The organism is Pseudarthrobacter sp. NPDC058362 (genome assembly GCF_042723515.1).
GTDB lineage: Bacteria > Actinomycetota > Actinomycetes > Actinomycetales > Micrococcaceae > Arthrobacter.
Window position 1 is genome coordinate 21232 of record NZ_JBHXIW010000007.1, and the last position, 57061, is coordinate 78292.

51 protein-coding genes are annotated in these 57061 nt (G+C 66.7%); 29 read left to right on the top strand and 22 right to left on the bottom strand.

Features of this window, described 5'->3' with window-relative positions; translation table 11 throughout:
* Positions 1–142 precede the first annotated feature (142 nt).
* The 5 genes from ACFWIX_RS13420 (at position 143) to ACFWIX_RS13440 (ending at position 5058) form a co-directional block, all read left to right on the top strand.
* Positions 143–997 carry a carbohydrate ABC transporter permease gene (locus ACFWIX_RS13420; RefSeq protein WP_377216631.1) on the top strand — a complete coding sequence of 285 codons (855 nt, stop codon included), beginning with the start codon at positions 143–145 and terminating at the stop codon, positions 995–997.
* A complete protein-coding gene (locus ACFWIX_RS13425; protein WP_377216632.1) occupies positions 997–1896 on the top strand; it encodes a carbohydrate ABC transporter permease in 900 nt (299 codons plus the stop codon). The genes ACFWIX_RS13420 and ACFWIX_RS13425 overlap by 1 nt, the downstream gene beginning before the upstream one ends.
* Positions 1897–1957: 61 nt before the next feature.
* Complete coding sequence (locus ACFWIX_RS13430) at positions 1958–3052, top strand: Gfo/Idh/MocA family protein (protein ID WP_377216633.1); 1095 nt, start codon at positions 1958–1960, stop codon at positions 3050–3052.
* A 1-nt stretch (position 3053) separates the two neighbouring features.
* A complete protein-coding gene (locus tag ACFWIX_RS13435; RefSeq protein WP_377216634.1) occupies positions 3054–3803 on the top strand; it encodes a ThuA domain-containing protein in 750 nt (249 codons plus the stop codon).
* 61 nt (positions 3804–3864) lie between these two features.
* Positions 3865–5058 (top strand): CynX/NimT family MFS transporter, encoded by a 1194-nt coding sequence (locus tag ACFWIX_RS13440; protein WP_377216635.1) that lies wholly within the window; start codon positions 3865–3867, stop codon positions 5056–5058.
* 244 nt (positions 5059–5302) lie between these two features.
* On the opposite strand, the gene aceB is transcribed toward ACFWIX_RS13440, so the two are convergent.
* Positions 5303–6955, bottom strand: coding sequence for a malate synthase A (gene aceB, locus ACFWIX_RS13445; RefSeq protein ID WP_377216636.1), 1653 nt, complete (start codon positions 6953–6955; stop codon positions 5303–5305).
* Between the two features lie 97 nt (positions 6956–7052).
* Positions 7053–8369 carry an isocitrate lyase gene (aceA, locus tag ACFWIX_RS13450; protein ID WP_377216637.1) on the bottom strand — a complete coding sequence of 439 codons (1317 nt, stop codon included), beginning with the start codon at positions 8367–8369 and terminating at the stop codon, positions 7053–7055.
* Positions 8370–8545: 176 nt separating this feature from the next.
* On the opposite strand from aceA, the gene ACFWIX_RS13455 reads away from it, so the two are divergent.
* Positions 8546–10033 carry a helix-turn-helix domain-containing protein gene (locus ACFWIX_RS13455; protein WP_377216638.1) on the top strand — a complete coding sequence of 496 codons (1488 nt, stop codon included), beginning with the start codon at positions 8546–8548 and terminating at the stop codon, positions 10031–10033.
* Positions 10034–10251: 218 nt separating this feature from the next.
* Positions 10252–11280, top strand: a complete 1029-nt coding sequence (locus ACFWIX_RS13460; RefSeq protein ID WP_377216639.1) for an ornithine cyclodeaminase — start codon at positions 10252–10254, stop codon at positions 11278–11280.
* Between the two features lie 13 nt (positions 11281–11293).
* Here the strand turns inward: ACFWIX_RS13460 and tgt are convergent, their stop codons facing one another.
* The 5 genes from tgt to ACFWIX_RS13485 form a co-directional block, all read right to left on the bottom strand.
* Complete coding sequence (gene tgt / locus ACFWIX_RS13465; protein ID WP_377216640.1) at positions 11294–12580, bottom strand: tRNA guanosine(34) transglycosylase Tgt; 1287 nt, start codon at positions 12578–12580, stop codon at positions 11294–11296.
* A gap of 28 nt (positions 12581–12608) precedes the next feature.
* The gene (locus ACFWIX_RS13470) at positions 12609–13346 is read right to left on the bottom strand and encodes an SRPBCC domain-containing protein (RefSeq protein WP_377216641.1); all 738 of its coding nucleotides are present in this window, start codon (positions 13344–13346) and stop codon (positions 12609–12611) included.
* A 48-nt stretch (positions 13347–13394) separates the two neighbouring features.
* Positions 13395–14468: a DUF6707 family protein gene (locus tag ACFWIX_RS13475; RefSeq protein WP_377216642.1), complete on the bottom strand. Its 1074-nt coding sequence runs from the start codon at positions 14466–14468 to the stop codon at positions 13395–13397.
* Positions 14469–14557: 89 nt separating this feature from the next.
* Entirely contained in the window at positions 14558–15097 is a 540-nt protein-coding gene (locus tag ACFWIX_RS13480; RefSeq protein ID WP_377216643.1) for an NUDIX hydrolase family protein, read from the bottom strand.
* A 9-nt stretch (positions 15098–15106) separates the two neighbouring features.
* On the bottom strand, positions 15107–15832 hold the full coding sequence (locus ACFWIX_RS13485; RefSeq protein ID WP_377216644.1) for a VOC family protein: 726 nt from the start codon (positions 15830–15832) through the stop codon (positions 15107–15109).
* An 83-nt stretch (positions 15833–15915) separates the two neighbouring features.
* Here ACFWIX_RS13485 and ACFWIX_RS13490 point away from each other — a divergent pair, with 83 nt between their 5' ends.
* The gene (locus tag ACFWIX_RS13490) at positions 15916–16509 is read left to right on the top strand and encodes a YdeI family protein (RefSeq protein ID WP_377216645.1); all 594 of its coding nucleotides are present in this window, start codon (positions 15916–15918) and stop codon (positions 16507–16509) included.
* A gap of 34 nt (positions 16510–16543) precedes the next feature.
* Here the strand turns inward: ACFWIX_RS13490 and ACFWIX_RS13495 are convergent, their stop codons facing one another.
* Positions 16544–17827 carry a glycoside hydrolase family 76 protein gene (locus ACFWIX_RS13495; RefSeq protein ID WP_377216646.1) on the bottom strand — a complete coding sequence of 428 codons (1284 nt, stop codon included), beginning with the start codon at positions 17825–17827 and terminating at the stop codon, positions 16544–16546.
* 124 nt (positions 17828–17951) lie between these two features.
* Between ACFWIX_RS13495 and ACFWIX_RS13500 the strand changes: the two genes are divergently transcribed.
* Together ACFWIX_RS13500 and ACFWIX_RS13505 are read left to right on the top strand one after the other, a co-directional pair.
* The gene (locus tag ACFWIX_RS13500) at positions 17952–18743 is read left to right on the top strand and encodes an SDR family NAD(P)-dependent oxidoreductase (protein ID WP_377216647.1); all 792 of its coding nucleotides are present in this window, start codon (positions 17952–17954) and stop codon (positions 18741–18743) included.
* Positions 18740–19945: an acyl-CoA dehydrogenase family protein gene (locus ACFWIX_RS13505; RefSeq protein WP_377216648.1), complete on the top strand. Its 1206-nt coding sequence runs from the start codon at positions 18740–18742 to the stop codon at positions 19943–19945. Before ACFWIX_RS13500 ends, ACFWIX_RS13505 begins: the two co-directional genes overlap by 4 nt.
* 57 nt (positions 19946–20002) lie before the next feature.
* Here ACFWIX_RS13505 and ACFWIX_RS13510 read toward each other — a convergent pair whose 3' ends face one another.
* Both ACFWIX_RS13510 and ACFWIX_RS13515 read right to left on the bottom strand, forming a co-directional pair.
* Complete coding sequence (locus ACFWIX_RS13510; RefSeq protein ID WP_377216649.1) at positions 20003–20839, bottom strand: DUF1684 domain-containing protein; 837 nt, start codon at positions 20837–20839, stop codon at positions 20003–20005.
* A complete protein-coding gene (locus tag ACFWIX_RS13515) occupies positions 20836–21456 on the bottom strand; it encodes a TetR/AcrR family transcriptional regulator (RefSeq protein ID WP_377216650.1) in 621 nt (206 codons plus the stop codon). The genes ACFWIX_RS13510 and ACFWIX_RS13515 overlap by 4 nt, the downstream gene beginning before the upstream one ends.
* Before the next feature lie 136 nt (positions 21457–21592).
* Between ACFWIX_RS13515 and ACFWIX_RS13520 the strand changes: the two genes are divergently transcribed.
* Both ACFWIX_RS13520 and ppc read left to right on the top strand, forming a co-directional pair.
* Positions 21593–22282 carry an NADPH-dependent F420 reductase gene (locus ACFWIX_RS13520; protein WP_377216651.1) on the top strand — a complete coding sequence of 230 codons (690 nt, stop codon included), beginning with the start codon at positions 21593–21595 and terminating at the stop codon, positions 22280–22282.
* Between the two features lie 158 nt (positions 22283–22440).
* The gene (gene ppc, locus ACFWIX_RS13525) at positions 22441–25263 is read left to right on the top strand and encodes a phosphoenolpyruvate carboxylase (protein ID WP_377216652.1); all 2823 of its coding nucleotides are present in this window, start codon (positions 22441–22443) and stop codon (positions 25261–25263) included.
* Positions 25264–25432: 169 nt separating this feature from the next.
* On the opposite strand, the gene ACFWIX_RS13530 is transcribed toward ppc, so the two are convergent.
* Positions 25433–25882 carry a hypothetical protein gene (locus ACFWIX_RS13530; protein WP_377216653.1) on the bottom strand — a complete coding sequence of 150 codons (450 nt, stop codon included), beginning with the start codon at positions 25880–25882 and terminating at the stop codon, positions 25433–25435.
* 214 nt (positions 25883–26096) lie between these two features.
* Positions 26097–27254 (bottom strand): acyl-CoA dehydrogenase family protein, encoded by a 1158-nt coding sequence (locus tag ACFWIX_RS13535; protein WP_377216745.1) that lies wholly within the window; start codon positions 27252–27254, stop codon positions 26097–26099.
* A 227-nt stretch (positions 27255–27481) separates the two neighbouring features.
* Between ACFWIX_RS13535 and ACFWIX_RS13540 the strand changes: the two genes are divergently transcribed.
* Genes ACFWIX_RS13540 through ACFWIX_RS13590 form a run of 11 tightly spaced genes read left to right on the top strand, consistent with a single transcriptional unit; the run spans position 27482 to position 39756 of the window.
* Entirely contained in the window at positions 27482–28291 is an 810-nt protein-coding gene (locus ACFWIX_RS13540) for an enoyl-CoA hydratase/isomerase family protein (RefSeq protein ID WP_377216654.1), read from the top strand.
* Positions 28292–28323: 32 nt separating this feature from the next.
* The gene (locus ACFWIX_RS13545; RefSeq protein WP_377216655.1) at positions 28324–29499 is read left to right on the top strand and encodes a TAXI family TRAP transporter solute-binding subunit; all 1176 of its coding nucleotides are present in this window, start codon (positions 28324–28326) and stop codon (positions 29497–29499) included.
* The gene (locus tag ACFWIX_RS13550) at positions 29489–31516 is read left to right on the top strand and encodes a TRAP transporter permease (RefSeq protein WP_377216656.1); all 2028 of its coding nucleotides are present in this window, start codon (positions 29489–29491) and stop codon (positions 31514–31516) included. Before ACFWIX_RS13545 ends, ACFWIX_RS13550 begins: the two co-directional genes overlap by 11 nt.
* A 31-nt stretch (positions 31517–31547) precedes the next feature.
* Positions 31548–32375, top strand: a complete 828-nt coding sequence (locus ACFWIX_RS13555; RefSeq protein WP_377216657.1) for an enoyl-CoA hydratase/isomerase family protein — start codon at positions 31548–31550, stop codon at positions 32373–32375.
* A complete protein-coding gene (locus ACFWIX_RS13560) occupies positions 32372–33253 on the top strand; it encodes a 3-hydroxyacyl-CoA dehydrogenase family protein (RefSeq protein ID WP_377216658.1) in 882 nt (293 codons plus the stop codon). Before ACFWIX_RS13555 ends, ACFWIX_RS13560 begins: the two co-directional genes overlap by 4 nt.
* Positions 33254–33296: 43 nt before the next feature.
* Positions 33297–34511, top strand: coding sequence for a CaiB/BaiF CoA transferase family protein (locus tag ACFWIX_RS13565; protein WP_377216659.1), 1215 nt, complete (start codon positions 33297–33299; stop codon positions 34509–34511).
* Entirely contained in the window at positions 34508–34942 is a 435-nt protein-coding gene (locus ACFWIX_RS13570) for an acyl-CoA thioesterase (protein WP_377216660.1), read from the top strand. Before ACFWIX_RS13565 ends, ACFWIX_RS13570 begins: the two co-directional genes overlap by 4 nt.
* Entirely contained in the window at positions 34939–36408 is a 1470-nt protein-coding gene (locus tag ACFWIX_RS13575) for an MFS transporter (protein ID WP_377216661.1), read from the top strand. The genes ACFWIX_RS13570 and ACFWIX_RS13575 overlap by 4 nt, the downstream gene beginning before the upstream one ends.
* Entirely contained in the window at positions 36398–37627 is a 1230-nt protein-coding gene (locus ACFWIX_RS13580) for an acyl-CoA dehydrogenase family protein (RefSeq protein ID WP_377216662.1), read from the top strand. Before ACFWIX_RS13575 ends, ACFWIX_RS13580 begins: the two co-directional genes overlap by 11 nt.
* A gap of 57 nt (positions 37628–37684) precedes the next feature.
* Entirely contained in the window at positions 37685–38884 is a 1200-nt protein-coding gene (locus ACFWIX_RS13585; RefSeq protein WP_377216663.1) for a thiolase family protein, read from the top strand.
* Complete coding sequence (locus ACFWIX_RS13590; protein ID WP_377216664.1) at positions 38884–39756, top strand: 3-hydroxyacyl-CoA dehydrogenase family protein; 873 nt, start codon at positions 38884–38886, stop codon at positions 39754–39756. Before ACFWIX_RS13585 ends, ACFWIX_RS13590 begins: the two co-directional genes overlap by 1 nt.
* Here ACFWIX_RS13590 and ACFWIX_RS13595 read toward each other — a convergent pair.
* Positions 39725–40675 (bottom strand): LysR family transcriptional regulator, encoded by a 951-nt coding sequence (locus ACFWIX_RS13595; protein ID WP_377216665.1) that lies wholly within the window; start codon positions 40673–40675, stop codon positions 39725–39727. The genes ACFWIX_RS13590 and ACFWIX_RS13595 overlap by 32 nt on opposite strands.
* A 127-nt stretch (positions 40676–40802) precedes the next feature.
* On the opposite strand from ACFWIX_RS13595, the gene ACFWIX_RS13600 reads away from it, so the two are divergent.
* Positions 40803–41108 (top strand): hypothetical protein, encoded by a 306-nt coding sequence (locus ACFWIX_RS13600; protein ID WP_377216666.1) that lies wholly within the window; start codon positions 40803–40805, stop codon positions 41106–41108.
* A gap of 8 nt (positions 41109–41116) precedes the next feature.
* On the opposite strand, the gene ACFWIX_RS13605 is transcribed toward ACFWIX_RS13600, so the two are convergent.
* Both ACFWIX_RS13605 and ACFWIX_RS13610 read right to left on the bottom strand, forming a co-directional pair.
* Positions 41117–41728, bottom strand: coding sequence for a DedA family protein (locus tag ACFWIX_RS13605; protein ID WP_377216667.1), 612 nt, complete (start codon positions 41726–41728; stop codon positions 41117–41119).
* A 12-nt stretch (positions 41729–41740) separates the two neighbouring features.
* Positions 41741–42721, bottom strand: a complete 981-nt coding sequence (locus ACFWIX_RS13610) for an RluA family pseudouridine synthase (RefSeq protein WP_377216746.1) — start codon at positions 42719–42721, stop codon at positions 41741–41743.
* A gap of 136 nt (positions 42722–42857) precedes the next feature.
* Between ACFWIX_RS13610 and ACFWIX_RS13615 the strand changes: the two genes are divergently transcribed.
* From ACFWIX_RS13615 to ACFWIX_RS13625, 3 genes are read left to right on the top strand one after another with little or no spacing between them, the layout of a single operon-like run.
* Positions 42858–43517: a helix-turn-helix domain-containing protein gene (locus ACFWIX_RS13615; RefSeq protein WP_377216668.1), complete on the top strand. Its 660-nt coding sequence runs from the start codon at positions 42858–42860 to the stop codon at positions 43515–43517.
* Positions 43514–44206 (top strand): SRPBCC domain-containing protein, encoded by a 693-nt coding sequence (locus ACFWIX_RS13620; protein WP_377216669.1) that lies wholly within the window; start codon positions 43514–43516, stop codon positions 44204–44206. The genes ACFWIX_RS13615 and ACFWIX_RS13620 overlap by 4 nt, the downstream gene beginning before the upstream one ends.
* Before the next feature lie 58 nt (positions 44207–44264).
* A complete protein-coding gene (locus ACFWIX_RS13625) occupies positions 44265–44897 on the top strand; it encodes a YitT family protein (protein ID WP_377216670.1) in 633 nt (210 codons plus the stop codon).
* A gap of 38 nt (positions 44898–44935) precedes the next feature.
* On the opposite strand, the gene ACFWIX_RS13630 is transcribed toward ACFWIX_RS13625, so the two are convergent.
* The 3 genes from ACFWIX_RS13630 to ACFWIX_RS13640 form a co-directional block, all read right to left on the bottom strand.
* Positions 44936–45766, bottom strand: coding sequence for an Fpg/Nei family DNA glycosylase (locus tag ACFWIX_RS13630; RefSeq protein ID WP_377216671.1), 831 nt, complete (start codon positions 45764–45766; stop codon positions 44936–44938).
* Complete coding sequence (locus ACFWIX_RS13635; RefSeq protein ID WP_377216672.1) at positions 45759–50861, bottom strand: DNA glycosylase AlkZ-like family protein; 5103 nt, start codon at positions 50859–50861, stop codon at positions 45759–45761. The genes ACFWIX_RS13630 and ACFWIX_RS13635 overlap by 8 nt, the downstream gene beginning before the upstream one ends.
* Before the next feature lie 72 nt (positions 50862–50933).
* Entirely contained in the window at positions 50934–52451 is a 1518-nt protein-coding gene (locus ACFWIX_RS13640; RefSeq protein ID WP_377216673.1) for an FAD-dependent oxidoreductase, read from the bottom strand.
* A gap of 184 nt (positions 52452–52635) precedes the next feature.
* Here ACFWIX_RS13640 and ACFWIX_RS13645 point away from each other — a divergent pair, with 184 nt between their 5' ends.
* Positions 52636–53106, top strand: a complete 471-nt coding sequence (locus tag ACFWIX_RS13645) for a DUF4383 domain-containing protein (protein WP_377216674.1) — start codon at positions 52636–52638, stop codon at positions 53104–53106.
* 119 nt (positions 53107–53225) lie between these two features.
* On the opposite strand, the gene ACFWIX_RS13650 is transcribed toward ACFWIX_RS13645, so the two are convergent.
* The 4 genes from ACFWIX_RS13650 to ACFWIX_RS13665 form a co-directional block, all read right to left on the bottom strand.
* Complete coding sequence (locus ACFWIX_RS13650; RefSeq protein ID WP_377216675.1) at positions 53226–53837, bottom strand: DUF4232 domain-containing protein; 612 nt, start codon at positions 53835–53837, stop codon at positions 53226–53228.
* Between the two features lie 155 nt (positions 53838–53992).
* Complete coding sequence (locus ACFWIX_RS13655) at positions 53993–54727, bottom strand: YcnI family protein (RefSeq protein WP_377216676.1); 735 nt, start codon at positions 54725–54727, stop codon at positions 53993–53995.
* Between the two features lie 76 nt (positions 54728–54803).
* Positions 54804–55478, bottom strand: coding sequence for a hypothetical protein (locus tag ACFWIX_RS13660; protein WP_377216677.1), 675 nt, complete (start codon positions 55476–55478; stop codon positions 54804–54806).
* Between the two features lie 40 nt (positions 55479–55518).
* On the bottom strand, positions 55519–56622 hold the full coding sequence (locus ACFWIX_RS13665) for an NAD(P)H-dependent flavin oxidoreductase (RefSeq protein WP_377216678.1): 1104 nt from the start codon (positions 56620–56622) through the stop codon (positions 55519–55521).
* A gap of 69 nt (positions 56623–56691) precedes the next feature.
* On the opposite strand from ACFWIX_RS13665, the gene ACFWIX_RS13670 reads away from it, so the two are divergent.
* Positions 56692–57042, top strand: a complete 351-nt coding sequence (locus ACFWIX_RS13670) for a hypothetical protein (RefSeq protein WP_377216679.1) — start codon at positions 56692–56694, stop codon at positions 57040–57042.
* Positions 57043–57061: the final 19 nt, after the last annotated feature.

The window sequence follows — 57061 nt, forward strand, 5'->3', positions numbered from 1 at the left end:
CGCCCCCCCCACCCCCTCGCCGGCTACTCCCCCGCCCGCCCCCCGCCCCCCGCCGTCCCCGCCCCCCCCCCGGCCGCCCCCGCCCGCGGCCCCGCCCCCCCCCCCCCCCCACGACCGGGCAGAACGCCGCCTGGCCATCAGGATGACGGCACCGTCGCTCATCCTGATGGCACTGGTGGCCGCTGTTCCGATCGGCTACGCCATCTGGCTGTCGCTGAACCAGTACAGCGTCCGCCAGGCCGGCCTGTCCCGCTTCGTGGGGCTTGACAACTACATCTCGGCCCTCAGCAGCCGCGAGTGGTGGGCCGCGTTCGGGCAAACCTTCCTGTTCTCCGGACTCTCGGTTTCCCTGGAACTCATCCTGGGGACGGCCATGGCGCTCCTGCTCAACCTGGCTTTCCGCGGGCGGGCACTGCTGCGAACCATCGTGCTGCTGCCCTACGCGATCGTCACCGTGGTCAGCGCCATCACCTGGGAAACCATGTTCGAGCCCAACCTCGGCCTGGTCACCACAGTGCTCTCCGGGCTGGGCCTGCCGGGCGGCGATATCGTCTGGCTGGGAGAGCCGGGGTACGCCATGGCCGTGGTGGTCCTGGCCGACGTATGGAAGACGACACCCTTTGCGGCTCTCATCATCCTGGCGGGCCTGCAGGTCATCCCTGACGAAACCTATGAGGCTGCAGAACTGGACGGGGCCGGCAAATGGCAGACCTTCCGGGACGTCACGCTCCCGCTGCTGAAGCCCGCCATCGCGCTGGCCGCCATCTTCCGCACCATGGATTCGCTGCGCGTCTTCGACCTGCCGTTCGTCCTGACGCGCGGTGCCAACGGAACCGAATCGATGTCCATGCTGGCGTACAACGAACTGAGGGAGAACCGGCTGGTGGGCGAAGGCTCGGCCCTGTCCATCCTGACCTTCCTCACCGTCATGGCGGTTTCCATGGTGTACATCCGTTTCGCGGGCAGCAATATCCGCGCCGTCGCCAAGGAGGGCTGATGACTACGTTGCTTGCGGAACGTCCCGCCGGTTCCGCCCCCGCCAAATCCAGGGCGCCCCGGCGCCGGCTGCGCGGGGAAGCGAAGCTGCACCCGCTCACCTGGCTCTTCGTCGTGGCCGTCATGGCCTTCTCGCTGGTGCCGTTCTACTGGTTGGTGAACACTTCCCTGAAGAAGGGTGCCAGCCTGGGCCAGGGTGAAATGTTCCCCAGTGAGCCGACGATCGAGAACTACCTCAGTGTGCTCCAGAACGCCGAATTCCTGCTGGCGCTCCGGAACTCGGTGATCATCGCCGTCGTCACCACCACCCTTGCCCTGGTGTTCGCGTCCTTTGCCGCGTACGCCCTGGCCCGGCTCAAGATGCGCCGGAAGGCGCTGATCCTGACGCTGGTCCTGTCCGTGACCACTTTTCCTGCAATCGCCATCGCGGCGCCGATGTTCGCCATCTGGCGGGACATCGGCCTGTACGACACCCTCCTGGGCCTCATCATCCCCAAGATGACGTTCGCGCTGCCGCTGGCCATCTACACGCTGACCTCCTTCTTCAAGGAGATCCCGCGTGAACTGGAGGAATCGGCCTACATGGACGGTGCTTCACCGTTCCAGGCCTTCCACAAGGTCATCCTGCCGCTCGCAGTTCCAGGGCTGGCGACCACAGCAATCCTTGTGTTTATCTCGGTCTGGAACGAGTTCCTCCTGGCCGTCACACTCACCACGTCCCCCGAAGCACGGCCGGTCCCCGTGGCCATCGCCTTCTTCAGCGGGGCCAGCGAGTTTGACCAGCCGCTGGGCACCATCAGTGCTGCGTCAGTCCTCATCACGCTGCCCCTTGTCATCCTGGTCCTGGTCTGTCAGAAAAGGATTGTGTCCGGCATGACCGCCGGCGCCGTCAAAGGCTGACCCCGCAGTTCAACACCATTTCCTACCCAGACTCCCGTCACCAAAAGAGAAGGATCTACCCGTGAGCAACCAGCAGCCGGAAACCTTGAAAGTGGGCGTGGTCGGCATCGGATGGGCCGGCCAGCAGCACATCAAGGCCTACAAAGCGATCGACGGCGTCGAACTCGTGGCCGTTGCCGCCATGGAAGCGGACCTTCTGGCCAGCCTGAAGGATGAATACGCCATCCCGCATACTTTCGCCCGGTGGGAGGACCTCCTCGAGCTGGAAGGGCTGGACGCCGTCAGCGTGGCCGTCCCCACCTTCCTGCACGCCCCGATCGCCGTCGCGGCGCTCGGGAAGGGCCTGCACGTCCTGAGCGAAAAGCCCTTGGCGCGCAACGGCGTCGAAGGCCAGGCGATGGTGGACGCCGCACGGAAGGCCGGCAGGGTGCTGGATGTCGCGTTCAACCACCGCCGGCGCGGCGACATCCAGAAGCTGAAGGGCATCATTGACGACGGCGAACTGGGCCGGCCGTACTACGCCAAGGCCTCGTGGCTGCGACGGTCAGGGATCCCGATGCTGGGCAGCTGGTTCACCAACCCGGAACTGGCCGGCGGCGGCCCGCTGGCAGACATCGGGGTGCACGTGCTGGACTACTCGCTGCACCTGCTGGGTGAACCGAAAGTTCTCTCCGTCTCGGCCGCCACCCACTCGGAGCTGGGGCCGCGCGGACTGGGAGGCAACGCCCGCTACACCGCCATGAAATCCAGCCACAAGTTCGAGGTGGAGGACTTCGCCACAGCCTTTATCCGGCTTGAGGGCGGCGGCACGCTCATCCTCGAAGCCGGCTGGGCAGCCTACCGCGAAGAGGCCGACCTGCTGGACTTCACGGTCTACGGCACGGAGGGCGGGGCCGAACTGCGTGCCGTCGGCGCGTCCATGACCCCGGTGGCGGACCTGCGGATCTTCAAGGAAAAGGACGGCGAAAACGCCGACTACGACGTACTGGCCGAGCCGGGCCGGGCCCACCAGGCGGTGGTGGAAGACTTCATCGACGCAGTCCGCGGCGGTGAGCAAGTATGGCCCCAGCATGACGGGTCCGTGGCCCTGAGCCGAGCCCTGGTCCTGGACGCCTGCTACCGATCAGCCCTGGAACAACGGGAAGTTGCACTCTGACATGACTGAAAACCTGAACATCCTGGTCTGGAACGAAGGCGTGCACGAGGCGAACAACGAGCCTGCCACCATGAAGGAGATGTACCCGGACGGCATCCACGGCGCCATTGCCGACGGACTCCGCGCCCACCTGCCGGAGGCGGCCATCAGCACCGCCACACTGGCTGACCCGGAGCACGGACTCAGCGAGGAAGCGCTCGCTGCCACGGACGTCCTGCTCTGGTGGGGTCACAAGGCCCACGCCGAGGTCAGCGACGAAGTAGTGGACCGGGTACAGCGGCACGTCCTGGGCGGAATGGGCCTCCTGGTACTGCACTCGGGCCACTTCGCCCGCATCTTCACCCGCCTGCTCGGCACCACCTGCTCGCTCAAGTGGCGCAATGAGGGCGAACGTGAGCTGGTGTGGACCGTCAAACCGTCGCACCCCATTGCGCAGGGCATCCCGAACCCGCTGATCATCCCGCAGCAGGAGATGTACGGTGAGCTTTTCGACATCCCGGACCCGGACGACCTCATCTTCATCAGCTCCTTCGAAGGCGGCGAGGTGTTCCGCTCGGGCGTCACATTCACGCGAGGCAAGGGCCGGATCTTCTACTTCAGCCCGGGTGACCAGGACTACCCGGTCTACCATCAGGCCGAAATCCGGCAGGTGCTGGCCAACGCCGTCCGCTGGGCGGCCCAGCCGGAAATCTCCCGCGAGCAGCCGGCCGTGAGCAACCACGCACGCGGGTGGTACGTGCAGGAATCCTGAACCACCCGCTGGCCGTGATAGCAATGGGGGTGATGAACATGCCGTACGCCCGGCCCCGCGCATGAGCGGCCGGCTCCTCGCCCGAGTCCCCAATAGCTGGATCCTGCTTGCCTGCATCGGCCTGCTGGCGCTGAACCTGCGCGGTCCGTTCGTTGCCGTGGCGCCCGTGGTGGGAATGATGCAGGCGGACCTGGGGTTCTCGCCGGCGACGCTGGGCGTCCTTACCAGCATTCCCGTCCTCTGCTTCTCGCTGGCCGCCCCGCTGGCCTCCCTCGCCGCGCGCAAATTCGGCGCCGAGTTCGCCGTTACGCTGACCATCCTGGGCGTCCTGGCCGGGGTGCTCCTGCGCTCCGCCGGCGGCCCGGCCCTGGTCATGGGCGGCACGGTGGTGATCGGCCTGGCCATCACCATCGGCAACATTGCCGTTCCGCTGATCATCCGGCGCGACTTCGCCCCTGCCCGCCAGGGCACCGCGATGGGCATCTATACGGCCGCGCTGAACATCGGCTCGTTCCTCACCTCCGTGACCACCGCACCGCTCGCCGCCGTCGCGGGCTGGCAGGTGGCGCTGGCATCCGTGGCGCTGCTGGCTGTTGCGGCGGTCGTGTTCTGGACGCTCGCCGTAGGGGCGCGGCGCGCCTTCCTGATAGCGCCCGACGACGGTTCCGGCACCCGATTGCCACCGGTCGCCGGGGCGCGGTGGACCACGGCGGGCCTGACGGCAGGCTTTGCGGGGCAGGCCTTCTCCTACTACGGGGTCACGGCCTGGCTGCCCACCTTCCTCTCGGATGAACTCGGCATGGCACCCTCGGCTGCCGGCGCCGGGTCTTCACTCTTCCAGATCCTGGCCATCGCGGGCGGACTGGGGGTTCCGCTGGTGGCGCGGCTAGCGAGTACGACGACGGTTGCCGTCACCATCGGCGTCATGTGGCTGACCGTCCCCGTGGGCCTGCTGCTGGTGCCGCAGGGCTGGTGGCTGTGGTCCTCCCTGGGCGGCATCGCACAGGGCGGCGGGATCACGCTGATCTTCATCGCGATCATCAAGATTGCCCGCGACCAGGCCTCCGCAGGGCGGATGTCCGCGGTGGTGCAGGGGGTGGGTTACTCCATCGGTGCCGCAGCTCCACCGCTGCTGGGCTACATCCACGGGCTGTCCGGCTCCTGGACGGTGCCGATGCTGCTAGTCCTGGGCTCGGTGCTCACGTTCTTCGTCAGCACTACCCTCTCCGTGCGGCGGGTGCCCAAGGGGCGCTAGCCGGGCGCCGCCGTCGGCCTTTCTGCACCCCGCCTCCGCACGCTCTCTCACTCGACGCCCGTTAACGGCCGACGCTCTCTCACTTTCACGGGGAAAGTGAGAGAGCGTCGTTGCAGAAGCGACATCAAGTGAGAGAGCGTCCGGGTGAGGTGCTCCGTCGCCGGCCCGGCTCCCGGATTTCGGGGTGCCTGTTGCGGTGGGCATGCCGGCCCGGCGGACGGAAGTGTGTGCTGCTGCGGCCGAGTCAGGCCGCGGCGAGCTCCTCCAGCGTGGCCCGTTCGCGGGCCTCGGTGAGGTAGCGGGCGTAGGCGGGCAGGGTCAGGAAGGTCGGGAACTCCCGGGCCATGGTGACCTCCTCGAAGATGTCGCGGGCGTCTTCGAACCGGTCGCCGTCGAACCGTTCCAGGCGTGCAAACTCCTCGTCCAGCAGCTCCTCAACCCAGTGGTGGGTGATGATTTCTCCCTGGTCCGTGATGGCACTGGCGTACATCCACTGCCACAGCTGGGACCGGGAGATCTCGGCGGTGGCGGCGTCCTCCATGAGGTTGTGGATGGCCACCGCGCCGTTGCCGCGCAGCCAGGACTCGATGTAGCGGATGCCCACCTCGATGTTGTTCCGGATGCCCTGCTCGGTGATGGTGCCGGTGGTCGCGGCCACGTTGATCAGGGCCCGGTCATCGGGGATGACGTCCTCGCGCTGGCGGTCCAGCTGGTTGGTGCGCTCGCCGAGGGCGGCGTCGAACACTTCGCGGGCCACCGGAACCAGGTCCGGGTGCGCCACCCAGGAGCCGTCGAAGCCATCGCGGGCTTCGCGGGCCTTGTCCGCCCTCACCTTCTCGAGTGCGATGGCGTTTGCTTCGGGGTCCTTGCGGTTGGGGACAGCGGCCGCCATGCCCCCAATGGCCATGGCGCCGCGCTTGTGGCAGGCCCGGACCAGCTGTTCGGTGTAGGCGCGCATGAAGGGCTGGGTCATGGTCACCTGGCCGCGGTCGGGCAGGACGAAGCGCGGGCCGCGGGTGCGGAAGTTCTTGATCAGGGAGAAGATGTAGTCCCAGCGGCCGGCGTTCAGGCCGGCGGCGTGGTCGCGGAGTTCGTAGAGGATCTCCTCCATTTCGAAGGCCGCGGTGATGGTTTCGATCAGGACTGTGGCACGGATGGTCCCCTGCGGGATGCCCAGCAGGTCCTGGGCGATGATGAAGATGTCGTTCCAGAGCCGTGCCTCGAGGTGGTTCTCGATCTTGGGCAGGTAGAAGTATGGTCCCTTGCCCTGGGCGAGCAGCCGGCGCGCGTTGTGGAAGAAGTACAGGCCGAAGTCCACGATGCCGCCGGCCACCGGGGCGCCGTCGATCAGCATGTGCTTTTCCGGCAGGTGCCAGCCGCGCGGACGGACCACGATAGTAGGCAGTTCACCGGACGGGCGCAGCTTGTACTCCTTGCCCTCATCGGTGGTGAAATCGATCCGGCGCTCCAGGGCATCCGTGAGGTTCAGCTGGCCCTTGATGACGTTCCGCCATGTGGGGGTTAGGGAGTCCTCCATGTCCGCCAGCCACACCTTGGCGCCGGAGTTCAGCGCGTTGATGGCCATCTTCTTGTCCACCGGGCCGGTGATCTCCACGCGGCGGTCTTCCAGGCCGGGGGCCGGGGGAGCGACGCGCCAGGACGGGTCGTTGCGGATGTGCTCGGTCTCGCGAAGGAACCGCGGGTCGGCGCCGGCGGCGATCTCAGCCCGGCGGGCACGGCGGGCCTTGAGGAGTTCCTGCCGCCGTTCGGCGGTGGCCCGGTGCAGCTTCGCGACGAAGGCCAGCGCATCAGGCGTGAGCACCTCGTCCTGCCGGCAAATCGGCTGCGCAGTCAGAGTGATGCCGTTGATCGTAAAAGAGTCGGTGAAGCTGTTCATGGGAGTTCTCCTTGCAAGGTCCCAACTGGGTAGCAGTAAGTGCCGTTTTGAGCCTCCAAAACGGCACTTAGTGCTACTTACTTGGGGAGGGGTGGGGTTAGTGGAACTGGCCTTCTTCGGTGGATCCCACCAGTGCCAGGGTGGATGCGTTCGGGTTGAGCGCAGTGGCGATGTCGTCGAAGTAGCCGGTGCCGACTTCGCGCTGGTGCTTGGTTGCGGTGTAGCCGCGTGACTCGGAGGCGAATTCCTTCTCCTGCAGTTCGACGTAGGCGCTCATGCCTTCACGGGCGTAGCCGTGGGCGAGGTCGAACATCGAGTAGTTCAGGGCGTGGAAGCCGGCCAGGGTGATGAACTGGAAGGTGAAGCCCATGGCGCCGAGCTCCCGCTGGAACTTGGCGATGGTGGCGTCGTCCAGGTGCTTCTTCCAGTTGAAGGACGGGGAGCAGTTGTAGGAGAGCATCTGGTCCGGGAACTCCGACTTGACGGCTTCAGCGAACTTGCGGGCCAGCTCCAGGTCCGGGGTGCCGGTTTCCATCCAGATCAGGTCCGAGTAGGGGGCGTAGGCCTTGGCGCGGGCGATGCAGGGTTCGATGCCGTTGCGGACCTTGTAGAAGCCCTCGGCGGTGCGCTCGCCGGTGATGAACTCGCGGTCTCGCTCGTCGACGTCCGAGGTGATCAGGGTCGCTGCCTCGGCGTCGGTACGGGCAATAATGACCGACGGCGTTCCGGCAACATCCGCTGCCAGGCGGGCTGCGTTGAGGGTACGGACGTGCTGCTGGGTAGGGATCAGCACCTTGCCGCCGAGGTGGCCGCACTTCTTCTCGGAAGCGAGCTGGTCCTCCCAGTGAACGCCGGAGGCGCCGGCCTGGATCATGGACTTCATCAGCTCGTAGGCGTTCAGCGGTCCGCCGAAGCCGGCTTCGGCGTCGGCGACGATCGGAACCAGCCAGTCTTCAACGGTCTGGACGCCTTCGGAGTACTCGATCTGGTCGGCGCGGAGCAGGGCGTTGTTGATGCGGCGGACAACCGTGGGGACCGAGTTGGCGGGGTAGAGGGACTGGTCCGGGTAGGTGTGGCCGGAGTTGTTGGCGTCTGCGGCGACCTGCCAGCCGGAGAGGTAGATGGCGCGCAGGCCTGCCTTGACCTGCTGGACGGCCTGGTTGCCGGTCAGGGCGCCGAGGGCGTTGGTGTACTTGCCGGTGGCGTGCTCTTCGGTGAGCTGCTTCCAGAGCTTCTCGGACCCCCGGCGGGCCAGGGTGTGTTCCTCGGAGACGCGGCCGCGGAGGCGGACGACGTCCGAGGCTGAGTAGTCGCGGGTCACACCTTCCCAGCGGGGATTGGCGGCCCACTCGAGCTCCAGGGCCGCAGCCTGCTCTTCGGGCGTCTGCTGGGTGGGCTCAAATGCTGCAGTCATCGTTGATCTCCTTGGTTGAGCTCCGGATGGAAGAGGCGGGAGCCGCGTCGTTGAGGCTCCCACCGGCTTGTCCGGTGCGGTGTTTCTTTCCGTGAGGACTACTTTTCTGCACTTTCAACCACCTTTCTAGAGGAAAACTCTGGAAAGAAACGCACTTCTTCGCGTATTCTTCAGAAATGTCGCCTTCAAGCTGGAACAGGGAAGTTTTACTGCCCCCGTCCGCCCCCGCCACCCCGGAACTGGACGTCATCTCGCTGGGCCGCCGCGTGCGCCATCTGCGCAAGCAGGCCGGGCTGACGCTCGATGACCTGAGCGCCGCCGTCGGCACCGCTCCCAGCCAGTTGAGCCTGATCGAGAACGGCAAGCGGGAACCCAAGCTGGGCCTGCTGCAGCAGCTCGCGGGGGCCCTCAATGTGGGAATCGACCAGTTGCTCGGGGCCGAACCGCCCAGCCGCCGGGCAGCCCTGGAAATCGAGCTGGAACGGTATCAGCGCGGGCCGCTGTACGAGTCGCTGAACCTGCCCAAAATCCGCATCAGCTCGCGGCTTCCGCTGGATGTGCTGGAGGCCCAGGTGGGTCTGCTGCACGAGCTCGAACGGAAGATGAACGAACAGGTTGCGACCCCCGAGGAAGCCCGCCGCGCCAACGGTGAACTCAGGGCCATGATGCGCGAGCGCGGCAACTACTTTCCGGAGTACGAGGCCGAGGCGCAAAAGGTTCTCAAGGAGGTTGGATACACCACCGGCCCGCTCAGCCAGCACGTCATCGCGGACATCGCAGCGCACCTCGGATTCAGCCTCCACCACGTGGGCGACCTGCCGCACTCCACCCGCTCAGTGACCGATTTGAAGAACCGCAGAATTTACCTGACTCAGAGTCAGCGGCAGGACCATGACCCCCGCTCGGTGCTGCTCCAGGCCCTCGGTCACTACGTCCTGGGCCATGAGACCCCCAAGAACTACGGCGACTTCCTGGCCCAGCGCGTGGCCACCAACTACTTCGCCGCCGCTCTCCTCCTTCCTGAGCAGGCCACCCTGGAATTTCTGCAAAAAGCCAAGGCTGCCAAGGAAATTGCTGTTGAGGACATCCGGGATGCGTTCGCCGTGTCCTACGAGACCGCGGCGCACCGCTTCACCAACCTGGCCACTAAGCACCTGGGCATCACGACGCATTTCCAGAAGACGCACCAGAGCGGCATCATCTACAAGGCCTATGAGAACGACGGCGTGAACTTCCCGCAGGACCACACCGGGGCCATCGAGGGCCAACCGTCGTGCAAGGCATGGACGTCGCGGGCCGTGTTCGACGTACCGGACAAGTTCAGCGCCTACAGCCAATACACTGACACGCCCTCCGGTACGTACTGGTGCACCGCCCGCACTGAGCGCTCTGCCACCGGGCAGTTTTCATTGAGCATCGGGGTTCCGTACCAGCACGTGAAGTGGTTCCGCGGGCGGGAGACGACGGCGCGGGCCACCTCCAGTTGCCCGGACCCCACCTGCTGCAAGCGGCCGCCGGAGTCCCTCACGTCAGAGTGGGCGGGTAACGCCTGGCCGTCGGCGCGGGCACACTCGCACCTCCTGGCCGCGATGCCGCCGGGCGCCTTCCCCGGCGTGGACGAGACCGAGGTGTACACCTTCCTGCAGGCGCATTCGGGAGCGTAACTCCGGGACCCTCTCTCACGTGATGAGGTTTCCGCCAAGCGGACGGCCGGGCAGCGGTCACGCGGGCCATCAGTTGGTACGTCGCAGACGACGATGGCACGCGGGAATCTTCGGAGCATTCCGCGGACTTAGGGACCGGCCGGCGGAAGGCTGTTGTCGTTTGGCGCCCGCAAGGTTAGCCTTAGGCAACATTTGTTTACCAATCCCAAGGAGGCGCAATGACGCGCTTTGTCGACGTCCGCAACATGGTCCGCTGGGTCGCCTCGACCGGCCCCGAGCCCATCATCGCCGGCATCATGGAGTATCTTGTAGCCGACTTCCGCCGGTGGGAGAGCTTCGACAAATCGCCGCGCGTTGCCAGCCACACCCCCTTCGGCGTCATCGAGCTGATGCCCACCAGCGATCATGAGACCTACGGCTTCAAGTATGTCAACGGCCACCCTTCCAATCCGTCCCGCGGTTTCCAGACCGTCACCGCCTTCGGTGTGCTGGCCGATGTCCACAACGGCTACCCCACGTTCCTCACGGAAATGACCGTACTCACGGCGCTCCGGACCGCAGCGACGTCCGGCATGGTGGCTCGGAAGCTGGCGCGGCCGGGTTCCAGCGTGATGGCCATGATCGGCAGCGGCAGCCAGTCCGAATTCCAGGCCCTGGCCTTCCGGAGCGCGCTGGGCATCACCACTCTGCGGATGTGGGACACGGACCCCGCCGCGATGGACAAGTTCCGCCGCAACATGGCCCCGTACGGCTTCGATATCACCCTGGCCACCTCTGCAGCGGACGCCGTGGCGGGCGCGGACGTGATCACCACGTGCACAGCGGACAAGGCCAACGCCACCATCCTTACCGCGGACTTGATCCGGCCCGGAGTCCACGTCAACGCTATCGGAGGCGACTGCCCCGGCAAGACCGAGCTGGATGCGAGGATCCTGGAGCTGGGCGAGGTGTTCGTCGAATTCCCGGAGCAGACGCGCATCGAGGGCGAGATCCAGCAGATGCCCGCGGACTTTGCGGTGACCGAGTTCTGGCAGGTCCTCACGGGGAGGGCCGCCGGCCGGACATCCCCGGAACAGGTGACGATCTTTGACTCCGTGGGTTTCGCGATCGAGGACTTCTCCGCCCTGCGGTACGTGCGGGACGCTGTTGCCGGCACGGACTTCTACGAGGACATCGACCTCGTGGCCAACCCCGAGGACCCCAAGGACCTCTTCGGCCTGGTGGGCGCGCTCTCGCCGGTAGGCTGAGCGGCAGAGGGCCTTAGGAGTAGTACCGCCCCAGCGTCTCGGCCTTGAAATCGAAGAACGTGCCGGACTCGATGGCCAGCCGGGCGTCATCCACCATCTTCACCACGAACCGCTCGTTGTGGATGGAAATCAGCGTGGCGGAGACCATCTCCTTCGCCTTGAACAGGTGGTGGATGTAGGCCCGGGAGTAGTTCTGGCAGGTGTAGCAGTCGCAGCCGTCCTGCAGGGGACCGAAGTCCCTTTTGTACTTGGCGCCGGAAAGGTTGAACCGCCCATAGGGTGTGTAGAACGCGGAATTACGGGCAACCCTGGTGGGGGAGACGCAGTCGAAGGTGTCGGCACCGTTTTCGATGGCGGTGAAGATGTCGTCCGGCTCGGAGATGCCCAGCAGGTGGCGCGGCTTGTCCTCGGGCAGTTCCTCGTTGCACCAGCGGACAATCGTGCCGAGGTTCTCCTTCTCCAGGGCGCCGCCGATCCCGAACCCGTCGAACGGCATGGCGCCAAGGTCCCGGCAGGCCTTCCGGCGCAAGTCCTCGTACTGCGCGCCCTGGATGACGCCGAACAGCGCCTGGTATGGCTTGCCGGCGCGCTCAGCGGTCAGCCGGAAGTGCTCATTGATGCACCGCTCAGCCCACAGCCGGGTCCGCTCCAGCGAGTCCTCCTGGTAGCCGCGCGAGTTCTGCAGCGTGGTGAGCTCATCGAACGCGAACATGATATCCGCGCCGATCTTGTGCTGCACCTGCATGGAGATCTCGGGGGAGAAGCGGTGCCGGTCGCCGTTCAGGTGCGACTTGAACCAGACCCCGTCGTCATCGATGTGTGCCAGGCGTTCCTTGCCGGGCGCCACGGCGTCGTCGGGGCCCGAGGCATCCACCGATTTCATGTCGATGACCTTCTTGAACCCCGAGCCCAGGCTCATCACCTGGAACCCGCCCGAGTCAGTGAAGGTGGGCCCGGGCCAGTTCATGAATGCGCCCAGCCCGCCGGCCTCGTCCAGGATGTCGGCGCCGGGCTGCAGGTACAGGTGGTACGCGTTGGCCAGCAGCGCCTGTGCACCGAGGTCCGCCATGGACTCGGGCAGCACGGCCTTGACCGTCGCTTTGGTACCGACGGCGATGAACGCTGGCGTCTGGATCTCGCCGTGCGGGGTGGTGATGGTGCCGGTGCGGCCCAGGAATTCCCCGCCGTTCCCTTCGATCTGGGCGGACGACGGCGGGCACGATTCAGTCAGGCGGGTGCCCACCTCGAAGGAAAACTGTGACTGGACCGCAGGGACGGCGGGGGCGGGGTTGGCTGGCACCGTACCAGTGTGCCAGCAAAAACGAAGCTCAGCTCACGGGCCCGGATGACGGGTAATTCTCTGCACGCCACGAGTCCCACGAGGAGCGGATCGAATCCAGTCTGCCCGCGCCGAGGTCATACGTGGATGCCACCACGATGGATCCGTTGTCCGGCTGCACGTCCTTGATTTCCGGATGGTCCGCCACGATCAGCAGGCCTTCGCCGTGCTCGGCATAGTCGTGCACCGTAAGTCCAACCTGGTGGCCGGTGCGGAACCACACCTTGCCGGAAATCTCCTCGCCGGTCGCAAGGGTCAGCCGGTAATCTTCGCCGGGAGCGGGAAGGTCCGTCAGCCCCAGCTTCTGGATGGCTCCGGAACCGGCCCCGGAATCCCCGCCTGGCAGCTGCAGCGTCAACGTGTGGCGTTTGCCGTGCGGATGCCGTTCCAGCGCGAACCGCAGCTGCTGCAGGAACATGAGCCAGCCCTGCGTGATGTCCTCGTCCCAGGCTGCCCATTCGGAATTATGCTCGCGGGCCCCCCGGGTCACGCTGACCCGGGTGCCGCCCGGAACCGGATGCAGCTCGAACGTGTCCCCGCCATGAACGGTCAGGCTGGTGTGGTCCGCGGATTCCTCCACGTCGCCGGAAAAGTAGATCTCCTTGATCTCGGCATCCAGGTTTTCGGCCTGCCAGCCGTGCCATTGGGCTACTCTTGACGGTTCGCGCAGCATGGTCCAGACCTGCGGCGCGTCAGCGTTGATCAGTACGCTCAGATTGTTCGTCATAGCCCCGAATGTACAACTCCCGCCGGGCCTCGGGTAGGGGTTATTTGCTCAGCTGCGGACTGCGTCCAGTTCGTTGCTGATCCGTCGTTCCAGCTCCGAGGCGCCGATGGTCTCCGATCCACCGTGCGCGCGCAGGAACAGCAGCGATTCGAGACGCAGCAGCCGCCACTCGCGCTCGGCGTCGTGGTTGGAGTTGTCGATGGAGCGGAAGATTTCCTTGTCGTACAGGTTGGGCTCGTTCAATGACCGCTGCCGCACTTTGGCCGCCATCCGGGCCTTGAACGGGTCGGTTTCCTGGTTTTCCGGGGTGCGCAGGAGTTTCTCGTACACAGCGGCGCGTTCGTCGTGGCCTTCCTGCCGGCAGATGTAACTGGCCAGCGCCAGCGCGGCCTCCACCGACGACCACCGCCCAGGGTTCCCGTCGTACGGCAACACGGTGATCAGGTCCGCAACCGAGAGAGCCGTGTCCGGATCCTTGAGCGTGATGAACAGTTCGTGCGCCAGGTCGCTGAGGTCCTTTAGGCAGCTTCCCGACTTCACGTTGACGCCCTTGGCCAGCCGGTCCGCCAGCAGCAGGACGCCCTCGGAGTCGGGGTGCGCTTCCGCGGCGGCCTCCACCACGGATTCGGGCGTGCCCTGCGGCACCGGGATCAGCGCCAGGTCCTCCTCGCTCGGTCCGGGCAGTACCGGCGGCGCCGGAGGAAGTGGAGGTACGACGACGGCGGGGGCCCCGGCCGCCGGAGCCGCCTTCGCGCCGGGTTGCCCGGGCCCGTCCCCGGCAGGTGCGGCTGTGGCGGCTTCCCCGGTCCCAGTCTGGGCGGAGGGCGGGCTTGGGGCTTCTTCATCGGCCAGCACGCCGGGCGCGCCGGCGAACGGAAGCCGCCGGACGACGTCGTGATCCTGTTCCAGGACCGTCACCGCGGTACCCACGGCGATGCGCAGCGTGCCTCCGCCGGCCAGGCTGGCGAGCACCAGTGCGGGCGCGCCAAAGTCATCAAGTTCCAGGTCAACGCGGTGGATTTCCGCGGTCCGTTCACCGTCCGGCAGGACGATGGTGCTGCCGGCGGCCAGGGCCCCTGCCTGCTGTTCACTGTGGCGCCTCGCGGCTGGTGATTCGGTCATGGGAGTCCTTACGTTCTCTTGCGGTCCGCCCTACAGTCTACAAAGACGGCTGACCGGACGTGGGGACCCCCGCGGGCCCGGCGACGGCCCTAGAAGCCCACGCCGGCGAAGGCAAGGGCCTGCCGGATCAGTCCGCCGCGGCCGCCGGTGAACTCCAGCTGAACGCCGGGGCTGAGGACTTCCTCCGGGGTCATCCACGTCAGTTCCAGCGCGTCCTGCCGGGGTTCACATTCGCCGGTGACGGGGATGATGTAGGCCAGGGACACGGCGTGTTGCCGGTCGTCCGTGAAGCCGGTTTGCGAGGGTGCGGGGAAGTATTCGGCCACCGTAAACGGCACCGGGCTGATGGGCAACTGCGGAAACGCCAGCGGGCCCAGGTCCTTTTCCATGTGGCGGAGCAGTGCGGCGCGGATCGTTTCGCGATAGATCACACGGCCTGACACCAGGGACCGGACCATGGTCCCGTCCTCGTCCGCCTGCAGCAGCGTGCCCACCTCGTTGACGAACCCGAGCGGATCAAGCCTGACCGGGACAGCCTCCACATAGACCATGGGCAGCCGGCCGCGCGCCTCAAAAAGGTCCTCTTCGGAGAGCCAGCCGGGATTCGGGTCAGGGGTGCGCAGGTTCATGGTTAAGTTCTACCGCATGGGGTGGCGCAGCGAGATCCATACCGACTCCGGCGCATGTGCCGCGGCTTCGGCACCGGGGCTGGCCACGTGCACGGTGCTGCCAAACGCCTCCTCGGTGACGGTGGGACTGAATCCGGCGGAAACGAGCCGTTCCCGCAGCGGTTCCAGGCCGCCGTCGTACTCGAAGCCGAAGCCGCCGCGGGGCTGGCCGGACGCCGGACGGGCCAGGAGGACGCCGCCATTCTTGGCTGTGAAGTCGGCGGTTTCGTCGTTGTCCGGAACCGGGCGCGGGCGGGCGCCCATGTGCAGCAGGGTGGCAGCGGCCGTGCCGGGATCGGGCGTGAACCAGACGCCGACGACGGCGAGCGCGGGGTCGGTGCCATCCAGCGGGACGGTGTGGGGTGCTTTTTCTGCCGCGAAACTCAAGCCGTCCGGCGCCGTGACCCGGCACGAGTCGCCGTGCGCCTGTGCGATGTCTGTCCCGGAGGTGTCCGCCTGGGCAGCGAGGTTGGTGCGGCGGGCAAACTCTGCCGGGTCGCCCACCTCCACGGAGAATGCGGTGGTGCCGTCCTCGGCGGACCCGGCCGCGACCTGCTGCAGCACCAGCCTGCCGGAGCCGGCGGTGAAGACCCGGCGGCCGCCGTCGTCCTCTCCGCCGGTCATCCCGAGTGCGGTGAGAAGCCGTTCCCAGCTCCCGGCGCTGGAGGTGAAGTGGATGGGGCGGACACGCAGCATGGGGTACTCCTCGAATCCGGAACAGCGAAGATACCGCCATCATGCCACCTCCCGAAGTCTCCGGCACCGTGCAAAATAGGGCCATGGCCATTGAACTTGAGGAGCTGCTGGTGGCAGACGCCGCTGCGTGGCGGGCCTGGCTGGAAACAAATCACCGGGACAGTCCGGGCGTGTGGCTGGTTCTCCATAAGAAGGGCGGGAACGTCACCCGGCTGGATTACGATGCGGCGCTGGACGAGGCGCTGTGCTTTGGATGGATTGACGGGCAGGTCAGGAAGCGCGACGCCGGGAGCTACCTCCAGCGGATGACGCGCCGCGCCCCCAAGAGCCCGTGGTCAGCCAGGAACGTGGGGCGCGCGGGACGGCTCGAAGCCGCCGGCCGGATGGACGACGCGGGCCGCGCCGCCATCGAAAGTGCGCAGGCTGACGGGCGGTGGGAGGCGGCGTATGCAGGGCAGGCGACGGCGGTAGTCCCGGGCGATCTCGCCGCAGCGATCGCCGCCGTTCCGGAAGCGCAGGCGATGTTCGATGTCCTGACGTCGGTGAATCGGTTCGCGCTGATCTACCGGACGGACTCGGTGAAGCAGGCGGCAACGCGGGAACGCAAGATTGCCGCTCTTGTAGAGATGCTGGCGCGCGGGGAGACGCCGTACCCGCAAAAGAGGAAGCCCGCCTGAGTACCCAGTCCTGCGAACACGGCGCCCGGCCCGGTCAGGGCGCGGCGGCTGCATCCCGTCGGTCTGCGATGGCCGCGGCCGCCTCCAGCGTCATCCACGCCTGCAGCTGGGTTGAAAGTTCGACGGCGGCGCCTGGCGGATATGTTTCGCTCGCCGGCCGCTCGGCGTGCAGGGAGAAGATCGAAGCATTGCGGCCTGCGGGTGACAGGCCCGCCGACTCCTCCGCGGCCAGCGGGCGCCGGCCCGCCCAAAAAGCCTCGGCGGTGTCCAGCACCAGGCGGGCGGCCGTCTCCCGCGCGGCCTCGGGCAGTCCCGGGTCTGTGGCGGCGAGGGCGAGGTAGCGGCAGAGGATCCCGGTGAACAGGCCGCCGTCGCCGTTTCCATCGCAGCGCAACACCTTGTGATTTTCGGGGGATGCCGGTGCTGCGCCGGTGTCCACGGTCAGGTGCCGGTCAACTGCGGCAACGACGTCAGCCACCCGCGCCAGGTTGGCTTCACCGCCAAGCTCCAGGAGCGCGCCCAGCACCGGCCCCTGGTTGTACGTGTACACCGTGCGTTCCAGGACCACTTCGCCGCGGGAGTTGAGCCGGGCGCCGTCGAGGTACAGGCCGCGTTCGGCGTCGAAGAGCGTCGCATCCAGCCAGTCCAGCAATGACTGGGCCTTCGTCTGCTGGCCTGTCCGGGCATAAAAGAGGGCAATGGGCGCGGTGGCGGGCGTGTTCTTGAAGTCCCGGGCCTTGCTCCAGAAGACGCCGCCACCCAAGTCCGAGGTGGCTGCGGAATCGAACTGCAGCGCCAGCGACTTCCGCACCGCTGCATTGCGCCGCCGTCCCGGCCTGCGGGTTTCTTCGGCGAGCCGGTCCAGCCGGTCCGTTGCGAGGGCCAGCCAGGCCATGTCGTCGTAGTAGCTGTTGACGAAGGTGAAGGCGTTGCGCAGCCGGATCCCTGTCACCAGCCGCGAGGCCAGCCGCCCGGCGCTGGGCCGGCGCGGACCGTTGAACCGGGCGGCAGGCGTGGCGCCGCCGCCGAGTTCCCGCCGGCCCGTATCCACCAGGCAGTCGACGTAATGCGCCTGCCACCAGTAGTGCCACGGCTGGAAGAGGGCCCGGATTGCGTTCCCCTGGATGAGCCTCGCGCGCCAGTCCGCGAACCTCCCGGAGCCCGAGCGCCCGGAAGGGGAACTCCCAGACCAGGAGACGGCGCCCAGGTGTGTACCCGGAAGAAGCAGCAGCCTCCTGCCGAACAGTGCGGTGACGGAGCGGGCGGCGTGGTTGGCGCGGTCATGCCACTGCGGGCGGGCTGCATCCGTAGGCGTCATGCGTTCCACCCTAGCCATGGCCGGCAGCGGGCCCAAAGGGTGCGCCCCGGACACATTTCAGTTAACATTCACTAACTAACATTCCTGTCCGTGCGGCGGCCGGGGTACGCATCAAGGAGGATGTATGGACGTTGCAGGCAGCGTTGCGCTGATTACCGGAGGCGCCTCGGGGCTGGGTGCCGCCACGGCCCGGAGGATGTTCGACGACGGTGCCTCCGTGGTGCTCGTGGACCTCCCGTCGTCGGACGGGGAGGCTTTTGCCGCGGAACTGAACGCTGCCGGAGACGGCCGTACCGCCGTGTTCACTCCCGCGGACGTGACGAACGAGGCGGAGGTGCGGGCCGCCGTCGACACCGCGATGGGCCTCGGCCCGCTGCGCGTGGTGGTGAACTGCGCCGGCATCGCCACACCGGGGAAGGTGCTGGGGCGCGACGGCGTGCTGCCGCTGGAGGCCTTCAGCCGCGTGGTCCAGGTGAACCTGATCGGGACGTTCAACGTCCTCCGGCTCGCCGCGGCCGCGATGGTCACCACCGAACCGGTTGCCACTGAACTCGGCGGTCCGGAGCGCGGCGTCATCGTCAACACCGCCTCGGTGGCAGCCTTTGACGGGCAGATCGGGCAGCCCGCCTACGCTGCGTCCAAGGGTGCCGTGGCCGCGATGACACTGCCTGTCGCCCGCGAACTGGCGCGCTCGCTGGTCCGTGTGGTCACCATCGCGCCGGGGATCTTCGAGACGCCCATGATGGCCGGACTGCCGCAGGAGGCCCAGGATTCGCTGGGCGCGCAGGTGCCGCACCCGTCGCGGCTGGGCAAGCCCGCGGAGTACGCCAACCTGGTGGCGCACATCGTGGACAACGCCATGCTCAACGGCGAAACCATCCGCCTCGACGGCGCCATCCGGATGGGTCCCAAGTGAGTCCCGCGGCCACGGCGGTCCTGCCGGAAGCGGACTTCTTCGCCTACGAGTCCCTGCTCAGTCAGGGCGAACGGGACAAGCTCGCCGAGCTGCGCGCCTTCCTCGCAGCGGAGATCGCGCCGTACGCGGGGGACTGGTGGAACAAGGCGGAGTTCCCGGCGCACATCCTGCCCAAGCTCGCCGCGCTGGAGCTGAGCACGCCGGCCCAGCGCGGGTACAGCCACCTGTTCGCCGGGCTGGTCATCGCCGAAATGACCCGCGTGGACACCTCGATCGCCACGTTTTTCATGGTCCACCACGACCTCTTCGTCGAGTCCCTGTACGCCTTCGGTACCCAGGACCAGCGTGCGCGGCTCCTCGATGACGCGGCCAGTCTGCGCATCACTGGCGCCTTCGCGCTGACCGAACCGGACCACGGATCCGACGTCGCCGGGGGGATGGAGACCCGCGCGCGCCGCATTTCCTCCGCCACGGGAATGGCCGACGACGGCGGCGACACCTGGGTGCTCAACGGCGCCAAACGCTGGATCGGCAACGGGACGTTCTGCGACTACATGCTGGTGTGGGCGAAGGATGACGCGGACGGTGCAGTCCGCGGATTCATCGTGGACGCCACCCTGCCGGGTGTCACCCGCAGCCGGATCGAGAACAAGATCGCACTGCGGACGGTGCAGAACGCGGACATCGTGTTCACCGACGTCAGGGTGGCGGAAGCGGACCGGTTCGCGGCCATCAACAGCTTCGAGGACACCAACGAGCTGCTGCGTGGCTCCCGGATCATGGTCGCCTGGCAGGCGGTGGGGCAGCAGCTCGCTGCCTTCGACGTGGCCCGGCAGTACGCGGTGGAGCGGCAGCAGTTCGGCCGCCCGTTGGCCCGGTTCCAGCTGGTCCAGCAGCAGCTGGTGACCATGCTGGGCAACGCCGTGGCCAGCATGGGCATGATGGCGGGCCTGGCGCGGCTCCAGGAGGAGGGCGCCGCCGACATGGCGCAGGTTGCCCTGGCCAAGTCCTTCATCAGCGCCCGCATGCGGGAAACCGTGGCGCTGGGCCGGTCCCTGCTGGGCGGCAACGGGATCGTCACGGACTACCGGATGGCCAAGATCTTTGCCGACGCCGAGGCCATCTATACCTACGAGGGCTCGTACGAGATCAACAGCCTGATCGTGGGACGGTCGGTCACGGGAATGTCGGCGATCGTCTAGAAGGCCAGGGCAAGGGGCGGGGTGCCGGGAGAAGGGGCGGCCCGCGGAAGGGCGGCCTCAGTCCTCCGGGAACGGCCGCTTCTCGCCGGCTTCCACGCGGGCGTCCAGGCTATTGTTCCGCACCGGCATGGGGCACGTGCCATACGGGGTGAACGCGCTGGGGTAGTTGATGGCCCGGTTGAAGTCCAGGACCACGCTGAATGTCCCGTCCGGATTGGGCCGGGGCCGCGGCATGGAGAGCTTCCGCCAGTCGTCCGTGGTGTCGCCGTTGGTCTCGTCGTGGAACGTCACGGTGAGGGCACCCAGCTTTTCCTCCTCCGCCTGCAGCCGCACTTCATGGCTGCTCCCGGGCAGCCGGAACACCACCTCGCCCACGCTCCGGTGCACGCCGTCAACCAGCGGGTTGGCCGTGCTGATGGGCACGTCCACCGGTTCGGTGTAGGGCTCGAAGCGGCCCGTAACCTCCCAGGCGGGGTCATAAGGGAAGGTGGGCACGCCGTCGAACCCGGTCAGCACCGGCGAGCCGGCATCCCTGGTGCGGAGGGCGTACCGGCCGGCGCGCATGGCCAGTTCCACCACCACCTGGTCCCCGTCCGGCCCGCCGAACTGGACCCACATCAGCGATTCCTCGTCGGCGAGGGCAGCCGTGACGGTTCCGTCCACCGGTGCCCCTGTCTCCACCAGCGAAAGCCCGTCGGCCGGCACAGCGGTGAGCGCCGCCGTCGTACCGTCCGTGGACCAAAGCCCGGGGATGCCCTCGACGGCGGCCGGAGACTCCCCGAGCCACGCGAACGAGGTGAGGGTGAGCCAGCCGTGGCGGGCTGCGAGGGCGTTGTTGCGGTTGGCGCGGAAACGCTGCCAGCGCTCGAGCTTGGCGTCCGGGGCTGTAGTCATGGTTCCTCCCGGGCAGTGCGAGCGGGCGCCGGTCCTACAGCGGCGGCAACCACCGCAGCCGCGGCTGAGCGGGCGGCGTCTGCCGCGGCGGGGTCTGCATCAAGGGCGCCGCTGGCGAGGCCGCCGTCGAGCAGCAGGGAAATGCTGCGGGCCAGCCGGGCTGGATCGTCTGCTCCAGCCTGGGCCGCGAGGGTCTCAAGCCAGTCGAGAACCTGCTGCTTGTGGGCTACGGTTCGCTGGTGCACCCTGGTCTCGGCGGCCGACTCGGCAGCTGCGTTGATAAAGGCGCAGCCGCGGTACCCGTCCCGGCGGCAGGCTGCGCCGAGGGCGTCAAACAGGCCCACCAGCTGGTCCGCGGGGTCGGGTCCGGCAGCTTCCGCGGCGGCTTTCAGCTGCCCGGTCCAGACGGTGTCGACCTTGTCCAGGTAGGCGATGATCAGGTCATCCTTGGCCGGGAAATATTTGTAGAACGTGGCTTTGGCCACGCCGGATTCGGCGATGATGGTGTCGATTCCGGCAGCCCGAAGTCCTTGGGCGTAAAAGAGTCGGAAGGCGGTGTCGAGGATTCTTTCCCTTGCATGCCCCGCGGGTGTCCTCGCGGCCGGAATCGGCGTCATGACTCCATCGTACACAGACCGGTCTGTCTATTCAGGGCGATTCCTTGCAGTAGACAAGTCTGTCTGATACCGTCTCGTCCAGCAGGTAGACAGGTCTGTCTGCCGGAAGTGTCTAGGTGAAACAAGGGAGCGGGATATGAAGATTGCGGTTTTTGGGACCGGAATGGTGGGAACGGCCATTGCCGGAGCCCTCGCGGCCAACGGCCACGACGTCACGGTGGGAACCCGGGACCCGGAGGCCACACTGGCCCGGGTCGAAGCGGGGCCCATGGGCGGCACGCCCTTTGCGGAGTGGCACGCCGAACATCAGGAAATCAGGGTGGCCACCTTCGCCGAAGCGGCGGAAGGTGGCGACGTCATCGTGAACGCGACCAACGGAAGCGGCTCCCTGGCCGCCCTGAAGGCAGCGGGAGCGCAAAACCTGGCTGGCCGGATCATCGTTGACATAGCCAACCCGCTCGACTTCTCGGAGGGTTTCCCGCCGTCCCTGAACCCGGTCAACACGGACAGCCTGGCCGAGCAGCTCCAGCGCGCATTCCCTGACGCGCGTGTCGTCAAAACACTCAACACCATGAACGCCGCCATCATGGTGGACCCTGGAAGTGTTGCCGGAGGTGACCACTCCGTGTTCCTCTCGGGCAATGACCGGGATGCCAAGGACGTGGTGCGCGGCCTCCTCGGCGAGTTCGGCCACCGGGACATCATCGACCTGGGCGACATCACAACTGCCCGCGGCACTGAAATGGTGCTCCCCCTGTGGCTGCGGCTCTGGGGTGCACTGGGCAACGCAGACTTCAATTTCAAGGTGGCGCGCACGGCCGGGTAGGCGGCGTCCATGGGCGTACGTTACCCACCGGATGACATTATCTGAGATGGATTCCCACCCGGCCGCGACCTCCGGGTAGCATCGTTAGCTAGTAACGCGGCTCACAGTATCCAGCGCAGTGTACGAGCCAAGTCCGAACCCTCGAAAGATTAGTTTCCATGGCTCACACTGCAATGAATTCCGAATCCGACCTCGCATCCGAACTCCGGGCCGACGTCCGCCGGGTTTCCACGCTGCTCGGCGAATCCCTGGTCCGCCAGCACGGCCCTGAGCTTCTGGACCTCGTGGAGCAGGTGCGTCTCCTCACCAAGGAGTCCAAGGAAGCGGCGCGCGGGGGTGCGGACGCCACGGGCCCGTGGAGCGCGCACGACGTCGTGGCCCAGGTGCGCGAGCTGCTCGGCTCCCTGCCCATCGAGCAGGCGACCGACCTGGTGCGCGCCTTCGCGTTCTACTTCCACCTCGCCAACGCTGCCGAGCAGGTCCACCGGGTGCGCGGGCTGCGCACACGCGCCGAAAAGGACGGCTGGCTGGCCAAGGCCGTGGCGGACATCGCCGACAAGGCAGGCGCCGGAGTATTGCAGGAAGTGGTGGACGGGCTGGACGTCCGCCCCATCTTCACCGCCCACCCTACCGAGGCATCCCGCCGTTCGGTGCTCGACAAGATCCGCAAGCTTTCGGACGTGCTGGCACGGCCCACCGTCGAAGGAACCACGGCCCGCCGCCGACAGGACCGCCAGCTGGCCGAGATTATCGACCAAATGTGGCAGACGGACGAGCTCCGCCAAGTCCGGCCCACGCCGGTGGACGAGGCCCGCAACGCCATCTACTACCTGGGCGGCATCCTCACCGACACCATGCCGGAGATGCTGACGGACTTCTCCGAGCTCCTGGGCGAGCACGGCGTCAGCCTGCCCTCCCACGAGGCGCCCATCCGGTTCGGCTCCTGGATCGGCGGGGACCGTGACGGCAACCCCAACGTCACGGCGGCCGTCACGCGGGAAATCCTGCAGATCCAGAACCAGAACGCCGTGCGCATCAGCATTGGAATGATCGATGAGCTGATTTCCATTCTGTCCAACTCCACAGCCTTGGCCGGTGCGGACCAGCAGCTGCTGGACTCGATCGCAGCGGACCTGGAGAAGCTGCCCGGCCTGGACAAGCGTGTGCTGGAACTCAACGCGCAGGAGCCCTACCGCCTCAAGCTGACCTGCATCAAGGCGAAGCTGATCAACACCGGCAAGCGCGTCTCCGCAGACTCCAACCACCAGCACGGCCGCGATTACAGCGGAACCGATGAACTCCTGGCGGATCTTGACCTGCTGGAACTGTCCCTTCGGAACCACTCGGCCACGCTCGCCGCGGACGGTGCGCTGGCCCGTGCCCGCCGCGCCATCACCTCCTTCGGCCTGCACCTTGCCACCCTGGACATCCGCGAGCATGCGGACCACCACCACGACGCCGTGGGACAGCTGATGGACCGCCTCGGCGGCCCCGGCCTGCGCTACGCCGAGCTGAGCCGGGAGGAACGGTTCGAGGTGCTCGGCTCCGAGCTCGCTTCCCGCCGTCCGCTCTCCGGCCACCCAATCAAGCTCGACGGCGCCGCTGACGGCACGTACGACGTTTTCCGTGAGATCCGCCGCGCCCTGCGCGCCTATGGTCCCGACGTCATCGAGACCTACATCATTTCCATGACCCGGGGCGCGGACGATGTCCTCGCCGCCGCCGTCCTGGCCCGCGAGGCAGGCCTGGTCAACCTGTTCGGCGAGAAGCCGTACGCCAAGATCGGCTTTGCGCCGCTGCTGGAAACCGTTGAGGAACTGCGCGCTTCCGCTGAAATCATCGACCGGCTGCTCTCCGACCCGTCCTACCGTGACCTGGTCAGGCTGCGTGGGGACATCCAGGAAATCATGCTTGGCTACTCGGACTCCAACAAGGAATCCGGCGTGATGACCAGCCAGTGGGAGATCCACAAGACCCAGCGCAAGCTCCGTGACGTGGCCGCCAAGCACGGCGTGCGCGTGCGCCTCTTCCACGGCCGCGGCGGCTCCGTGGGCCGTGGCGGCGGGCCCACCTACGACGCCATCATGGCCCAGCCCAACGGCGTCCTGGAAGGTGAGATCAAGTTCACCGAGCAGGGCGAGGTCATCTCGGACAAGTACTCCCTCCCGGAGCTGGCCCGCGAAAACCTGGAGCTTTCCCTGGCCGCGGTCCTGCAGGGTTCCGCCCTGCACCGGGACCCGCGCACGTCCGAGGACCAGCGCGAACGGTATGGGCACGTCATGGAGGTCATCTCCGATGCCGCCTTCGACCGCTACCGCCAGCTGATCGACCACCCCGACCTGCCGGCGTACTTCCTGGCGTCCACCCCTGTGGAGCAGCTCGGTTCTTTGAACATCGGCTCCCGGCCGTCCAAACGCCCCGACTCCGGCGCCGGCCTGGGCGGGCTGCGGGCGATCCCGTGGGTGTTCGGCTGGACCCAGTCCCGGCAGATCGTGCCCGGCTGGTTTGGAGTAGGCTCCGGCCTCAAGGCAGCCCGCGAAGCTGGAAACTCAGCCCAGCTTGCCGAGATGATGGAGAAGTGGCACTTCTTCAGGTCCGTCCTGTCCAACGTGGAGATGACCCTGGCCAAGACGGATATGGACATCGCCGGATACTACGTGGCCACTCTGGTCCCGGAGGAGCTCCACCACCTTTTCAACACCATCCGCGAGGAGTACGAGCTCACGGTCAGTGAAATCCAGCAGCTCACCGGCGAGAACCTGCTCCTGGACGCACAGCCCACGCTCAAGCGCTCGCTCGAGATCCGTGACCAGTACCTGGACCCCATCAGCTACCTGCAGGTGGAACTGCTGCGCCGCGTCCGGGCCCAGGACGCCGAAGCCGCGGGAACCATCAGCGCCGGCGAAATCGATGAGCGCCTGCAGCGGGCCATGCTGATCACCGTGAACGGTGTGGCAGCCGGCCTGCGCAACACCGGATAACCCCCGGGTTATCCCGACGCTCTCTCACTTAAAGTCGGGTTTTTCAGGATCCTCTCTCACCCCTGCCGTGTTATCGCCCGGCTGGTGAGAGAGGATTCCGAGATCTTACGCAGCAAGTGAGAGAGCGCGTGGTCTCGGCCCACGCTAAGCACCAGGGCCGCTCGTCCCGCTAAGGGCAGGTGACATTCCAGTTGAACGTCGCCAGGACGCCGTCCGGATTACCTTGCCAGAGGTAGGCGTGGAGATCGTAATGGACAGGCATTCCGGGCTCGTGCCCCGGCATGGGGCCATCGAATGCCTTCCCAAACATGGTGGGCCGGTCGTCGTCCGTTGCCAGGGACTGGTCCGCGTCTACCTTGAACCACTCTGCGGCTACCAGCTGGAGTCCACCTGCTCCGTCAGACGCATATGTGAAGGCATCCGGAACCAGCGGATCCATGTGCCCAAACTGGCTGAAGTTTACGTAGTGGTAGCCCATGCCTGGAACACAGTCACCTACGGGTACGTATCCAGCAGCAATGGCTGCGTCGACGTCGTGATACTGGGCCGTTGCCTGGCGTACCTGTGCAAGGTCCCTCTGACCTGCTGCTGACGCGCCGCTGATAGTCAGCATTGACACAAGCAGCCCTGCAAAGATTGCAGCCAGCAAGCGAAATGGGGTCCGTCTCATGATCGTTCTTCTTTCTTGATGCCGATAAAAACGATGAGACCGCCGCCAAATTCTAGTCCTGGCCGGTGCGAATATCTACCCTTCTTCCTCTATCGCTTTTGGTCCCCAAACGGCGGGCGGAATGGGGACCAAAAGTGATAGAGCGGCGGAGAGGCCGTATCACTCAACGGAAGGCAGGGATCCCTGTCAGATGCTGGCCGAGCACGAGGGTGTGCACTTCGTCAGTGCCCTCGTAAGTGCGCACGGACTCAAGGTTGTTGGCGTGCCGCAGCGGCGAGTACTCCAACGTGATGCCGTTACCGCCGAGCATGGTGCGGGCTTCCCGGCAGACCTCGATGGCAGTGCGGCAGTTATTGAGTTTGCCTGCTGAAATCATATGGTTCTCCAAGCGTCCTGCGTCCTTGAGCCGTCCTATGCGCAGCGCCAGCAACTGGCCTTTTTGGATCTCCAGTGCCATGTTGACGAGCTTTTCCTGGGAGAGTTGGTACGCCGCAAGCGGTTTGTCGAACTGGATCCGTTTCTGGGAGTACGCCAGGGCCGTATCGAAACTGTCCCGGGCCGCGCCCAGGGCTCCCCAGATGATGCCATAGCGGGCTTCATTCAGGCATGAGAACGGTCCCCGTAGGCCGGGGTTGTGTGGAAGGACAGCGTCGGCCGGCAGGTGGACGTCCCGCAAAGTGATGTCGCATTGGATGGACGCCCGCATCGAAAGCTTTGCCTCGATAGGGGTCGCTTTGAAGCCGGGGGTTCCTGTGGGTACCAGGAAGCCCCGGACCTGCTCGCGTCCGGCGTCATCGGTGGCTTTCGCCCAGATGACGGCGACGTGGGCGATGGAGGCCAGCCCGATCCATCGCTTGACGCCATTGAGTATCCACTCGCCGTCTTTAAGTACCGCCGTAGTCGTCATCGTGGACGGGTCCGAGCCCGCCGTCGGTTCGGTCAGCCCGAAGCAGCCGATAATTTCACCGGCTGCCATGCCGGGCAGCCAACGCTGTTTCTGTTCCTCTGAACCGTGCTTGGAGATGGCAGACATTGCGAGAGAACCCTGAACGGAAACGAATGTCCGCAGCCCCGAATCCCCGGCTTCCAGTTCCTGCATGGCGATTCCATACTGCACTGCGGTCTTGCCGGCACAGCCATAACCCTCCAGATGCATGCCCAGGAGGCCCAGTGCCGCCATTTCGGGAACGATCTCCTGTGGGAAGACAGCATCGTTGTACCAGGTGGCGATATTTGGCCGGATCCGTCGGTCTACGAACTCGCGGACAGCACCGCGGGTTTCCAGTTCTTCAGGGCTGAAATCGGCCTCAACGTTCAGCAGGTCTGTTGTCGCGATGGTCAGTGTGGTGTTCACAAGCGGTTCTCCTCTGATTTGGCGGCATGGGAACGTGCCTCCCCCTAGCGTCCACGAATCAGGCGCTCCGCAATACCCCCTCCGTGGCTATTGATGATTTGGTATCAATTACGCGGTAATTAGGTATTTGAAATCTACTAATTTCCGTGGAAATGTGACTTGGGATACAAACCCAGTCCGACAAAGGAGTCCACATGCTGCCAGCGTTCCCCCCCGGCTCCGCTGCGGCACGGGAAGCACTCGTCCGATGCGAACTCTCGGGGCGGGTTGCCCTGATTACCCTCAATGACCCGGCACGACGCAACGTCCTCGGGACGCACCTTAGGGATGAGCTCCGCGATGTTCTGGCAGAAGCAGGTGCCGACTCCAGAGTGGGTGCGATCGTACTTGCCGGGGAGGGGACCTGTTTCAGCGCGGGCGGCGATCTCGCTTCAATGCCGCCGCAAAGCAGGAACGCCGCTGCGGAGCGGATGGCCGGCGTCGCTGAACTGATGAGGGTGATCGTCCAGCTCGATAAGCCAGTCGTCGCCGCTGTTGGTGGCCCTGCTGCCGGAGTGGCCATAGGGGTCGTCTGTGCGTGCGACGTTGTTCTTGCCAGCGAAAACGCCCGTTTCCTGTTTCCGTTTACAAGGCTTGGCCTGCTGCCGGACGGAGGACTTGTCCATCTGCTCGCACAGCGGGTGGGTATGGCGCGCGCCCGGCGGCTATTGCTTGAGGCGGCCGCGATCGGCAGCAGCGATGCACTGGAGTTCGGACTCGTCGACGACGTGGTGACTGACCGTGATGTGGTCACGTCAGCAATAACGCGGGCCGGCGCACTCGCAGCCCGGGCGCCTCTGGCTGTAGCAGCACTCAAGGAGGGGTTCCGCAGCGCAAGCGGTGAGCTTGAAGACGCCCTCTCGTTGGAGCGGAGCCGGCAGCCGCTGCTGTTCGACACCGCTGACTTCCTGGAGGGCAGGAAGGCATTCTACGAGAAGCGCGAACCGCGGTTCTCCGGCCGCTGACGGCGGCCACTCCACCTAATCGAAAGGGCGCCATGAAAAAGGTGCACAGTATGATTCTCGCGCTCGCGGTGATTCCGGCCATGACGCTGACGGGCTGCACTGGCGCAGCTCCCGGCCCGTCGTCCGGGCCGAATGGTCTGCCGAAGCAGCTGGTTTGGTCCACATACAACGTTGGGACCGGAACCTATAACGACCTGGCCGCCATCGCCAACACCCTCACCGGCGAGGAAAGCGTTCAGGTGAGGCTGATGACAGCCGATACCGGCATTGGGCGGCTGGCTCCTCTTGTGAACGGAACGGTCGATTATGCCCGTACCGGTGATGAGTATTACTACGCCTTCGAAGGGAACTTTGAGTACGCCAGCCCCGAATGGGGACCACAGGACCTCCGCATGGTGTGGGCACCGCTGGGCAATTACGGGCTGTTGGTGCGCGAGGACAGCGGCATTGATTCCTATGAGGATCTAAAGGGCAAGCGTTTCCCGAAACTGACCGCAAACACTTCCATCAACAACAAGATGGAAGGTTTCCTCAACTACGGAGGCCTCACCTGGAAGGACGTGCAACAGGTTCCCATCTCCTATGGGGAGCAGATTGCTGGTCTCGAAGCGGGCAAGATTGATGCCCTTTACCAGAACGTCGTGGGGTCCAACATCGAGGAGTTGTCCAGTAAGACCAACGTCAAATGGTTGAGTTTCGATGATCCGGACCCAGCCCGCTATGAATCGTGGAAGGAACTTGCCCCCATGGTCCGTGTGGCCGAAGTCACGGACGGGGCCGGGATGGAGCAGGGTGAAGGCGCCAATGTCCTGGAGTACACGATCCCGCTCACCACTCTCGGCTCACGCGATGCTGACGAGGTCTACCGACTGGTCAAGGCCATGGTGGAGCACTTCGAAGATTACAACGGGACGACCCCCGACGCGACAAGGTTCAGCTTCGAGAAAGTCCTGAAGGAGCCGCTGGTGGTCCCGTTCCATGAAGGCACAGTGCGGTACTTCAAGGAGCGGGGCGCATGGAACGAGCAACTCGAGCGAAAGAACAACGAGCTCATCGAGCGCGGCGAAAAAATGCGCGAGGCGTGGCCGGAAATTGCCGAATCCTCGTCGAAGCGGGATCTTGCCGAGAACTGGAAGAACTGGAAGAAGACCGAACTGGACGGCGAGTCTGCCACCGAGACCAACAAGGGGACCACCAATGGGAACTGAAGCCCGGATCACGCCGTTCTGGCGGGGTGCCGTCGTTGCGCTGACGGTGCTGGGGGTGCTGCTCGCCATGAACCAGGTGTTCTTCTGGAACATGTTCGGGCTGTCACTGCTGTCGAACTCCTACCTCTATCTGGTGATGGCATGCTTCCTGCCGGTGGTCTTCATCGTCAATCCTGTTCGCAAGGCTCCGCTGGCCGAGAAAATCGAAGCCACCCACAGCGATGACGGTGATACCGCATCCGGGCACCGCGGGGCAGCGGTGCGGTGGTATGACATCGCGCTGATGCTCGTATCGGCCACGGTGTGCCTGTACTTCGCCTTCAACGGTGCAGAAATAAAGAATTTCGGCTGGGAATACATGGCCCCGGCGCCCGCCACCGTTGCAGCATTCGCCCTGTGGGCGGTCGTGCTTGAGGTGCTGCGTCGCACGGGCGGGCTCGTGGTGACGCTGATAGCGCTCGTCTTCTCCGTCTATCCGTTGTTCGCCGAATACCTGCCCATCGGTGTGCTGCAGGGGGTAACCTACGATTTGCCGACGTTGGCGCAGGTGCATGCGATGGGCGCGGAGAGCATCCTGGGCCTGCCCATCCAGACCGCCGCGACAATCCTGGTGGGTTTTCTGATCTTCGGGGTGGCCCTGCAGCACACCGGCGGTGCGGATTTCTTCCATAACCTCGCCATGTCGGTTTTCGGCCGGTACCGGGGCGGTGCGGCTAAGGTGGCAGTCGCCAGCAGTGCCGCGATGGGCATGATGAGCGGCAGCGCCGTCTCCAATGTGCTGACCACGGGTCCCATGACCATTCCCGCAATGAAGCGGTCAGGATTCAGCGCCACCTACGCCGGCGGAATCGAAGCCACCGCCTCCTCCGGCGGTTCCATCACCCCGCCCATCATGGGCACTGCGGCATTCCTGATGGTGTCCTTCGTGGGCGTGCCCTACACCGAAATCCTGGTCGCCGCGATCATCCCGGCTGTCCTGTACTTCGTGGGGATCTTCCTCCAGGTTGATGGATATGCGGCCCGCAAGGGTCTTCGGGGCGTGCCGGTCGCCCAGTTGCCCCGCGCCACGGCTGCCCTCGTCGCTGGCTGGCCCAGCGTTGTGGCCCTGGTGCTGCTGACCAGCCTGCTGTTTGTCATGAACTCTGAAACCCAGGTGCCCTATTACGTGATCGCTTTCCTCCTGGCCGTAGCAGTGGTCAGCCGCAAGCAACGGTTCGGGCTGAGTGAGTTCACGGACTTCCTGGTCGACTCCGGCAAGACCCTCAGCAACATCATCGGCATCATCGCCGGCGTGGGGCTGATCGTAGGGGGACTGACGGCGACTGGCGTCAGCCTGTCCCTTGCGCGGGAACTGGTTGCCCTGGTCGGCGACAACGTGGTCCTGATCCTGATCGCCGGGGCGCTTACCTGCTTCATCCTGGGCATGGGTATGACGATCTCGGCGGCCTACGTCTTCCTGGCCATCGTCATGGTCCCGGCAGTCGTGGATATGGGAGTCAACCCGCTCGCAGCGCATCTCTTTGTGATCTATTGGGCATCCGTTTCCTATATCACCCCGCCCGTGGGCCTGGCGGCTTTCGCGGCCGCCGGACTGGCCAAGGCGCCGGCGATGGCGACGAGTTTCGCGGCGATGCGGCTGGGCGCGGTGAAATACATCGTCCCGTTCGGCTTTGCGCTCAACCCGGCGCTCGTCGCCCAAGACGACCCCGGGAAGATCATCTTCGCCTTTGTGCTGAGCATCGTTGGGGTCTACGCCCTGGCCTCGGCCATTGAGGGATGGGTGGTTGGTTTTGACCGGCCGATGCGCGCTTTGTTCCGGATTACCGCGGGGGCCGGCGGCTTCCTCCTGTTCCTGCCCACGACTTTGTCCGTGGTGGCGGGGCTGCTGCTGGTGGCCGGGAGCGTTGGCCTCACCTTCCTCAGCAAGCCCGGCATCCCAGTACCGGGAACGCAGGCAGCCGACTCCGCTGAAGGCCCCGCGACGGACAGCACACAAAGCGTCAGCGCAGTCCACTGACAGCAAACCCGGAAAAAGGAGATTGATTCCCGTGACACATGCAACAGCGAGCGCGACGCTCGTCGCGACCGAGGTCATCGGCCGGATGGCGGTACTGACCATAGACCGTCCCGAGGTGCGTAACGCGCTGAACCGCCAGGTGCTCAGCGAGATCGAGGCGGCCCTCGAAGAATTTGAAGGGCGCGAGGACATCGGCGTGGTGGTCTTCACCGGTGCAGGCGAGAAATCGTTCGTCGCAGGCGCAGACATTTCCCAGTTGGCCGGCTACACGCTCCAGGACGGTCTGCAGGCGCGAATGCAGCGGCTCTATGACCGTGTGCAGGATTACGGGAAGCCCACGATTGCCGCCGTCAACGGCTACGCACTGGGCGGCGGAAACGAACTTGCGATGTCCTGCGACATCCGCATCGCATCAGTCAATGCCCGCTTCGGGCTCCCGGAGACCAATCTGGGGATCCTTCCGGGAGCAGGCGGCACCCAGCGGCTGTCCAGGCTCGTAGGTGTTGGCCGGGCCCAGGAAATGATCCTCACAGGGCGGATCATCGACGCCGATGAGGCTCTTCGTATTGGTCTCGTCACGAACGTTGTCCCCGCAGAAGACCTGATGGACACCGTGGCCGTCACCGCGGACAGCATCCTCGCCAAGGGGCCGCTGGCCGTACGGCTGGCCAGGCTCGTAGTGCGCAACGGCATCGAGACTGATCAGCGAACCGGTCTCCTGCTTGAACGGCTGGCGCAGTCCTTGCTCTACGCCTCCGACGAGAAGGCCGAGGGGGCAGCTGCATTCCTTGAAAAACGCCCCGCACGGTTCGGTAAATCGATGACCGGCACTGAAACGGAACGGAAGGAACACGTATGAGCAGGCACGACACCGTTGATTCGATCCAGCATGTGCTGGTGGTGGGGTCGGGCGCCATGGGCACCCAGATCAGCGCCCTCTTTGCCCTCGGCGGCTATGACGTCACCATCAGTGACCTGGATATGAACGCGCTCGGCCGTTCCCGGGATGAGGTGCGTCGGCGGCTGGGGCGTATGGCGGAGAAAGGCAGCCGGAGCCGCAAGGAGATAGACGACGCGCTGGCACGGATGGCGTATACGACCGACTCCATGGAAGCAGCGCGCACCGCGGACTTTGTTCTGGAAGCCGCCGTCGAACGGCTGGACATCAAACGGCAGCTTTTCGCGGACCTGGACAAAGCGGCCCCGGAGCATGCCATCCTGGCCACGAACTCCTCCACGATCCCCTCATCACTGTTGATTGACGCCACCGGCAGGCCGGACCGGGTGTGCAACATGCACTTTTTCAATCCTGCCCTCGTCATGCAGTGCGTTGAGGTCGTACGGAATCCATTGACGTCGGACAAGACCGTCGAAGCCACGGCCGAATTGGCCCGCAGGATCGGCAAGCAGCCCGTCAGGCTCAACAAAGAAGTCCCCGGATTTGTCGCCAACCGGCTCCTCGGAGCGCTGCGGGACGAGGCACTTCGCCTCGAGGAATCGGGCGTGGCCAGCTTCGGGGACATCGACGTCGCCGCGAGAACCGCTCTGGGCCACCCCATGGGGCCGTTCGAACTGATGGACCTGGTGGGAATCGATGTCAGCTACCTGATCCGGCTTGCAGAACATGAGCAGACGGGGGACCCAAAGGACCTGCCCCACCCATCAATCGAGAAGCTCTATGCCCAAGGCCGCTACGGGCGCAAGACCGGGCACGGCTGGTACGAGTATGCCGGCTGAAAGCGGCTGCCCGCGCCCGTTTTGGACTACGAGAGGAAAAAAGATGAGCCAGTCCCTGGCCGCAGAGGAACTGCGGAATATTTTCGGCCGATCCGGGACGGGCCCGCTGGCAGGGATAGTGGTGGCGGACCTGACCCGGGTGCTCGCGGGCCCCTACTGCACCATGCTGCTGGCCGACATGGGGGCGACGGTCATTAAGGTGGAGAGCTCCGCCGGCGACGACGCCCGTGCGTGGACCCCGCCGCACCGGGACGGGGAGAGCACGTTCTTCCTCTCGGTAAACCGGAACAAGCACTCTATTTCGCTGGATTTTACCGACCCCGAACAACTTGAGCTTGTCAGGCAGATCATCGCCCGTGCGGACATCCTGGTGGAAAACTTCAAGCCGGGCGGGCTCACGAGATACGGCCTTGATTACGAAAGTGTCAGTGCATGGAGGCCGGACCTGGTTTACGCCTCGATCACCGGTTTCGGTACGGCGGGTGGGGCGGAGTTGCCGGGCTACGATCTTCTGGCCCAGGCGCTGTCCGGCATGATGAGCCTCACCGGCAGCCAGCATGGCGGGCCGTACAGGGCGGGTGTGGCGCTGTTCGACGTCATCACGGGACTCCATGCAGCCGTGGGTGTCCTTGGCGCATTCCACGAGCAGCAGGAATCCGGGACGGGGCAGCACGTTGAACTGAACCTCTTGTCCTCGGCCCTGTCAGGACTGGTCAACCAGTCAGCAGCGTATGTGACAGGAGGTACCGTCCCCACCCGGATGGGCAACGAGCATCCCAGTCTCTACCCGTACGAACCGTTCCCGGCCCGGGACAAGGAGATCGTCATCGCCGTCGGCAACAACGGACAGTTCGGACGCCTCTGCGTATGCCTCGGTGTCCCGGAGCTCGCCCGGGACGAGCGCTTCAGCACGCCGGCGGCACGCAACGAACACCGGGCGGCGCTGCGCGGGCTGATGATCGAACGGCTGGCAACCGAGGATGCCGGGGTCTGGTTCGAGCGACTGAAGGCGGTACAGGTGCCATGCGCGCCGATCCTGACGGTCGAGGAAGGAGTTGAGCTGGCCCAGAGCCTCGGGCTGGAGCCCGTGGCGATGGCCGGCAAGGGGGACCGCAGCATTCCTACGGTCCGCCACCCCGTGTCCTTCAGCCGGACCCCCGTCGACTACAGCCAGGCTCCACCCCTTCTTGACGGTGACAGGGACAAGATCCTGCTCTGGCTGGATGGCGCACGGCAGGCGGTCCGAAAAGCCTCATGAGCCTCGTGTTTACCGCGCCACTGGCCGTCCGCTGGTCAGACATGGACATCAACCGCCACGTCAATAATGCGCGCATTGTCACCCTGCTCGAAGAGGCGCGGCTCGCAGCGATTGCACACTGGCTCGGTGAAACCGGCATTCCCGACCCAACGAACCCGCGGGTTGTCGCCTCCCTGAGCCTCGACTATCTACGGCCGATCGACCATGGACCGGAACTGACGGCCAAGGTGTGGGTTGCCGGTGTGGGTCGTACCTCTTACACCGTGGCCTACACGCTGCACCAGCATGGGAATGTAGCAGCCAGGGCCCGGACAGTGCTTGTCCAGATGGATCCGGCTACGGGACGCCCTGCACCGCTTCCAGCAACCGTGCGAGATTCTTTGAACGAGGTGCAGGTTCCCCAGCCGTGCACCGCAGACGAACGTGCATGAACACCACCGAGCAGGGCAGGACCGGCAACGGAGGCCGCAGGATCGCCTACTTTGCCCTGCTCGGCACCACCGCGCTGGGCACCCTGTCAGCGAACGTCATCAATGCACCGTTGTACGTCATTCAGACCGATCTCGGGATGACCAGGCAGCAGGCGGTCCTGGCCGTCAGTGCCTTCACGATGGCGATGGCAATGTTCGTGCCACTTGCCGGGTGGGTCGGCGATCGGGTGGGAACAAAGACCTTGCTGGTCTGGGCCCTCAGTGTCCTTGTCCTTGCCGGGGCCGCGGCCTCGCAGGCTTCAGGGACCGAGGCCCTGGTCGCTGCCCGGGCCGTGCAGGGTGCGGCATGCAGCGCCATCCCGCCGTGCGTGCAGGCCGCCTTGATGAATCATTGGCCGGAGCGGACGGCGCAGGCCATGGGGGCCTGGGCTTCCGCGATCGGCCTTGGCCAGGCGGTCGGGCCGCTTTTCGGCGGTCTCGTCACCGAAGCCCTCGGCTGGCGGAACGTGTTCCTCAGCCACGGATTGCTGGTCCTGGTCATGATCCTTCTGCTCATTGCCTCCATGCCGGCCAGCGGCCCTCAACGGCCTCCAATGCACAGGTTCGCGATGTTCTGGCTCGTCGTGGGGGCCGGGTCCACGGCTGCGGGCACCGTACTGATAGGCCAGGCCACGTCCTGGTGGTGGATATTGTGCTCCCTGGGCAGCGCGGTCTTCAGCTTGTGGCTGTTCGGGCGGCTTTCCGTCCGGCGGGCCCGCTTCGCAGCCGAACACGCTGGCGCTCCGGGCCCCCTGCTGGATCCCAGTCTCCTGCGCGACCGCGGATATTTGCGGGCGGCAGCCGGGGCCGGACTGGCGATGGGATCGATGGCGGTTTTCATTGTGGCCGTACCGCTGTTCCTGGCGAGGGACTTGGACATGGGTCCTGCAGGCATCGGAGCCATTGTCTTCACGATGGCGCTCTCCATGATCGTGGCCGGCCCCCTCGCCGCCAGGCTTGGCCGCCGCCGCGGCGTGAATGTGCAGCTTCGGCGCGGCATCCTGATCCTCATGGCATCCGGGCCGGTCGTGGCGCTGGCGGTTTGCTGTTCCCGGTTCGGCATGGTCCCGTGGGCGGTCCTGTCCATGGTGGTGGCCGGACTCGTGCTCGCGGGCACAGGCATAGCCTTTACCCAAAGCGCGGCAGCAACCGACATCGTCCTATCCGCCGCAGGAAGGTCCGGGACCGCAATAGGCATCCACAACATGATCCGTTTCCTCGCGATGGGGGCCGGATACGCCGTCGTGGCCCTTGCCTACGCCGCTGACGCGACCCTCCTCCTTTTCCCCTTTGTCTCCCTGATGGGAGTCGCCATGCTTTACGCATTCGGGGACGCCCGCGGCCTGACACGCCGCACCGCCGGTGTTCCCGAGCCCATCCGGGTAATCCCCGAACCCGCCAACGAAAGGACCAAAAATGACCATTGAAACTGCAGCCCAACGGGCAACACCGGTAGCCACCGGGACCAGCACCGACGCTGACTATTTCCGCCTGGACGAGGACCTCAGTCCAGAGGAGATTGCAGTCCGGAACAAGGTGCGCAGTTTTGCCCAGGAACGCGTGTTGCCTGTGATCAATGAATACTGGGAGCGTGCCGAGTTCCCGTGGGAACTGGTGCCCGCCCTGGCAGAGTTGAACGTCGCCGGCACCACAATCCAGGGCCATGGATGCCCGGGCATGAGCCGGAAGGCTGCCGGCATGGTTGCCCGTGAAATCGCCCGGGCCGACGGCAGCATCAACACGTTCTTCGGCGTCCACTCCAACCTCTGCATGGGCGCGATCAACATGCTCGGCAGCGAAGAGCAGAAGGCCCGCTGGCTGCCGGGCATGGCCCGGCTGGAAAAGACCGGCGCCTTCGCACTGACTGAGCCGGAGCATGGTTCCGATTCTGTCGCACTGGAGACCAGTGCCCGCCTCGAAGGCTCCTCATGGGTGCTCAACGGACATAAGAGATGGATCGGAAACGGCCATGCGGCCGACGCCGTGGTTGTCTTCGCCCGGAATGTTGCGGACGGGCAGGTTAACGCCTTCGTCGTTGAGAAGGAGGACGATGGCGCATACCCCGCCGGCTACCGGCCGGAAGTCATCAGGGGCAAAGTGGGAAAGCGCGCCATCAACCAGGCCGACATCCTGATCACGGACCTCCGCGTCCCGGCCGCGAACCGCCTCACAGGCTGCAACTCTTTCAAGGATGTCTCCCGAGTCCTTCAGGCCACCCGCGGCGGAGCTTCCTGGGAAGCCGTGGGACACGCCATGGCGGCCTTCGAAATCGCCGCCGACTACGCGTCGAAGCGCATGCAGTTTGGCAAGGCGATCGGCGGCTACCAGCTGGTCCAGGCGCGGCTGGCGAACATGCTCAGCGAACTCACCGCCATGCAGTTGCTGTGCAACCGGATGGCCGAGCTCGCGGACCGCGGCCAGCTGACCAACGCCCAGGCGTCGATGGTGAAAATGGCGACAGCCCAGAAGGGCAAATGGATCTGCAACGAGGCACGTGACCTGCTGGCCGGGAACGGACTGTTGCTCGAAAACCACGTTGCCCGGCATATGACCGACATGGAAGTGGTGTCCACCTACGAGGGCACCGATTCCATTCAAGCCCTGCTGGTGGGCAGGGACATCACCGGCATTTCTGCCTTCAACTAAGCCACCGGCGCTGCACCAGCAGCAGCAACAGGTACGCACTAAGGAACGGACACAAGAATGATGGAAGCCTTTCTCGTCGGAGGGGGACGCACCCCTGTAGGCCGCTACGGCGGCGCCCTGTCGACCATGCGGCCGGATGACCTCGCGGCCCTGGTGGTCGGACACGTGGTGACGGACGCGGGGATCGACCCCCACGACGTCGATGAGGTGATTTTTGGCAACGCCAACGGAGCGGGGGAAGACAACCGGAATGTGGCCCGGATGGCCTGGCTGCTGGCGGGGTTTCCCGACACAGTTCCCGGCATTACGGTCAACCGGTTGTGCGCATCGGGGCTGTCGGCCATCACCATGGCCTCCCACATGGTCAAGGCCGGAGCAGCGGACCTGGTGGTCGCCGGCGGCGTGGAATCGATGTCCCGGGCCCCCTGGGTCATGGAGAAGCCCGCCAAGGCGTACGCGAAGCCCGGAGAAATCTTTGACACCTCCATCGGCTGGCGCTTCACGAACCCCAGATTCCACCACGTCGACAAGTTGACCTTTTCGATGCCCGAAACCGCAGAGGAAGTCGCCACCGTCGACGGCATTTCCCGCGAGGACGCCGATGCGTTCGCCGTGGCGTCCCACGCCAAGGCGGTCGCTGCGATCGGCGCTGGCCGCTTCGCTGCCGAGACCGTTCCGGTAACGGTGACAGGCCGGAAGGGAGCTGAAACCATTGTGGACACCGACGAAGGGCCCCGTCCCGGCACCACCATGGAAGTCCTGGCTGGTTTGCGGCCGGTCGTCCAGCACGGCACCGTCGTCACAGCCGGCAACTCATCTTCCCTCAACGACGGTGCCTCCGCGGTCCTGGTCGCGTCCGAACGGGCTGTCGAGAAGTACGGGCTCCGTGCACGGGCCCGGATCGTCGACGGTGCCTCCGCCGGTGTGGAGCCGCACCTCATGGGCATCGGCCCCGTGCCGGCAACCCAAAAGGTGCTCGACCGTGCCGGGTGGGGGATCGGTGACCTTGGTGCGGTGGAGCTCAATGAGGCATTTGCCAGCCAGTCCCTGGCCTGCATCCGCCGTCTCCGCCTGGACCCGGAGATTGTGAACAGCGACGGCGGGGCGATCGCCCTTGGACACCCCCTCGGATCATCCGGATCCCGCCTGGTGGTCACCCTGCTCGGCCGGATGGAGCGCGAAGGCGCCGGACGTGGACTGGCCACAATGTGCGTCGGCGTGGGCCAGGGCACGGCCCTGCTGGTGGAGCGGGTCTGATGGCCGGAATCGTGCCCGGTGTCGTAGGCGTGCTGGGAGGAGGCCGCATGGGTGCGGGTATCGCCCATGCCTTCCTGCTTGCCGGGGCAAGGGTGGTTGTAGTGGAGCGGGACTCGAAGTCTGTGCAGGCCGCGAAGGACCGGATTCATCGGGACCTGGCGGCGTCGCTTGAGCGGGGCGCCGCGGGTGGCAGCGTGGACCAATGGACCGGAAGACTTTCCCTCTCAGTCGACTGCGCCGATTTCGCCCGGGCCGGTCTCGTCGTCGAAGCCGTCCCGGAGGTGTGGGACGTGAAGGTCGCCGCCCTGCAGGAGGTGGAACGTCATCTCCAGGCGGGTGGATGGCTGGCAACCAATACTTCTTCCCTGTCAGTGGAGGGGCTCGCCGGGCAACTGCGGAGGCCGGAGCGCTTCTGCGGGCTGCACTTTTTCAACCCCGTCCCGGCCTCCCATCTCGTGGAGGTAGTGCTCGCCCGGAATACAGCTCAGGAGCTCGCAGACCTGGCACCGAGGTGGGTGGGGGAACTGGGCAAAACCCCCGTCGTCGTCAATGACGCCCCAGGTTTCGCTTCCTCCCGCCTGGGTGTGGCTATTGCGCTGGAGGCAATGCGCATGGTGGAGGAGGGTGTAGCCTCCGCAGAAGACATCGATAACGCGATGAAGCTGGGCTACAAGCATCCAGTCGGCCCGCTGGCGTTGTCGGACATGGTGGGCCTTGATGTCCGACTGGGCATCGCGGAGTACCTGGAACGTACTCTCGGCCCGCGGTTCGCACCGCCGCGGCTGATGCGGGATATGGTGGCCCGCGGGGAGCTGGGCCGGAAGTCAGGCAAGGGGTTCTTCACCTACAGTCTGCAGGCGGACGCAGGCTGAGGGGCGCGTGTTCAACGGTGGCAGGGTCCGGGACCGGGAGAACGCTTTCGGAGATTTCGATGACCGCCTGGACGGCGGGATTGAGGTCCCCCTTCCGCCAGATCAGCCGTACCTCGACTGGACGCTGTTCCTGTTTCAAGGGTCTATAGACCACGCCGCGGGAGGGGATGTTGTCGCGCACGCTTGAAAGAATCAGCGAAATGCCAACCCCGGCGCCCACCAGCACAACCAACGTCCAGGAGTCGGGGGCTACCTGGACGATGCGGGGTACGAATCCGGCGTTCACAGCAAGGGTGTTCAGCCGGTTGGGCAGGGTGGCGCCTGCTCCGCCGGGCAGGACGATCCATGCTTCATCGGCGAGGTCTTCGGCGGAAACCGCGTCATTCGCCGCAAGGGAGTGATTTTCCGGCAGTGCGATCAACAGCTCTTCCACGGCGGTGAGCCGCGAGCTGATACCCGGCGGCAGGAAGTCCCATCGGCCGATGACGAGATCGAGGGAACCATCCAGGACCTTCTCGAGGCCTACATGCGAGAACTGGGAGCTGTGGAGCTCCAGGGAGATGCCCGGCCGCTTGCGGCGGATCTGGCGGGCGAGTTCTCCCACGGCCTGATTCACGGATGCGCCGGCGAAACCGATACGCGCACGGCCTACCTCGCCTGCCTTGGACTTACGGACTACGTCCTTGATCCGTTCCGCCAGCAGGACGAGTTCACGGGCGGGCTCGATGAGGGCTTCCCCTTGCGGAGTGAGGCTGACGTGGCGCGTGTTGCGTTCGAACAGCGTGCCGTCCAGTTCGGCCTCCAGTTGCCTGATGAGACGGCTGAGGGGCGGCTGGGCCATATGCAGCCGCTTGGCGGCGCGGCCGAAGTGCAGTTCCTCAGCAACGACGAGAAAGGCACGGGCCTGCTGGATTTCCATCCCTCAAGGTTATTGCAGCCAGAGACTTGATGCGCCGTGCATTGGTCTCCAAACGGGGAATAGATCAAGGTTCTCCCGGTTCAATCCGGAAGGATGAATGCGGGACCGGATCGTCTAGGGTGGTGGGGTGCCTTCGTTTCAAGCGCGCCTGAAAATCACCGGCCTGCGGCCCGGCAATCCGCCCGAGGCGGTCATGGACGCCGCCGTCGAAGCGCTCGGAACCTGCCATCACGTCGAATCGCACCAGCTCCAAATCGCCGGAGGTGTGCCGCAGCTCAACCTGCGCTTCCTCGTGGAGGCGACCGAATACAGCGGCGAGAACCGCCACGCGGTGGAGTCGGCCGCGATGATGCGTGACGCCGTCGAACGCGTTGCCCTGACCGGAACGCTTACCGTACTCCGCCGCGCCCGCGGCCGCTGGCTGCCCGTGTGAGGTTGAGGTCAGGCGGGCGGTTCGTCCACGCGTGAGCGGTTGCCGCGCCGCCGGGTCGCGATTATTCCGACGGCGGCGCCCACCAGGAGCCCCAACGCCACCCCGATGAGTGAACTCGCCCAGAATGGCAGCCGGGTGGCCGAACCGGTGAAGTAGCCCAAACCCCCCAGCCAGCAGGCCCAGAGGATTGCTCCGAGCCCGGCGCAGAGGCTGAAGCCGCGCACTGACACGCTGGCGATACCGGCCGCCGCGGAGGTGGCCAGCCGGCCGCCCGGGATGAAACGCGCGCCGATGATGGTGCCGTAAGTGGTGGTGCGGCCGGCCCTCGCAATGGCCTCGCGGATGCCGCGGTGGACCCGGCGGCCCCAGCGCCAGCGGTCCAGGCTATGGCTGAGGCGGCGACGAAAGAGCTGGAAAACCACCATGTCGCCGATCCAGGAAGCCACGGCGGCCAGCAGGAGCACAAGGAAGATGTTGGCCCGGCCGTCCGCTGAGAGCGCGCCGCCGGTAATGACCACCATCTCGGACGGTACCAGCGGAAAGATTGCATCGCCGAGGACCAAGGGGATGATCCAGAAATAGATCGCCGCGCCCCAGCTGTCTGCGCTGCCGAAGTCCATGGCGCCAAGCTATCAGGCGCGGGCGCGTGCTGCTTCGTTCAATTCCAGCCGGCTGCGGTACTCCACGGGTTTGCCCGAGATCGGGTCCACGAAACGGATGCCGCGGGCCAGGAGCTGGAGCGGTCTGGAGTAGTCGTCCGGGGCTTTGTCCAGAAGTTCCGGGTAGAACGCGTCGTTGACGATGCCCAGTCCCAGTGATGCCATGTGCACCCGCAGCTGGTGAGTCTTTCCGGTGTGCGGCTCCAGCCGGTACCTGGCGAGGCGGACCGCGGGATGCGCTGCGGAACCGGCGGCTGAAGCGTCCGCCGGGGTGCCGGCGTCGAACGTTTCGAGCTGTTCGATCCTGGTTTCCGCGTTGGGCTCGCCGTCCACCACCTCGGCCAGGAGGTAGCTGCGGGACTTGGTCATACGGTTACGGACCACAACGGGAAACTCGACGGCGGGGTGCCCCGGCGCGGGCTCGGCGGCGGACACGCACTCGTACTCCTTCTGGACCTGGCGCTTCTCGAAGAGCACCTGGTATTTGCCCCGTGTCTGCGGGTTGGTGGAGAACAGGAGGACGCCGGCGGTCATGCGGTCCAGCCGGTGCATGGGGATCAGATCCGGCAGGTCGAGCTGGTTCCGCAGCCGGACCAGCGCCGATTCCTGGATGTAGGTGCCGCCGGGCGTGGTGGGCAGGAAATGCGGCTTGTCTGCGACCAGGAGGTGCTCGTCCTGGTGCAGGATGTTGATCTCCACCGGTATCCGGGTTTCCGGCGGGAGCGTGCGGTAGTACCAAATAAACGTGTGGTCCTGGAGCCTGGTAGTCCGGTCCAGCGGAACGCCGCCTTCACCCACGATTTCGCCGGCGTCGAAACGGTCCTCGATGCCTTGTGGATCGATGTGGCCCCACCGGTGCATCATGTAGTCCATGGCCGTATCCCACGGACCGTCTTCCGGCAGGCGAAGGCGGGTGGCATTGACGCCGTCGCGCACGGGGAGGGGTGACTGCATCACCGGTCCAGTCTACCGGGGAGCCGGGCGCGGATCGGCAGCGTGACCCTGGGACGGATGTGAACGTCCGCACCCCGGCGCTCCGAACAGAAAAAAGTTATTGACAAAAAAAGTTGTCGGTGGGCATTGTTAACCCATGTTGGACATCGCGGTGATCGAGGATCCGGCCGCCGCAGAGGCGTCGCTGGACCCTATTCGGACCAGGATCCTGCGCGAACTGGGGGAGCCGGGCTCGGCCACGCAGCTCGCCGCCAAAACCGGCCTGCCCCGGCAGAAGGTCAACTACCACCTCAAGGCCCTCGAACGGCACGGCCTGGTGGAGCTGGTGGAGGAGCGGCGCAAGGGAAACGTCACGGAGCGGGTGCTGCAGGCGACGGCTGCGTCGTACCTGATCTCGCCCCAGGCGCTGGCCCAGGTGTCGCCGGATCCGCACCGGTTTTCGGACCGGTTCTCCGCTTTCTGGCTGCTGGCGCTCGCCGGCCGGATGGTGCAGGAGATGGGCAAGCTGATCGCCGGCGCGGCCGCGGCAAAGCAGGAGCTGGCGACGTTTGCGATCGACGGCGAAATCACTTTCCGCACCGCCGCCGACCGGGCCGCTTTTGCCGAGGAACTCGGTGTGGCGGTTACGCAACTGGTGGACAAGTACCACAATCACGGCGGCTCGAGCGCACCCAAGGGGCGGCGCCACCGGCTGGTGGTCGCACTGCACCCGGTCCTGAAAGCGACGGGCCCTCAAGGCACCCGACCAGAACCCCAAGGCAACCGCCCACAAGACAGGCAAGGAACAGGACAATGACTGACAACCGCAGCTTCGAAATCGTTCATGACACCGAACTTCCCGCCACGCCGGAACGGGTGTGGGAGGCGGTAACCGACGGAACCCCCGCCTGGATGTTCCCCACGGACCAGTGGCCGGATGTGAAGACTGTCCAGGAATACCCCACCCACCTGGTCTCGCGGATGGAGGGCCCGGACGGCTGGTTCAACCAGCTGGAGCACGTGCTCGAACCGCTGGAGGACAACCGCGCCCGCCTGCACTACGTCCACAGCGGCGTCTTTGCGGACAATTGGGATGAACAGTACGACGGCGCGTCCCGTCACACCGAGTTCTACCTCCACACGCTGGGGCAGTACCTGGCGCATTTTGATGGCCGTCCCGTGGTGTTCACCGACATCCAGGGACCTGCCGCATCGCAGTCGCCGGAGGGTTTCGAGCGGCTCCGCAGGGCGCTGGGCGTTGAGTCGGCGCGGCAGGGTTCACCGGTGGACGTGGAGCTCGACGGTGTGGGCCGACTTTCGGGTGAAGTGGACTTTTCCAACCAGCACTTCCTGGGCATCCGCACCAAGGATGCGATGTACAGGTTCTTCGGCCGCAATGCCTGGGGCGCTCCGGTGGGCATGACGGTGCATGATTTCAGCGGTTCCGGCGATTCGACCGCGACTGCAAAAGCATGGGGCGGTTTCCTCGGACAGGTCTACGCGTAACCTCTGCTCGGAGGCACGAGAAAGGGGCGGCTGCGGGGCGATTCCGTGGCAAGGTGGTGTGGTGACCCGCAGACTCGTCCAGCTTCTCATCGGCCTTGCCCTGTACGGGGTGTCCCTGGCGATGCTGATCCGCGCCGGGCTCGGCCTGGACCCGTGGGACGTCTTTCATCAGGGCGTGGCCAACCGAACCGTGCTCAGTATCGGCACCGTGGTGATCATCACGAGTTTCGTGGTGCTGCTGCTGTGGATCCCGCTGCGGCAGCGGCCGGGGATCGGTACCCTGTGCAACGCGGTCCTGGTGGGTCTCTTCGCGGACCTGGGCCTGGCGGTGATTCCGGACGTCACGCACGTTGCCGGCCAGTTCGCCATGATGGCCGGCGCCGTCCTGCTCAACGGCGTCGCGTCCGCCTGCTACATCGGCGCCCGCCTGGGCCCCGGACCCCGCGACGGACTCATGACCGGCCTCGCACACCGCACCGGCCGGTCGATTCGGCTCTGCCGGACGCTGATCGAGGTTGCCGTCCTGGCCATCGGATGGCTCCTGGGCGGTTCGGTGGGCGTGGGCACAGTGGTATACGCGCTCGCCATCGGCCCCCTGGTCCAGTTGCTTCTGCCACGGTTCATGGTGCCGGACACGGCGGCGCCTTCGGCCCGTCCGGCCAGTGAGGAACCTACGACGGCGGCACGCTAGTTCCGCCGGAAGGCCACCAGGTGTGCGGGTCCGGACGGTCAGCCTGGGACGGGCTGGCACCGCGGACAAAAGTAGATGTCGCGTTCCTCGTCTCCGTTGGGTTTCCCCAGCAGCCCGCGGCGGATGGGTGTCCCGCACTTCAGGCAGGCCCGGTGTTCGCGGCCGTATACCCAGTAGCCGGGCCGGCCGGCCATTCGGCCAACAGGCATCCCGCGGGCGTTGAGCACGGTGACGCGCCGGCCCGGCCCAAGATTCACTTCCAGAAGCTGCTTGGCGTCCGTCATGATGGTCCGCAGATCCGCAACGTCGGAGACCGGAACGGCCGGATGAACCCCTGACAGGAAGCACGCCTCGCACCGGTAGATGTTGCCGATGCCGGCCAGGTTCCGCTGGTCGAGCAGCGCCACGCCCACGGGAACGTCCGGGGCAGCGCGGATCCGGCGTTCAGCCTCATCGATATCCCAATCGGGTCCCAGCAGGTCCGGGCCCAGGAACCCGACCACTGCGTCCTCCTGGTCGGTAGCCACCACTTCCAGCAGGCCCAGGGAAAATCCGACGGCGTCCGCAGCCTCCGTCCGCAGCACGCACCGGGCCGTGTGGCCGGGTTTCCGCCACCGGCCGCCCGGCGGATAGACCTGCCAGGTCCCTTCCATCTTCAGGTGGGAGTGGATGGTGAGCCGCTTGCCGTCCGGGCCAGCGACGCGCATGAGCAGGTGCTTCCCGCGGGGCACCACCTCCGCCACGGTCCAGCCGGCGAGGTTCAACGTTGCGAACCGCGGCACCCGGAAGTCCGAGGCCAGGAGCGTCTGCCCGGCCAGGGCTTCGTGCAGCTGCCGGGCCGCACGCCAGACGGAATCGCCCTCAGGCACGGATCCTCAGCCCCTTCGGCGTGGAGTAGGCTCCGGCGGCGGTGAGCGCGGTAGCGACGGGGGTGTCCAGGATCCCGTGGCCGTTGACCTTCTCCATGATCAGCTTGTCCACTGCGCCCCGGGTCACGACTCCGGCCAGAGCCGACGCCGCGGCGGCCAGGACGGCGTCGTCATCGCTGAAGGCCAGGAGGGTCTTGCCGCCGCGTTCCACGTACAGCACCAGGGCACCGTCCACCAGGACAACCAGGGCCCCTGCCTTCCGTCCGGGCCGGTGCCCGCTGCCGGCGTCATCGTGCGACGCAGGCCAGGGAAGCGCGGCGCCGTAAGGGTTGGCGGGGTCCGTTGCGGCCAGCGCCAGCGCAACCGGTTCCGCCTTGGCCAGCTGGGTATCTTCAGAATAGGAACGCAACCGGTCCACGGTGGCGGGCACGGCGAACTGTGCGGCCCCCAGATGTTCGATGAAGTAGCCGCGGCGGCACCGCCCGGCCTCCTCGAGCCGTGCCAGGACCTTGTACATCAGGCCGAAACCGCCCAGGATTTGCTCCGCCATAACGGAGCCCCGGGTGACCACGCCATAGCGGTCCAGCAGCAGTTCCGCCGTGCCGCGCGCATGGAGCGTGGCGTCCAGTTCCGGCTGCGGCAGCGCTGACCAGCGGCCGGCAGCCATCGGCGGCACGGCGCCCGCGCCGCCCAGCCGGGAGGAGCCCAGCCCTGAAGAACCCGCCCCCGCAGTACCCAAGCCCGATGAACCCACCCCGGAACCACCGCCCAGCCCCGGGGACCCGAACAGCCCTGAGCCGTGCGAACGGCCCAGCCTGCTGAGCCGCGGCGCCCTGGCCCGCGGCGCACGGGCCACCTGCCGGTGCGCCGTGTGCCCGCCGGCGATCAGTGCCCGGACCGGCGCAAACGTATCGCCGGTGATCCGGCCGGCCCACGCAAGATCCCACAGTGCGGAGACGACTTCCTGGTCGCCCAGCACCGCGTCCATCCCGCCCGCCACGTCGGTCAGCTGGCGGAAAAAGTACCCGCCGCCGTTGCCCCGCAGGTGGTCCAGGATCCGCTGCTGGGTGTCGCCGGGTTCGTACTCGGGTGACGGGTTCAGGGTCAGTTCGGCGGAATCCGCGAGGTGAAGGCTGATCCAGCCGTCGTTCCCGGGCAGCGGGCCTGCCCCCGACCACACCACCTCGCCGGCGGCCATGAGCTCATCGAGCATGGCCGGCTGGTAGTTGGACACGCGGCTGGCCAGCACGAGCGGCTCCCACGCGGAGGCGGGGATGGGCACGCCGGAGAGCTGGTCGACGGCGGTGACGATCCCGTCCAGCCCCCGCAGCGACGGCTGGCCGCGCCCGCCTCCGGGCGTCCGGACGTGCTGCCAGGCGGGCAGGAACCGGCCGTACGCGGCGGCATCCACCGGTTCCACTTCGGCGCGGAGTGCGGCAAGCGAACGACGCCGGAGCTTGCGCAGGACGTCCGCATCGCACCATTCGCTGCCGGCGGGGCGGGTTGTCTGCTGCGGTGCTGCTTCCTGGGGGCCAGCTTTCCGTGATTCAGCGTCAGGGAGTGCGCTTTCGGGCGGCGTGACGTGGGGGCGGAACTCGCCCTCCACCACGCGGCCGTCCGCCGCGAGGCGTTTGAGCGCAGTTTCGACGACGGCCACGCCCAGTCCCAGCCGGTCCGCTGCTTCCGTGGCCGTGAAGGGTCCGTGCGTCCGGGCGTAACGGGACACGAGGTCGCCGAGCGGATCGGCCACCGGCTCGATGAACGCCAGCGGAACACCCATCGGCAACGGCACGCCAATGGCATCTCGCAGTCTCGCGGCATCCTCCACAGCGGCGAACCGCTCCACCCCGCCGATCGTCACCCGGATGGCCCGGTTGGCGCGCTGGAGCGCCACCAGGTGTGCGGTGGCCTCGGCCGCTGAGGCGCTCGGGGCGCTCGGAACGGCAGGTTCAACCGCCGCGCCGTCAGGATCGGAGTCAACCGCTTCGACGTCGGCGACCTCCGCCACCTCCGGCCCGTCAGCTCCCTGCAGCCGCTCCGCCGTTTCTTCCGGCGTCAGCGGTCCCAGCAGCCGCAGCAGGTCCGCCACCCCTTCCATGCCCCGGGCCCGGCGGTCCGGAACCAGCCGCTGCAGCTCGCGTTCGGTCGCCTCGATGACCTTCTCGTCCAGCAGCTCCCGCAGCTCCACCCGGCCCAGCAGCTCATTAAGCAGCGTCGAGTCCAGGGCCAGGGCGGCGGCACGGCGCTCGGCGAGCGGGGAGTCGCCCTCATAAAGGAACTGCGCCACGTACCCGAACAGCAGGGACTTAGCGAACGGCGATGGCTGCTGCGTGGTGGTCTCCAGGATCCGTAGCTCCCGGCGCTCCACCGACGCCGCGATGTCCTTCAGAGCCGGGAGGTCGTACACGTCCTGCAGGCATTCGCGCACAGTCTCCAGCACGATCGGGAACGTGGGGTATTTACGCGCCACATCCAGCAGCTGCGCGGACCGCTGGCGCTGCTGCCACAGGGGCTGCCGCTTTCCCGGGGTCTGCCGGGGCAGCAGCAGTGCCCGGGCGGCGCATTCGCGGAACCGGGAGGCGAACAGCGCGCTGCCGCCCACCTCCGCCGTGACGATTTGCTCCAGCTCCTCGGGGTCGAACAGGAACAGCTCCGCGCCGGGCGGTTCGTCCTCCATCATGGGAACGCGCAGCACGATACCGTCGTCCGCGGCCATGGCCGAGCCGTCCAGCCCGTACCGCTGGTGCAGCCGCTGCCCCACAGCCAGGGCCCACGGTGCATGAACAGGCATGCCGAACGGGCTGTGCAGGATCACGCGCCAGTCGCCCAGCTCGTCATGGAACCGCTCCACCACCAGCGTGGTGTCGCTGGGTACCACCTCGGTGGCCTGTTTCTGCTCGGTGAGGTACTGAAGAAGGTTGTTCGCGGCGAAGTCATCCAGCCCGCTGGCCTTGCAGCGTTCGGCGGCAGGGCCGGCGTCGGATGCTGAAAGTTCCCGGACGAACGCGCCCAGGGCGCGCCCCAGGTCCACCGGGCGGCCCAGCGAATCGCCCTTCCAGAACGGCAGCTTGCCGGGTTGGCCAAAGGCGGGGGAGACCAGGACGCGGTCGTGCGTGATGTCCTCGATCTTCCAACTGGTGGCGCCAAGGGCAAACACATCGCCCACGCGGGATTCGTAGACCATCTCCTCGTCCAGCTCGCCCACGCGCCGCCCGCCCTTGGCCGCGCGCGCGGGCTTACCGTCCTCCGCAGGGGCGCCAGAGCCCTCCACTTCGGTGCCGATGATGTACACCCCAAAGAGGCCGCGGTCCGGGATGGTCCCGCCGGAGGTGACGGCCAGCCGCTGCGCGCCGGGCCGGCCCTCGATGGTGCCTGCGTTGCGGTCCCAGATGATCCTGGGCCGGAGTTCGGCGAATTCGTCGGACGGGTACCGCCCCGCCAGCAGATCCAGCGTGGCCTCGAACGCGGACCGGGGGAGCGAGGCGAACGGGGCCGAGCGGCGCACCGTGCTGAACCATTCCTCCACGTCGATACTGCCCAGCGCGGTGGCAGCCACGGTCTGCTGGGCCAGGATGTCCAGGGGGTTGGCCGGGATGCTGAGCTGCTCGATCTTCCCGTCCAGCATCCGCTCCACGGTGATGGCAGTGTGCACCAGGTCCGCGCGGTGCTTGGGGAACAGCACGCCCTGCGACACTTCGCCCACCTGGTGGCCGGCACGCCCGACCCGCTGCAGTCCGCTGGCCACCGACGGCGGCGATTCCACCTGCACCACCAGGTCCACCGCGCCCATGTCGATGCCCAGCTCCAGGGACGAGGTGGCCACCACGCAACGCAGCCGCCCGGACTTGAGGTCATCCTCGATGAGCGCGCGCTGGTCCTTGGACACCGAACCGTGGTGGGCACGGGCCAGCACCGGGTCCGCCCCGGCGGAGCTTCCGGCCTGGGCCATCATGTGCGCGGGCGTCGCGGTTGAGGCAGGAACGCCCGACGGCGTCGCCTCCGGCGGCGCGTCCCCCCAGGCCGCGGCCGTCCCCGGCGCAGCTGCATCAGCCCCCAGCGCAGGGGCGTCCCAGCCGCCGCCCGCGGCCACGAGCTGGCGTTCGGCGTAGATCTCGTTTAACCGCGCGGTGAGCCGTTCGGACAGCCGGCGGGAGTTGGCAAAGACAATCGTGGACTGGTTGGCCAGGACCAGGTCCACGATCTTCTCCTCCACATGCGGCCAGATGGACGCCTGCGGCTGCAGTCCGGAGGCCGGACCGGAATCGAACGCACCCGCCGCACCCTGCAGGTCCGTCATGTCCTCCACCGGCACGGACACCGTCAGGTCCCAGTTCTTCCGGGCCGGCGGCGCCACGATTTCCACCGGGGCGGACCCGGCCAGGAACTGCGCCACCAGGTCCCGGGGCTCCACGGTGGCCGAGAGTCCGATCCGTTGCGCCGGCTTGGGCAGCAGCGCGTCCAGCCGTTCGAGCGACACGGCAAGGTGCGCGCCGCGCTTGGTGCCGGCCACGGCGTGGACTTCGTCGATGATCACGGTGTCCACTTCGGTGAGGGTGTCCCGTGCCCGCGAGGTGAGCATGAGGAACAGCGACTCGGGCGTGGTGATCAGAATGTCCGGCGGGTTGCTCAACAGCGCCCGCCGGTCCGCCGTCGTGGTGTCCCCGGACCGCACCCCGACGCTGATGAGCGGTGCCGGCAGGTCCAACCGCTTGGCCGTCTGGGTGATGCCGATCAGCGGGGCGCGGAGGTTCCGTTCCACGTCCACGCCCAGGGCCTTCAGCGGGGAGATGTAAAGGACGCGGGTCTTCCGCTTGGGCGCACGGGTGCGTTTGCCTTTCGGCGCTTCCGCCGGGACGGGTGCGGGCGGAGCGGAGCTGATCAGCCGGTCCAGCGCCCACAGGAACGCGGCCAGCGTCTTGCCCGATCCCGTGGGGGCAACCACCAGGGCATGCGAGCCGGAGGAGATGGCGTTCCACGCCCCGGCCTGGGCGGGCGTAGGCTCATGGAACGCGCCCAGGAACCACTCCCTGGTGGGGCGGCTGAACTGACCCATGGGAGCTTCAGCGCCGGGAGCGGGCGGCTGTTCCGGGTTCATGCCTCCATCATGCCCCACCCCGCTGACAGGATCCGTGGGGCCCGCGACGCCGGCGTCCCGTAGCCGCAGCCGTCAACCCTTGTCGGCCCTTGGCAGGTTCCGGGTGGCGGGTCCTTCGAGGAGCGTGCCGTCGCTGCTGAAGCGGGAGCCATGCAGCGGGCAGTCCCAGGTTTTTTCGCTGTCGTTCCAGTGCACGATCCCGCCCAGGTGCGTGCACACGGCGGAGAGCTTGCAGGTGGTCCCGTCAACGGTGGAGACGGCCACGGGACGTCCGGTGCCGCCGTCGACCGTTCCCGTCCCCTCGGCAGGGACAGCCGGTGCTGCCGCTGCGGGCGTATCCTTGCGCAGCTTCCGGCCGGCGACCTTGCCCCAGTCGGTGGCCAGCCGGGCGGCCACGCCCGCGTTCAGGCCGAGGGCGGATAGCGCCCCGGACGGCGAGGTGATCCGGTGGTGGATGGTGTCGGCCCACGGGACCTGGCCGCCCAGGATGTCCGCCGAGATCCCCAGCGCAGCGGCCACGGCGTTGGTCATCCCCCACTTGTTGTAGCCGGTGCCGAAGTACACATGGCCGCGGCCGCGGGGGAGTTTGCCGAAGAACGGCATGAGGTTAGTGGGCTGGTAGTCCTGCGCCGACCAGGTGTGCGTGGGTACCGCCCCGGGATAGTGCTGGCCGGCCCACGCGAGGAGGCCCTCCAGGTGCGCCTTTTCGGACGGTGTCCGGCCTACCGGATGCCCATGCCCGCCCACCAAAAGGAGGCGCCCGGCGTCGGACTCGTAGTCCCGGAGCGAATGGGTGGGCTGCTCCACGGAAATGTACATCCCGGGAGGCGGCTCCTGGCCCTCGGCCAGCTGCAGTGCCGCGGCGTAGGAGCGGTGCGGCTTCAGCTTGGCGAAGTACAGGCCGCGGTCCAGCACGGGGGTGCCGGTGGCCAGCACCACCTGGTCCGCGGTGATGCTGCCCTGGTCCGTTTCCACCGTGCAGGGCCTGTCGCCCGTGACATCCCGCAGTCGGACGCCCGTGGCGATCGAGCCGCCGCGGCTGCGGAGGTCCGCCATCAGCGCATCCAGGACCTCCATAGGGTGGATCTGCGCCTGTGCGGCCAGGCGTGCGGCGCCGTGGACCGGGAAGGGGAGGCCGGCGTCACGCACGTACTCGACGTCCAGGCCTGCGGTGGTTGCTGCGCTGACTTCTTCGCGGAGCTTCTCCGTGGCAGCGGGCGTGGTGGCGTAGGTGTAGGCGTCGCGGCGCTGGAACGGAACGTTCTGCTCCTCCAGGTACCGCAGCAGCCACGCCTGGCCTTCGCGGTTGGCATCCACGTAGGCCTGGACCTGGTGCCGGGGGTACTGCCGCGCCAGCTGCGCCAGGACCGTGCCCTGCAGCAGGGTCACCTTGGCCGTGGTGTTTCCGGTGGTGACCGCGCCGGGATGCCTCGCTTCCACCACCAGCACGTCCTGCCCCGACCGCGCCAGCAGGAGCGCTGCGACCAGGCCGGTGAGGCCGGCTCCGGCCACCACGGTGTGGTAGCGGGACCCCGGCTTAAACGGATCGGAAACGAACGTATCGGGACGGTCCAACCAAAGAGATGTCATGTCAGCTGCCTGCCTCCGTGGTGAAGGCCCTGGCCGGGGCCGGTTTTGTAATGGGTCCGTTATGGATCCATCCTTATCCGCGCGGGACTTACTAAGTATACTTATGGTGTCCGGGTTTAAGTCTATGGCCAGGCCCAGCCCGGCGGGCATCTTGTGTACGTTTCGACAGACACTAGGAGAAGTCATGACCAGCATCAGCCCGGACGGCCGCACCGCAGGCCGGACCACCATCCAAAAAACAGCGCTCGCCGTGGGGGCGGTTTTCCTCCTGGTGGGCGTCCTGGGGTTCATCCCGGGAATTACCACGAACTACAGCGCACTCGGTTTCGCCGGGCACGGCTCTGAAGCCCTGCTGCTGGGCATTTTCCAGGTTTCCGTGCTGCATAACATCGTCCACTTGCTCTTCGGTGCTGCCGGTATAGCCATGGCCCGCACTGCCGCCCAGTCCCGGAACTACCTGGTGGTGGGCGGCGCCATCTACCTGGTCCTGTGGCTCTACGGGCTGTTGATCGGGCAGGACACCGCCGCCAACTTTGTCCCCGTCAACACCGCCGACAACTGGCTGCACTTCGTCCTGGGGGTCGCCATGGTCGGACTGGGCCTTGCCCTGTCCCGAGGCACGGCCCACACCCGCCGCACCACCACGGCACACTAAGCCACGGCACACTAAGGCAGGCGCAACAGCAAGGGCGGCCCGGCAATTGCCGGGCCGCCCCTGTGCTGGGTGTACCTGTGCGGTAAGCGGGTGGTGCGGGCAAACGCTGGAGCTGCGTGTCAGCTCGGCTGGAATGCCCCTACGCTCAGGAGCGTGATGTCGGCGTTGGTGCAGGCCGTGGTGGGCTTTGCCAGGAACAGGGAAGCCTTGTCCTCCGGCGGGTAGATTCGATAGCCGGCGGCGTCCGCCACCTTGCATTCCATGTAGTTCTTGGCCTGCGTGTAGCGGAGCACTGCGGTGCCGCTCTTGCCCGGGGCCAGGACCACGTCCACGGCGGGCGCGGTGTTGTCCCGGGTGGCAGGCGCGCCGATGGGGGCGCCGGTGGCGTTGGCCACGAGGGACACTCCGGGGTAGCCGCGCAGCAGGCAGGGTTCGGTGCCCTTGTTGGTGAGCATCAGTTTCATGTATACGCTGCCGGCCGCGCCGCCGCCGGTGGCGTCCGTAGCGGCGGAGAGTCCGGCAGCCTTGCACAGGGCAGGCGAACCGGCAGCGGACGACGACGGAGCCGCCGTTGCGTCCGGAGTGGCGCTGCCGCTGGGGCTGGCTGGGTCCGTGGCGGTTGGGGCGGGACTGGCCGAGTCGGTGCCCGGGCTGGTGGTGGGCTGCTGCTGCGGCTGGCTGGGGCCGCACCCGGCCAGCACCAAAGCCGCCGCTGCAGCCGCGGTCGCCATGACTAAACGGGATGAATTTCGCTGAGACCTCATGCCACCACCTTTGCGTCAGCCGTTGCCCGCGTCAACGATGCCGCGTGGCGGAGGCCCATTTGATGGCCGGATCGTGATGAAGCGGGCCCGCCCGGACCTCCGCCAGCGGTCAGCAATCCCGGTTACTTATCCGCAGGGCGGTTTCGGGTGCGCAGCAGCGCCGCACCGCCCAGCGCGAGCCCTCCCGCGCCTGCGGCGAGTCCCGCCCAGCTGCGCGCGGACGCGCCGCTGTCCGCCGCCGTCGTCCGCTGCTCTTCCGGTGCCGCCCCGTGCCCAACGGAAGAGTCCCCGCCGTGCGCTCCGGAAGACTCTGCAGCCGTCAGCGTGAAGGCTGGCGCCGGAGCGTTGAGCGAGTGGGGATCCTCGCCGTCCCTGGCGATCTGCGCCCAGTCGGTCTGGCCTGTTTCGCAGGTCTGCAGCGTCGGGAAATACAGTGTGGCGCCGGCCTTCTCCGGGAGTTTGACGGACAGCACCAACGCGTCACGGAGCTCGTGCGGCAGCGGCACCTTGGCCGTGTAGACGATCCGGCTGGTGCGCTGCGTAATGGAGGATCCGTCCGGGAGCTTGCGCGGTTCGGCCAGCTTTTCGGTCACCTTTTCGACGGTCCAGTTGGGGTTGACGGTGGGCTGGGCGTCGTTCAGCTCCTGCGGCAGCGTGATGGCCACCTTGGTGGTGCCGGCTTCCTCGCAGCCGTGCGGGATGCCGAACGTGAGCAGGGCATATTGGCCGGCGTCGGTGGTGTCCGGCGTGACGCCGACGTGCGCCGACGCGCCGCCGGCCATGGACAGGAGGAGTGCCGCGGCGCCTCCCGTGGCAGCGGTGGCGGCGACGAAACGGCGGATTGAAGGGGTGTGCATGGTTGCCTTTCGGGCGCGCGCCATTGCCAGGCGCGCAAGAAAATGGGTGGTCCCGGGCCGGCTGGAGCGGCGCGGGCTAAACGGAAAGCACGGCGGCGGAAGGCGGGCCGCGCCGGCTGTCCTGCCGAAGGTTCCGCCAGGGGCGCAGGGGCGCCGGGGCGGAGGGAACGGCTCCGGGAGCCATGGGGACAGCGTGTACGACGGCGGCCCGGGGCAGTTCCGTGAGCGGCTTCAGCCAAGCGGCGAGGTGCCAGAGGGCGTTCTCACCTTGGGCGAGCAGGAGGGCGCAGCCGAGGGTGGCAAGGGCGTGGGCCGCCAGCATGAACGGTGCTGCGGCGGGATCGGCCGGGCTCACGTGGGTGGCCACGTGCCCGGCGGCGTGGGCCAGGACCTCGAGCGGAGCTGCATCGTGGGCGTGAGCGCCTGCGATGCGGCCCGCTGCGGGCGACACCGTGGACGACACTGTGGACGACACCGCGGGCGCGCTGCTGGCCGTGCTGAGGAGCGTCAGCGCTTCGTGGAGTGCCAGCTGCCCGCCGCCCAGGAGGGCCGTGATGGCAGGCAGGCCCAGGCGCAGTCGGGTGGCGGCCGTGCACACCAGGACGGTCAGGGCCAGCAGTGCCAGCACGGTGCCGGGAGCGGGAAGCGACCCGCCGGCCGCCAGGTGCGCCCCGGCTGCGAGCGTGAGTGTGCCGGTGGCCAGTGCCGCGGCGCGGAACGCATGGAAGGGAATCCGCGGCGGCTTAGGCACGGCTGCTCCTTCCACGGGGCGTTGGGGTCTGCCCTGAATTCTACCGGGGACGGGCAGGGGTTACCGGTGCCCTGCCGGGCAGGCCCGCGGTGAGCTCGGCCAGGACGTCCGCCGCGTTCCGGTGCCGGAGCAGCGGTGCCGCCTGCCCGGCCCACAGGGACATCAGGTTTGTGTTGCCCTGCGCGGCGGCCTCGGCCCGGAACCGTCCGGTGAGCCAGTTCTGCACGGGGAAGGGCGCGATTTGATCTTCCGCGACGCTGCGGGTCGCCGTGTTGGGAATGCCGCGCGCCAGGCGTCCGCTCATGGCGCGGGTCAGGACTGTCTGCGCGGCGGCCGGGCTGTGCAGCAGGTCGCGGTAGGCGGGAACGGCGGCTGACTCCGCGGTGGACAGGAAAGCGGTACCCACCTGCACGCCGTCGGCCCCGAGCGCAAGGGCGGCGGCCACACCCCGGCGGTCCGCGACACCCCCGGCGGCGATCACCGGGATGCGGACGGCGTCCGCCACCTGCGGTACGAGCGCGAACGTGCCCACCAGCGACTCCTCCGCAGGCGCCAGGAACGAGACGCGGTGCCCGCCGGATTCCGCCCCGCTTGCCACCACGGCATCCACGCCGCCGGCCTCCAGCGCTACCGCCTCCGCCACTGTGGTGGCGGTGCCAAGCACCTTGGTGCCCTGCCGGTGTGCGGCCTCCACCACCTCGGGGGAGGGGACGCCAAAAACAAAGCTGACGACGGCGGGACGGGCTTCCAGCGCGGCCTCCACCTGCCCGGCGTAGTCGGCCATCAAGCGGTCGGGCAGCTGCGGCAGCGGGAGGCCGAGTTCGTCGAAGAAAGGCTTGAGGGCGATGGCGTAGCGGTCGAAGTCGGCCTGGGGCAGGGATGTGGTTTCGGTGCCGGTTGGTACCCAGAGGTTTAGGGCGAACGGCCGGCTGGTGGCCGCGTGCAGTTCGGCGGCCGTGCGCCGGATGGCCTCCCCGTCGTAGCCGTACAGGCCAAACGAACCCAGCCCGCCGCCGTCGCTCACGGCAGCGGTGAGCCCCACGGAAGAAACGCCGCCGAAAGGTCCCAGCACCACCGGAATGTCAATGCCGAGGAGGCCGGCGAGCCGGTTCGGGCGGGCTGCGGAAAGGGGCTCGGCAGTCATGGGTGCTCCTGTGTCGGCGTCGGCGTTAGACTGCCACCGTAACTGTCAGGCGATCGCAAGGAGAAGTTCATGAACTACGCCGGAAGCCAGTCAGAACGGGCCGTGGCCGCCGGGGAGCTGGACCGCAGCCATATCGGCCAGACGGTCAGTTTCCAGGCCAACGAGTTCACCGTTGTCTTTGGCCGGATCGCCGGCATCGCGCGAACGGAAGCCATGGTGTACCTGTCTCTGGACGGGGTAGCCGGCGGTACGCACCTGAAGGATGAATACGATTTGCCGGTGGGCCAGGACGTGTACCTGCAGGTGGACGTGATCACCAATGCCGAATCAACTATCAAGGACCTGTTCGGCAAGGTCCAGGAAAACCTGCGCGGTGCAACCCACAAGCCCGGGGACCGTCCGGAGGGGTCTCCTTCTTAACATTTCCCTCCGTGGGTGA

Coding starts and splice junctions, on each gene's coding strand:
- ACFWIX_RS13420 (WP_377216631.1), top strand. CDS start 143: ATGACGGCACCGTCGCTCATCCTGATGGCACTGGTGGCCGCTGTTCCG.
- ACFWIX_RS13425 (WP_377216632.1), top strand. CDS start 997: ATGACTACGTTGCTTGCGGAACGTCCCGCCGGTTCCGCCCCCGCCAAA.
- ACFWIX_RS13435 (WP_377216634.1), top strand. CDS start 3,054: ATGACTGAAAACCTGAACATCCTGGTCTGGAACGAAGGCGTGCACGAG.
- ACFWIX_RS13440 (WP_377216635.1), top strand. CDS start 3,865: ATGAGCGGCCGGCTCCTCGCCCGAGTCCCCAATAGCTGGATCCTGCTT.
- aceB (WP_377216636.1), bottom strand. CDS start 6,955: ATGAACAGCTTCACCGACTCTTTTACGATCAACGGCATCACTCTGACT.
- aceA (WP_377216637.1), bottom strand. CDS start 8,369: ATGACTGCAGCATTTGAGCCCACCCAGCAGACGCCCGAAGAGCAGGCT.
- ACFWIX_RS13455 (WP_377216638.1), top strand. CDS start 8,546: ATGTCGCCTTCAAGCTGGAACAGGGAAGTTTTACTGCCCCCGTCCGCC.
- ACFWIX_RS13460 (WP_377216639.1), top strand. CDS start 10,252: ATGACGCGCTTTGTCGACGTCCGCAACATGGTCCGCTGGGTCGCCTCG.
- ACFWIX_RS13470 (WP_377216641.1), bottom strand. CDS start 13,346: ATGACGAACAATCTGAGCGTACTGATCAACGCTGACGCGCCGCAGGTC.
- ACFWIX_RS13475 (WP_377216642.1), bottom strand. CDS start 14,468: ATGACCGAATCACCAGCCGCGAGGCGCCACAGTGAACAGCAGGCAGGG.
- ACFWIX_RS13480 (WP_377216643.1), bottom strand. CDS start 15,097: ATGAACCTGCGCACCCCTGACCCGAATCCCGGCTGGCTCTCCGAAGAG.
- ACFWIX_RS13485 (WP_377216644.1), bottom strand. CDS start 15,832: ATGCTGCGTGTCCGCCCCATCCACTTCACCTCCAGCGCCGGGAGCTGG.
- ACFWIX_RS13490 (WP_377216645.1), top strand. CDS start 15,916: ATGGCCATTGAACTTGAGGAGCTGCTGGTGGCAGACGCCGCTGCGTGG.
- ACFWIX_RS13495 (WP_377216646.1), bottom strand. CDS start 17,827: ATGACGCCTACGGATGCAGCCCGCCCGCAGTGGCATGACCGCGCCAAC.
- ACFWIX_RS13500 (WP_377216647.1), top strand. CDS start 17,952: ATGGACGTTGCAGGCAGCGTTGCGCTGATTACCGGAGGCGCCTCGGGG.
- ACFWIX_RS13510 (WP_377216649.1), bottom strand. CDS start 20,839: ATGACTACAGCCCCGGACGCCAAGCTCGAGCGCTGGCAGCGTTTCCGC.
- ACFWIX_RS13515 (WP_377216650.1), bottom strand. CDS start 21,456: ATGACGCCGATTCCGGCCGCGAGGACACCCGCGGGGCATGCAAGGGAA.
- ACFWIX_RS13520 (WP_377216651.1), top strand. CDS start 21,593: ATGAAGATTGCGGTTTTTGGGACCGGAATGGTGGGAACGGCCATTGCC.
- ppc (WP_377216652.1), top strand. CDS start 22,441: ATGGCTCACACTGCAATGAATTCCGAATCCGACCTCGCATCCGAACTC.
- ACFWIX_RS13540 (WP_377216654.1), top strand. CDS start 27,482: ATGCTGCCAGCGTTCCCCCCCGGCTCCGCTGCGGCACGGGAAGCACTC.
- ACFWIX_RS13545 (WP_377216655.1), top strand. CDS start 28,324: ATGAAAAAGGTGCACAGTATGATTCTCGCGCTCGCGGTGATTCCGGCC.
- ACFWIX_RS13550 (WP_377216656.1), top strand. CDS start 29,489: ATGGGAACTGAAGCCCGGATCACGCCGTTCTGGCGGGGTGCCGTCGTT.
- ACFWIX_RS13560 (WP_377216658.1), top strand. CDS start 32,372: ATGAGCAGGCACGACACCGTTGATTCGATCCAGCATGTGCTGGTGGTG.
- ACFWIX_RS13565 (WP_377216659.1), top strand. CDS start 33,297: ATGAGCCAGTCCCTGGCCGCAGAGGAACTGCGGAATATTTTCGGCCGA.
- ACFWIX_RS13570 (WP_377216660.1), top strand. CDS start 34,508: ATGAGCCTCGTGTTTACCGCGCCACTGGCCGTCCGCTGGTCAGACATG.
- ACFWIX_RS13575 (WP_377216661.1), top strand. CDS start 34,939: ATGAACACCACCGAGCAGGGCAGGACCGGCAACGGAGGCCGCAGGATC.
- ACFWIX_RS13580 (WP_377216662.1), top strand. CDS start 36,398: ATGACCATTGAAACTGCAGCCCAACGGGCAACACCGGTAGCCACCGGG.
- ACFWIX_RS13585 (WP_377216663.1), top strand. CDS start 37,685: ATGATGGAAGCCTTTCTCGTCGGAGGGGGACGCACCCCTGTAGGCCGC.
- ACFWIX_RS13590 (WP_377216664.1), top strand. CDS start 38,884: ATGGCCGGAATCGTGCCCGGTGTCGTAGGCGTGCTGGGAGGAGGCCGC.
- ACFWIX_RS13595 (WP_377216665.1), bottom strand. CDS start 40,675: ATGGAAATCCAGCAGGCCCGTGCCTTTCTCGTCGTTGCTGAGGAACTG.
- ACFWIX_RS13605 (WP_377216667.1), bottom strand. CDS start 41,728: ATGGACTTCGGCAGCGCAGACAGCTGGGGCGCGGCGATCTATTTCTGG.
- ACFWIX_RS13610 (WP_377216746.1), bottom strand. CDS start 42,721: ATGCAGTCACCCCTCCCCGTGCGCGACGGCGTCAATGCCACCCGCCTT.
- ACFWIX_RS13615 (WP_377216668.1), top strand. CDS start 42,858: ATGTTGGACATCGCGGTGATCGAGGATCCGGCCGCCGCAGAGGCGTCG.
- ACFWIX_RS13620 (WP_377216669.1), top strand. CDS start 43,514: ATGACTGACAACCGCAGCTTCGAAATCGTTCATGACACCGAACTTCCC.
- ACFWIX_RS13635 (WP_377216672.1), bottom strand. CDS start 50,861: ATGAACCCGGAACAGCCGCCCGCTCCCGGCGCTGAAGCTCCCATGGGT.
- ACFWIX_RS13640 (WP_377216673.1), bottom strand. CDS start 52,451: ATGACATCTCTTTGGTTGGACCGTCCCGATACGTTCGTTTCCGATCCG.
- ACFWIX_RS13645 (WP_377216674.1), top strand. CDS start 52,636: ATGACCAGCATCAGCCCGGACGGCCGCACCGCAGGCCGGACCACCATC.
- ACFWIX_RS13650 (WP_377216675.1), bottom strand. CDS start 53,837: ATGGCGACCGCGGCTGCAGCGGCGGCTTTGGTGCTGGCCGGGTGCGGC.
- ACFWIX_RS13655 (WP_377216676.1), bottom strand. CDS start 54,727: ATGCACACCCCTTCAATCCGCCGTTTCGTCGCCGCCACCGCTGCCACG.
- ACFWIX_RS13665 (WP_377216678.1), bottom strand. CDS start 56,622: ATGACTGCCGAGCCCCTTTCCGCAGCCCGCCCGAACCGGCTCGCCGGC.
- ACFWIX_RS13670 (WP_377216679.1), top strand. CDS start 56,692: ATGAACTACGCCGGAAGCCAGTCAGAACGGGCCGTGGCCGCCGGGGAG.